This window comes from Ditibartonella apihabitans, from assembly GCF_002007485.1.
GTDB lineage: Bacteria > Pseudomonadota > Alphaproteobacteria > Rhizobiales > Rhizobiaceae > Bartonella > Bartonella apihabitans.
The window spans coordinates 173015-230685 of sequence record NZ_CP015820.1 but is presented as its reverse complement, the minus strand read 5'-3'; the positions used below and the strand labels follow the sequence as shown (position 1 = coordinate 230685).

The 57671-nt window shown below is 45.6% G+C and carries 54 protein-coding genes and 1 pseudogene (1 of these 55 cut by a window edge); 29 read left to right on the top strand and 26 right to left on the bottom strand.

Annotation, left to right across the window (positions count from 1 at the left end; genetic code table 11):
• A protein-coding gene (gene upp, locus BBC0178_RS01030) for a uracil phosphoribosyltransferase (protein WP_075869670.1) crosses the window boundary here: on the bottom strand, positions 1 to 381 show its 5' portion. The gene continues 246 nt to the left of window position 1, outside the view; the window shows 381 of its 627 coding nt (coding positions 1–381); it begins with the start codon at positions 379 to 381; its stop codon lies beyond the left edge, outside the window.
• 162 nt (positions 382 to 543) lie between these two features.
• Between upp and ubiE the strand changes: the two genes are divergently transcribed.
• Positions 544 to 1326 carry a bifunctional demethylmenaquinone methyltransferase/2-methoxy-6-polyprenyl-1,4-benzoquinol methylase UbiE gene (gene ubiE, locus BBC0178_RS01025; RefSeq protein WP_078038892.1) on the top strand — a complete coding sequence of 261 codons (783 nt, stop codon included), beginning with the start codon at positions 544 to 546 and terminating at the stop codon, positions 1324 to 1326.
• Positions 1327 to 2907, top strand: a complete 1581-nt coding sequence (gene ubiB / locus BBC0178_RS01020) for a 2-polyprenylphenol 6-hydroxylase (protein WP_078038891.1) — start codon at positions 1327 to 1329, stop codon at positions 2905 to 2907.
• A gap of 360 nt (positions 2908 to 3267) precedes the next feature.
• Here ubiB and BBC0178_RS01015 read toward each other — a convergent pair whose 3' ends face one another.
• The gene (locus BBC0178_RS01015) at positions 3268 to 4023 is read right to left on the bottom strand and encodes a S1C family serine protease (RefSeq protein ID WP_078038890.1); all 756 of its coding nucleotides are present in this window, start codon (positions 4021 to 4023) and stop codon (positions 3268 to 3270) included.
• A 246-nt stretch (positions 4024 to 4269) separates the two neighbouring features.
• Between BBC0178_RS01015 and coaBC the strand changes: the two genes are divergently transcribed.
• On the top strand, positions 4270 to 5649 hold the full coding sequence (gene coaBC / locus BBC0178_RS01010; RefSeq protein ID WP_078038889.1) for a bifunctional phosphopantothenoylcysteine decarboxylase/phosphopantothenate--cysteine ligase CoaBC: 1380 nt from the start codon (positions 4270 to 4272) through the stop codon (positions 5647 to 5649).
• 157 nt (positions 5650 to 5806) lie between these two features.
• The gene (locus BBC0178_RS01005; protein WP_078038888.1) at positions 5807 to 7111 is read left to right on the top strand and encodes a serine hydrolase domain-containing protein; all 1305 of its coding nucleotides are present in this window, start codon (positions 5807 to 5809) and stop codon (positions 7109 to 7111) included.
• A 345-nt stretch (positions 7112 to 7456) separates the two neighbouring features.
• Here BBC0178_RS01005 and BBC0178_RS01000 read toward each other — a convergent pair whose 3' ends face one another.
• Complete coding sequence (locus BBC0178_RS01000) at positions 7457 to 8461, bottom strand: adenosine kinase (RefSeq protein WP_078038887.1); 1005 nt, start codon at positions 8459 to 8461, stop codon at positions 7457 to 7459.
• A 112-nt stretch (positions 8462 to 8573) separates the two neighbouring features.
• Between BBC0178_RS01000 and BBC0178_RS00995 the strand changes: the two genes are divergently transcribed.
• From BBC0178_RS00995 to BBC0178_RS00960, 8 genes are all read left to right on the top strand, one after another.
• Entirely contained in the window at positions 8574 to 9278 is a 705-nt protein-coding gene (locus BBC0178_RS00995) for a sulfate transporter family protein (protein ID WP_078038886.1), read from the top strand.
• Between the two features lie 67 nt (positions 9279 to 9345).
• Positions 9346 to 9996 (top strand): phosphoribosylanthranilate isomerase, encoded by a 651-nt coding sequence (locus tag BBC0178_RS00990; RefSeq protein ID WP_078038885.1) that lies wholly within the window; start codon positions 9346 to 9348, stop codon positions 9994 to 9996.
• Between the two features lie 64 nt (positions 9997 to 10060).
• Positions 10061 to 11227, top strand: a complete 1167-nt coding sequence (gene trpB, locus BBC0178_RS00985; protein WP_077973392.1) for a tryptophan synthase subunit beta — start codon at positions 10061 to 10063, stop codon at positions 11225 to 11227.
• Positions 11228 to 11243: 16 nt separating this feature from the next.
• The gene (gene trpA / locus BBC0178_RS00980; RefSeq protein ID WP_078038884.1) at positions 11244 to 12074 is read left to right on the top strand and encodes a tryptophan synthase subunit alpha; all 831 of its coding nucleotides are present in this window, start codon (positions 11244 to 11246) and stop codon (positions 12072 to 12074) included.
• A gap of 38 nt (positions 12075 to 12112) precedes the next feature.
• Entirely contained in the window at positions 12113 to 13009 is an 897-nt protein-coding gene (gene accD, locus BBC0178_RS00975) for an acetyl-CoA carboxylase, carboxyltransferase subunit beta (RefSeq protein ID WP_078038883.1), read from the top strand.
• 6 nt (positions 13010 to 13015) lie between these two features.
• Positions 13016 to 14335, top strand: coding sequence for a bifunctional folylpolyglutamate synthase/dihydrofolate synthase (locus BBC0178_RS00970; RefSeq protein WP_078038882.1), 1320 nt, complete (start codon positions 13016 to 13018; stop codon positions 14333 to 14335).
• A 116-nt stretch (positions 14336 to 14451) separates the two neighbouring features.
• On the top strand, positions 14452 to 15504 hold the full coding sequence (locus tag BBC0178_RS00965) for a complex I NDUFA9 subunit family protein (protein ID WP_078038881.1): 1053 nt from the start codon (positions 14452 to 14454) through the stop codon (positions 15502 to 15504).
• 433 nt (positions 15505 to 15937) lie between these two features.
• Positions 15938 to 16219 carry a hypothetical protein gene (locus BBC0178_RS00960; protein ID WP_077969966.1) on the top strand — a complete coding sequence of 94 codons (282 nt, stop codon included), beginning with the start codon at positions 15938 to 15940 and terminating at the stop codon, positions 16217 to 16219.
• A 117-nt stretch (positions 16220 to 16336) separates the two neighbouring features.
• Here the strand turns inward: BBC0178_RS00960 and glpK are convergent.
• From glpK to nth, 10 genes and pseudogenes are all read right to left on the bottom strand, one after another.
• Positions 16337 to 17846 (bottom strand): annotated as a pseudogene (gene glpK, locus BBC0178_RS00955) (glycerol kinase GlpK).
• 45 nt (positions 17847 to 17891) lie between these two features.
• Positions 17892 to 18665: an MIP/aquaporin family protein gene (locus BBC0178_RS00950; RefSeq protein ID WP_078038880.1), complete on the bottom strand. Its 774-nt coding sequence runs from the start codon at positions 18663 to 18665 to the stop codon at positions 17892 to 17894.
• A 56-nt stretch (positions 18666 to 18721) separates the two neighbouring features.
• Positions 18722 to 20224, bottom strand: a complete 1503-nt coding sequence (glpD, locus tag BBC0178_RS00945) for a glycerol-3-phosphate dehydrogenase (protein WP_078038879.1) — start codon at positions 20222 to 20224, stop codon at positions 18722 to 18724.
• A gap of 889 nt (positions 20225 to 21113) precedes the next feature.
• Positions 21114 to 23528, bottom strand: a complete 2415-nt coding sequence (pheT, locus tag BBC0178_RS00935) for a phenylalanine--tRNA ligase subunit beta (RefSeq protein WP_078038877.1) — start codon at positions 23526 to 23528, stop codon at positions 21114 to 21116.
• 42 nt (positions 23529 to 23570) lie between these two features.
• On the bottom strand, positions 23571 to 24656 hold the full coding sequence (pheS, locus tag BBC0178_RS00930) for a phenylalanine--tRNA ligase subunit alpha (protein ID WP_078038876.1): 1086 nt from the start codon (positions 24654 to 24656) through the stop codon (positions 23571 to 23573).
• A gap of 15 nt (positions 24657 to 24671) precedes the next feature.
• A complete protein-coding gene (locus tag BBC0178_RS00925; protein ID WP_078038875.1) occupies positions 24672 to 25493 on the bottom strand; it encodes a BUD32 family EKC/KEOPS complex subunit in 822 nt (273 codons plus the stop codon).
• A gap of 87 nt (positions 25494 to 25580) precedes the next feature.
• The gene (gene rplT, locus BBC0178_RS00920; RefSeq protein WP_075869652.1) at positions 25581 to 25982 is read right to left on the bottom strand and encodes a 50S ribosomal protein L20; all 402 of its coding nucleotides are present in this window, start codon (positions 25980 to 25982) and stop codon (positions 25581 to 25583) included.
• Positions 25983 to 26008: 26 nt separating this feature from the next.
• On the bottom strand, positions 26009 to 26212 hold the full coding sequence (rpmI, locus tag BBC0178_RS00915) for a 50S ribosomal protein L35 (RefSeq protein ID WP_075869939.1): 204 nt from the start codon (positions 26210 to 26212) through the stop codon (positions 26009 to 26011).
• A gap of 115 nt (positions 26213 to 26327) precedes the next feature.
• Entirely contained in the window at positions 26328 to 27401 is a 1074-nt protein-coding gene (locus tag BBC0178_RS00910; RefSeq protein ID WP_078038874.1) for a bifunctional transcriptional activator/DNA repair enzyme AdaA, read from the bottom strand.
• Positions 27402 to 27612: 211 nt separating this feature from the next.
• Positions 27613 to 28353 carry an endonuclease III gene (gene nth, locus BBC0178_RS00900; RefSeq protein WP_078038872.1) on the bottom strand — a complete coding sequence of 247 codons (741 nt, stop codon included), beginning with the start codon at positions 28351 to 28353 and terminating at the stop codon, positions 27613 to 27615.
• Between the two features lie 115 nt (positions 28354 to 28468).
• On the opposite strand from nth, the gene BBC0178_RS00895 reads away from it, so the two are divergent.
• The 7 genes from BBC0178_RS00895 (at position 28469) to BBC0178_RS00870 (ending at position 33979) form a co-directional block, all read left to right on the top strand.
• Entirely contained in the window at positions 28469 to 28897 is a 429-nt protein-coding gene (locus tag BBC0178_RS00895; protein WP_078038871.1) for an Hsp20 family protein, read from the top strand.
• A gap of 17 nt (positions 28898 to 28914) precedes the next feature.
• Complete coding sequence (locus BBC0178_RS00890) at positions 28915 to 29163, top strand: BQ00720 family protein (protein ID WP_077969936.1); 249 nt, start codon at positions 28915 to 28917, stop codon at positions 29161 to 29163.
• 759 nt (positions 29164 to 29922) lie between these two features.
• Positions 29923 to 30255 (top strand): hypothetical protein, encoded by a 333-nt coding sequence (locus BBC0178_RS00885; RefSeq protein WP_149867392.1) that lies wholly within the window; start codon positions 29923 to 29925, stop codon positions 30253 to 30255.
• A 33-nt stretch (positions 30256 to 30288) separates the two neighbouring features.
• Complete coding sequence (locus BBC0178_RS00880) at positions 30289 to 30789, top strand: hypothetical protein (RefSeq protein WP_077969932.1); 501 nt, start codon at positions 30289 to 30291, stop codon at positions 30787 to 30789.
• A 227-nt stretch (positions 30790 to 31016) separates the two neighbouring features.
• The gene (locus BBC0178_RS00875) at positions 31017 to 32387 is read left to right on the top strand and encodes a hypothetical protein (RefSeq protein WP_078038869.1); all 1371 of its coding nucleotides are present in this window, start codon (positions 31017 to 31019) and stop codon (positions 32385 to 32387) included.
• A 282-nt stretch (positions 32388 to 32669) separates the two neighbouring features.
• Complete coding sequence (locus BBC0178_RS11785; RefSeq protein ID WP_188317748.1) at positions 32670 to 32834, top strand: hypothetical protein; 165 nt, start codon at positions 32670 to 32672, stop codon at positions 32832 to 32834.
• A gap of 20 nt (positions 32835 to 32854) precedes the next feature.
• Positions 32855 to 33979, top strand: a complete 1125-nt coding sequence (locus BBC0178_RS00870; protein ID WP_149867391.1) for a hypothetical protein — start codon at positions 32855 to 32857, stop codon at positions 33977 to 33979.
• Between the two features lie 8 nt (positions 33980 to 33987).
• Here BBC0178_RS00870 and BBC0178_RS00865 read toward each other — a convergent pair whose 3' ends face one another.
• The 4 genes from BBC0178_RS00865 to BBC0178_RS00850 all read right to left on the bottom strand — a co-directional run bounded on the left by BBC0178_RS00865 (position 33988) and on the right by BBC0178_RS00850 (position 37112).
• A complete protein-coding gene (locus BBC0178_RS00865; protein WP_149867390.1) occupies positions 33988 to 34356 on the bottom strand; it encodes a hypothetical protein in 369 nt (122 codons plus the stop codon).
• A gap of 230 nt (positions 34357 to 34586) precedes the next feature.
• A complete protein-coding gene (locus tag BBC0178_RS00860) occupies positions 34587 to 35177 on the bottom strand; it encodes a DUF992 domain-containing protein (RefSeq protein ID WP_077969926.1) in 591 nt (196 codons plus the stop codon).
• A 255-nt stretch (positions 35178 to 35432) separates the two neighbouring features.
• Complete coding sequence (locus BBC0178_RS00855; RefSeq protein WP_078038866.1) at positions 35433 to 36011, bottom strand: hypothetical protein; 579 nt, start codon at positions 36009 to 36011, stop codon at positions 35433 to 35435.
• A gap of 180 nt (positions 36012 to 36191) precedes the next feature.
• Positions 36192 to 37112: a DMT family transporter gene (locus BBC0178_RS00850; protein WP_078038865.1), complete on the bottom strand. Its 921-nt coding sequence runs from the start codon at positions 37110 to 37112 to the stop codon at positions 36192 to 36194.
• Between the two features lie 484 nt (positions 37113 to 37596).
• Here BBC0178_RS00850 and BBC0178_RS00845 point away from each other — a divergent pair, with 484 nt between their 5' ends.
• Positions 37597 to 38214 carry a hypothetical protein gene (locus BBC0178_RS00845; protein ID WP_078040289.1) on the top strand — a complete coding sequence of 206 codons (618 nt, stop codon included), beginning with the start codon at positions 37597 to 37599 and terminating at the stop codon, positions 38212 to 38214.
• A 136-nt stretch (positions 38215 to 38350) separates the two neighbouring features.
• On the opposite strand, the gene BBC0178_RS00840 is transcribed toward BBC0178_RS00845, so the two are convergent.
• On the bottom strand, positions 38351 to 38938 hold the full coding sequence (locus tag BBC0178_RS00840; RefSeq protein ID WP_077969920.1) for a transglycosylase SLT domain-containing protein: 588 nt from the start codon (positions 38936 to 38938) through the stop codon (positions 38351 to 38353).
• A gap of 183 nt (positions 38939 to 39121) precedes the next feature.
• On the opposite strand from BBC0178_RS00840, the gene BBC0178_RS00835 reads away from it, so the two are divergent.
• Complete coding sequence (locus BBC0178_RS00835) at positions 39122 to 41482, top strand: autotransporter outer membrane beta-barrel domain-containing protein (RefSeq protein ID WP_149867389.1); 2361 nt, start codon at positions 39122 to 39124, stop codon at positions 41480 to 41482.
• Between the two features lie 238 nt (positions 41483 to 41720).
• On the opposite strand, the gene BBC0178_RS00830 is transcribed toward BBC0178_RS00835, so the two are convergent.
• The gene (locus tag BBC0178_RS00830; protein ID WP_077969918.1) at positions 41721 to 42911 is read right to left on the bottom strand and encodes a DNA recombination protein RmuC; all 1191 of its coding nucleotides are present in this window, start codon (positions 42909 to 42911) and stop codon (positions 41721 to 41723) included.
• Positions 42912 to 43012: 101 nt separating this feature from the next.
• On the opposite strand from BBC0178_RS00830, the gene def reads away from it, so the two are divergent.
• The 5 genes from def (at position 43013) to BBC0178_RS00805 (ending at position 47736) form a co-directional block, all read left to right on the top strand.
• Entirely contained in the window at positions 43013 to 43543 is a 531-nt protein-coding gene (def, locus tag BBC0178_RS00825; protein ID WP_077969917.1) for a peptide deformylase, read from the top strand.
• The gene (gene fmt, locus BBC0178_RS00820) at positions 43543 to 44472 is read left to right on the top strand and encodes a methionyl-tRNA formyltransferase (RefSeq protein WP_078038863.1); all 930 of its coding nucleotides are present in this window, start codon (positions 43543 to 43545) and stop codon (positions 44470 to 44472) included. Before def ends, fmt begins: the two co-directional genes overlap by 1 nt.
• 1 nt (position 44473) lies before the next feature.
• A complete protein-coding gene (truA, locus tag BBC0178_RS00815; protein ID WP_078038862.1) occupies positions 44474 to 45217 on the top strand; it encodes a tRNA pseudouridine(38-40) synthase TruA in 744 nt (247 codons plus the stop codon).
• Positions 45218 to 45860: 643 nt separating this feature from the next.
• Positions 45861 to 46793, top strand: coding sequence for a polyphosphate kinase 2 (gene ppk2, locus BBC0178_RS00810; RefSeq protein ID WP_078038861.1), 933 nt, complete (start codon positions 45861 to 45863; stop codon positions 46791 to 46793).
• Positions 46794 to 46881: 88 nt separating this feature from the next.
• The gene (locus tag BBC0178_RS00805) at positions 46882 to 47736 is read left to right on the top strand and encodes a transporter substrate-binding domain-containing protein (RefSeq protein ID WP_078038860.1); all 855 of its coding nucleotides are present in this window, start codon (positions 46882 to 46884) and stop codon (positions 47734 to 47736) included.
• Between the two features lie 78 nt (positions 47737 to 47814).
• Here BBC0178_RS00805 and BBC0178_RS00800 read toward each other — a convergent pair whose 3' ends face one another.
• The 7 genes from BBC0178_RS00800 to BBC0178_RS00770 all read right to left on the bottom strand — a co-directional run bounded on the left by BBC0178_RS00800 (position 47815) and on the right by BBC0178_RS00770 (position 54064).
• The gene (locus BBC0178_RS00800; protein ID WP_078040288.1) at positions 47815 to 48834 is read right to left on the bottom strand and encodes an NADP-dependent oxidoreductase; all 1020 of its coding nucleotides are present in this window, start codon (positions 48832 to 48834) and stop codon (positions 47815 to 47817) included.
• Positions 48835 to 48931: 97 nt separating this feature from the next.
• Positions 48932 to 49555: a trimeric intracellular cation channel family protein gene (locus BBC0178_RS00795; RefSeq protein ID WP_078038859.1), complete on the bottom strand. Its 624-nt coding sequence runs from the start codon at positions 49553 to 49555 to the stop codon at positions 48932 to 48934.
• Positions 49556 to 50054: 499 nt separating this feature from the next.
• Positions 50055 to 50333: an HPr family phosphocarrier protein gene (locus tag BBC0178_RS00790; RefSeq protein WP_077969910.1), complete on the bottom strand. Its 279-nt coding sequence runs from the start codon at positions 50331 to 50333 to the stop codon at positions 50055 to 50057.
• Positions 50334 to 50355: 22 nt separating this feature from the next.
• On the bottom strand, positions 50356 to 50763 hold the full coding sequence (locus BBC0178_RS00785; RefSeq protein WP_077969909.1) for a PTS sugar transporter subunit IIA: 408 nt from the start codon (positions 50761 to 50763) through the stop codon (positions 50356 to 50358).
• Positions 50764 to 50893: 130 nt separating this feature from the next.
• Positions 50894 to 51385: an HPr kinase/phosphorylase gene (locus tag BBC0178_RS00780; protein WP_078038858.1), complete on the bottom strand. Its 492-nt coding sequence runs from the start codon at positions 51383 to 51385 to the stop codon at positions 50894 to 50896.
• Between the two features lie 29 nt (positions 51386 to 51414).
• The gene (locus BBC0178_RS00775) at positions 51415 to 53202 is read right to left on the bottom strand and encodes a sensor histidine kinase (protein ID WP_078038857.1); all 1788 of its coding nucleotides are present in this window, start codon (positions 53200 to 53202) and stop codon (positions 51415 to 51417) included.
• Positions 53203 to 53341: 139 nt separating this feature from the next.
• A complete protein-coding gene (locus BBC0178_RS00770; RefSeq protein ID WP_075869626.1) occupies positions 53342 to 54064 on the bottom strand; it encodes a response regulator transcription factor in 723 nt (240 codons plus the stop codon).
• A 369-nt stretch (positions 54065 to 54433) separates the two neighbouring features.
• Here BBC0178_RS00770 and BBC0178_RS00765 point away from each other — a divergent pair, with 369 nt between their 5' ends.
• From BBC0178_RS00765 to BBC0178_RS00755, 3 genes are all read left to right on the top strand, one after another.
• Positions 54434 to 56029 carry a phosphoenolpyruvate carboxykinase gene (locus tag BBC0178_RS00765; protein ID WP_077969905.1) on the top strand — a complete coding sequence of 532 codons (1596 nt, stop codon included), beginning with the start codon at positions 54434 to 54436 and terminating at the stop codon, positions 56027 to 56029.
• A gap of 78 nt (positions 56030 to 56107) precedes the next feature.
• The gene (arfB, locus tag BBC0178_RS00760; protein ID WP_078038856.1) at positions 56108 to 56545 is read left to right on the top strand and encodes an alternative ribosome rescue aminoacyl-tRNA hydrolase ArfB; all 438 of its coding nucleotides are present in this window, start codon (positions 56108 to 56110) and stop codon (positions 56543 to 56545) included.
• A gap of 118 nt (positions 56546 to 56663) precedes the next feature.
• Positions 56664 to 57191: a LysM and BON domain-containing protein gene (locus tag BBC0178_RS00755; RefSeq protein WP_078038855.1), complete on the top strand. Its 528-nt coding sequence runs from the start codon at positions 56664 to 56666 to the stop codon at positions 57189 to 57191.
• Positions 57192 to 57671 lie beyond the last annotated feature (480 nt).

Below are 57671 nucleotides of genomic sequence, written 5' to 3'. Positions count from 1 at the left end.
AATAACCAGACGCTCGGAAATATCTTCGGGGGCTTTGAAATAATATTCGACTGCTTCAAGTGTATTATGATCACGGTAAAGGCCGATATGACAAACACGTGCAGACGGTAAAAGATCGAGCATACCGAAAAGCAGCCCCTCACCCGCTCTCAAAATCGAGGCAAGAACGAGTTTCTTACCCTTGAGCATCGGCGCTTCCATTTCTTCCATCGGTGTTTCGATGTGAACAGTTTCAAGCTCCAGATCACGCGTGACTTCATAGCCGAGCAAGAATGCTGTTTCCCGCACAAGCTGGCGAAATTCGGCAGTTGATGTTTCTTTGCGACGCATCATCGTCAATTTGTGTTGGACAAGAGGGTGGGAAACAATTGTTAAACCCATGGGCTTTTCTCCTCATTACAGCATTCTATATGTCGTATAAAACCATTAAAGTGGAATGAAAAGGGCGAAGCGTCTGCAGCGCTACTTTTTCATCAGAGCCCATTCCCTAAACGGGCAAGTTAGGCTAGAAAAAAGATGGTATAAATTTGAAAGGTCACAAATATGACTGCTGAAACAGAGCGCGTCGGCGCAAAAGGCGGGATGGAAGAAACATTCGGTTTCAAGAAGGTCGACGAATCGGAAAAACAGTCGATGGTTAACGGGGTTTTCCATTCTGTGGCCAAAAAATACGACATCATGAATGATGTCATGTCGGTTGGCATGCACCGCTTGTGGAAAGATGCATTTGTTGCATGGCTTCACCCCTCGCATCTTAACGGGTATAAAGTTCTCGATGTGGCTGGTGGTACGGGTGACATTGCTTTCCGTATCGTTGAAGCGTCCGGTCGCCACGCCCATGCAACGGTTCTTGACATTAACAGTTCCATGCTGGAAGTGGGGCGCGAAAGAGCAAAGAAAAACGGCCTCCTGCCCTATCTTGATTTTGTCGAGGCGAATGCAGAAAAACTGCCCTTTGAAGACAATACATTCGATGCTTATACGATTGCATTCGGCATCCGTAACGTTCCCCACATTGCCAAAGCCTTGTCGGAAGCCTATCGCGTTTTGAAGCCGGGTGGCCGATTTATGTGTCTGGAATTTTCGGAAGTTCAAATGCCGATTCTCGATAAACTCTATGACATCTGGTCGTTTCAGGGCATACCGCGCGTTGGCCAAATGATTGCCGGTGACAAAGAATCTTACCGCTACCTTATTGAATCAATCCGCAAATTTCCCAAGCAGGAAGATTTTGCCGTAATGATACGGGAAGCCGGTTTTTCCCATGTAAGCTACCGTAACCTTACCGGTGGCATTGCTGCCATGCACTCTGGCTGGAAGGTTTGAATGTCGAAACTTGCCGCATCCTTACGTCTTTTACGTGTCGGTTTTATTCTGGCACGAGAGGGTGTGCTGAGCGCACTTCCAAGCGATGGCTTACCTGCTTCAATGGCGTTTTTCCATCGTATCGCTGGCTGGTTTGCCAGAAAAAGAAGTAAAAATACCAATCGCTCCGAAAATATGTCACGGGCAATAAACAAACTCGGGCCTTCCTATATCAAGCTCGGCCAGTTTCTTGCAACACGTCCTGATATTGTCGGCTCGGAAGTTGCAAAAGATCTGTCGCGACTACAAGATCATGTCGATACCTTTCCTCATGAACAGGCTGTTGCCCAAATCGAAGGGTCGCTCGGCCGCAAAATAGATGATCTTTTTGTCGAGTTCGGTCCGGCAATTGCAGCCGCCTCGATGGCGCAAGTTCACCCCGCAACGGTGAGGAACCCCGACGGGAGTCTGCGTAAAGTGGCCGTCAAGGTTATCCGCCCCGGTGTAAGACGGCGGTTTGCCAAAGATCTTGAGGGGTTTTATCTTGCAGCCGAAATGCAGGAACGCTATGTGCCGGCTTCCCGACGGCTAAAGCCGGTAAGCGTTGTTGACACATTGGCACAAACCACAAAAATCGAGATGGATTTGCGCCTTGAAGCGGCGGCACTTTCCGAAATTGCCGAGAACACACAAAATGACAAAGGTTTTCGTGTTCCCGCAGTCGATTGGGAGCGGACAGGGCGTGATGTTCTGACCATGGAATGGATTGACGGCATCAAAATGTCGGATATCGAGGGGCTTAAAGCTGCCGGTTTCGACCTTGATGCTCTTGCCGTTACGCTCATGCAATCCTTCCTGAAACACACATTGCGCGACGGCTTTTTCCACGCGGATATGCATCCGGGAAATCTCTTTGTAGATAAAGACGGTTGTATTGTCGCTGTCGATTTGGGCATTACCGGAAGGCTCGGCAAACAGGAAAAACGCTTTCTTGCCGAAATTTTATATGGCTTTATTACCCGTGATTATCGGCGTGTTGCCAATGTGCACTTTGAAGCCGGCTATGTGCCGCCCCACCAAAATATGGAAAGCTTTGCCCAGGCCAACCGTGCCATAGGCGAACCGATCCACGGTCAATCGGCCGAAACAATTTCGATGGCCAAGTTGCTGACTCTGCTTTTTGAAGTAACCGAACTTTTCGATATGCAGACACGGCCGGAACTATTGTTGTTACAAAAAACCATGGTGGTTGTAGAAGGTGTTTCCCGTTCGCTTAATCCGCATTTCAATATGTGGAAAGCGGCCGAACCTGTTGTAAAAGAGTGGATTACAAAAAATTTGGGGCCCATCGGCATGGCGAAAGATTTGACCGAGGGTGCGCAATCTCTCCTTACTTTCGCCCGCAGAACGCCGGAACTTGTCCGAAGCGTCGAACGCATCCAGAAAGGTGCTGATAAAATGGCGCAGAATGGCCTTCATCTTGATGATGATACATTAAAGAGATTTGCCCTGATGCAGGGAAAACAAAACCGTTTTGGCCGATATGCTGTCATTCTAATCGCTGTTTGCATGGTGATCATCACTTACAAGCTTGTCATATAACCTGCAGACCTAATCCGATAGATTCCAAAATCGTCATTTGACGGGAGAAGTTTTTCTCGCCTCCGGAATGTGTCAACGCTTATGTCAGCGCCATTAAAATGGCGCATATATTTGGCACATATTCAGAGCTTCTATTCGGCTCGATTATTTCTGTGTCACGCTGCCGCGAACGCTATTCTAATATCGGGTCATATGCCTTTGACTTGTTTTACCGGCCTTAACAGACAATGTGCGAGGTAAAAAAGCGCAGTTGACAATAATATTTTCGGATTGCGGAAAAGGATAATATTTTCACCGTCATTTCGTGTTCAAGAGGAAAAGACCAAAAAACAAAGTTCGGAGCGGCCAACCGGAAGCTCGTTATTTCTGTTCTTTTCCATCACTGCGAACGGCGTCATCCGTCCCGCTATTTTTTTCGCCATAACACAAAATTTTATAAACCGAAGGAGATGTTGATTCAGCAATGTCGGCTGTTGAACGAAATGATCCGCCCTTATCTTCGTCGGCATAGGAAACAGCAATGCCTTCGGTTTCCAAAAATAGCTCGGCTACTCTGGCTCTGATTGCAAAATTGACATTCTGTGCGATAAAACCCGACTCGTCGGCAAAAGTTTTCGACAAACCGGATGTGGTGATGCCTATGACATGACCTTGCCGGTCGATAACAGGACCACCGGAGCTTCCGGGCTGTATCGGGGTTGAAATCTGGAGATAGCGGATGTCATTTTCAACGCCTGAAAGCGAATTGACATTACCGGTCGTCATTTTTATCGAGTCCGACAATAGACCATCAAGAGGAAATCCGAGTGCGATGATATCTTCGCCAAGCCTGATAACATTCCGCCTGAGATAGAGGGGCTTTGTTTTCACTCCGTCAGGTAACTTTATGAGAGCAAGATCATCATGAGAATCGATGCGGATGTCCTTTCCGGTTCCGAAATCACCGATTTTCACATATTGGCAATTTTTTACCACATGGGCATTTGTTAAAACCCATCCGTTATTCGTCACAGCAAAACCGCTCCCTGTAGAAGCTGGCGGTTGCGCGTAAGCAGGATTGAACACTATGAACGAAAAAACTGTAAGGCATGAAAAAAAGGAAAATGAATAACGCATAAATTTTTCCTCAATATATAAATTTATTCTTTATAAATATGACACATGTCCAGATTTATCGCGGAAAAACTATTTTTCCAGAAAACTATTGATAAAAAACCGGTTCCACAAATAATATCTATTAAAAGCCCGGCGGACTCTTCATTCGAAAATGAACCGAAAAAACGCCTCCCGCTTGCCGACAGTTCAAAAACGCATTAAAAGACTGATTAAATTTTGATTGCATTGATTGCATAAGAGGTTTTTATGGCGAGCATCACAATTCGCAATTTACCGGATGAAGCAAAGGAAAAACTTCGTCTCAACGCTGCAAAAAACAAACGTTCTATGGAAGAAGAAGCGCGGCTTTTGTTGATGTCCGGCAATAATTCAGAAATATTTCCGGAAAAACCCAGCGCCAAAGAAGTGCAATCACTGCAATCAAAAACAATAGTCCTCATTATAACGGGAGGCATTGCGGCTTATAAAGCGCTTGATCTCATTCGCCGATTACAAGAGCGGGGAGCAAATGTTACTGTTGTGATGACAAAAGCGGCAACAGAATTTGTGACGCCTCTTGCTGCGGGCAGCCTTTCAGGGGGGCATGTTTTTACCGATCTTTTTCACCGCCAGGATGAACATGATATTGGCCATATCAGGCTCGCCCGTTCTGCCGACCTGATTGTTGTTGCCCCTGCGACAGCAGACCGGATTGCAAAAATGGCAAATGGCATTGCCGATGATCTTGCGGGAGCTATTCTTCTTGCCGCCAATTCCTCGATTCTTATTGCGCCAGCGATGAATCCGGCAATGTGGAACCATCCGGCAACACAACGCAATGTTGACCGGTTGCTTGCAGACGGAATCAAAATGATCGGGCCAGAGAGCGGCGAAATGGCCGAACGGGGTGAAGCCGGACGGGGGCGTATGAGCGAACCGCTCGAAATTGTTGCTGCGGTCGAATCCATGCTTGATTGTGGAGAAAAACCGCTCTCCGGCAAACATATCATTGTTACGTCTGGCCCTACCCACGAGCCGATAGATCCGGTGCGCTATCTTGCAAACCGCTCTTCCGGTAAACAGGGGCACGCAATTGCCACAGCTCTCCAACATCTTGGAGCCCGTGTCACACTCGTTTCCGGCCCCGTCAGCATTCCCGACCCCTATGGCGTTGAAACAATTCATGTTGAAACGGCAATGGAGATGCTTGATGCAGTCAAACGCGCTTTGCCTGCCGATGGTGCCATATTTGTTGCTGCCGTTGCCGATTGGCGCAGTGCCGAAAGTGCTACGCAAAAAATCAAAAAACAATCAGGCCAATCTGCTCCCACATTAACAATGGTCGAAAATCCGGATATTCTTGCCACAATCGGCCATGCTGCAAACCGGCCGAAACTCGTTATCGGTTTTGCCGCAGAAACCAATAATCTTATCGAAAATGCGAAAAAGAAGCTCGATAAAAAAGGTGCCGATTTCATTCTGGCCAACGATGTTTCTGTCGATAAAGATGGAAACAGCATTATGGGAGGAGATTATAACAGAATTTCATGTGTGAGCCGTAACGCTGTCGAAGCGTGGCCGAAAATGAACAAAGAAGAAGTTGCTAAAAAACTTGGCGAAAAATTAGCAACATTTTTTCGTGAATGAAGAATTTTTGCGGTAACAATTCTATTCTGATAAATTTACATTTCGCAATTTTTATCAAAATTGTCTTTTACAATGTGTTGATAATTGGAAGCGTACTACCAAAACACAATTGAAAACTTACATAATTTAAAAGTTGTTAAAAAGGATATTGGAAAGAATGAAAACGAAATTATTTGGATTAAGCGTCATATTGGCGGGGCTTAGCTTATTTCCGAATGCTTATGCGAGCTCCCCTTGCGGAGTTCCGGAACTTACAGAATGCCCCACACCGGTGGATGAAAAATTGCCAGATGTCAAAAACATGTTGAAATGGAACATGGAAGACCGGATGATCGGCTTTCGCAATGATTATCGCGCTTATCCCGGTGATGTCTTCAAACACGCAACCCCTCGTCCATTGATGCGACAAATTCGTGATATGTCGAGTGTTTCCTACACTGTTGACGGCCATTCCTATAATCTTCAGGAATATGTAGCGCGCAACAAGATTGCCGGATTAATGGTGATAAAAAACGGCGTTGTAGTGTTGGAATTTTATGGCCGCGGCAATACACCCCAAACTTTGTGGACATCCCGATCTGTTGGTAAATCCGTCGTTTCAACCCTTGTCGGCGTGGCTCTTAAAGAAGGGAAGATCAAATCCCTCGACGATAAGGTCGTTCGCTATAATCCCGACGTAAAAGGCACTGTGTGGGCAAATGTCACCATAAGAGAATTGTTGCAACATACATCCGGTGTCAAATGGGATGAAAATTATGAAGATGACAATTCCGATTTTGCCAAACTTACTCAATGTGAAGCTTTGGACAATGCCTATTCTTGCGTCCATGACCTTGTGATCAACAAAAAACGCGTGAAATACGCTGCTCCGGGGAAAGTGTGGTCATATTCATCAGGTGGTGCTTGGCTTTTAGGCGACACTTTGGAAAAAGCTGTAAAGATGCCCCTTGCCCAATATTTACAGGAAAAAATCTGGAAACCTTACGGTATGGTCAGTGACGGTGTATGGCACAGCTATCAAAAAGGAAAGCATGATACCGGCGCTCACGGTTTCAATGCGACGCTGGAAGATTGGGGAAAATTCGGACAATTTGTACTTTATAACGGGTTCCTTCCTGAAGGCAAAACGATACTGCCTGATCATTGGGTTGTTGACTCACGCACATGGAACAAAGCAACAAATTCCGTTACTGAAAATCATCCGGAAGGAAGTTACGGATTTGAATGGTGGAACAATGCCGTGCCTCAAGCAGCAGAAAATGTTTCGCCGAAACTTGGTCTAAGCAGTTCGGAAACAATGTGGGGCTTGGGAATTTACGGGCAGATGCTGGTCGTCAACCAGCAGGAGAATATGGTGTTTGTCCAGTGGTCAACATGGGAAAAAGCCGAACCATCTTTTTCTGCCGAGCCACTTGAAGCTTCATTGATGTTTAATGCAATTTCGAACAGTCTCAACCAATAAGTGTTCATAGAAAACCCAAGCTTTCATAGAAAACTAAGTGTTCATGGAAAACCAAGTGTTTATAGAAAACGGCAAAAGCGGGCAAAGCTGATTTATTCCCGCACTTGTTTTATCCCCCCAACACTTGTTTTATTCTTTGCCAGAATCGCTATTTTGCATTGGTGAACAAAAATTCAAAGGGGGGCCTTCCTGTCGACAAGAAGGACCCCCTTGTTTTGAGAGTGTTCTTTCACTCACCCAATTATTGTCGGGTATATTACGCGCGTAAAAAGCTTAAGCTCCAACGCTATTGCTACGCACGGAAGACAAGGTAAAAACCCACCGTCCGAATAAGTGTCACCCAACTTATCCGGCCTGGATAAGCCCCGCTTGCGTTGCAACATCTCTTAATGAAAACTGTGCACGTGGTCCGGTTTGCTGAATAATGGTACTGGCACACAGAGCGCCAAGCCGTGCGCTATCTATAAACGACATATCATTGGTATAGCCGTAGAGAAAACCGGCCGCATAAACATCACCGGCACCGGTCTGGTCAACAACCCGTTCAACCGGATAGATACCGGCCGTGAATGTTTCTTGCCGCGATGTAATAATGGAGCCTTTGGCATTGCGCGTGACGCAAGCAAAGCCGCGAACGTCGTTACGAATAGCGGTAATTGCCATATCGAATGATGAAGTTTCATAAAGCGAAAGCAGTTCTGATTCGTTTGAAAACACAATATCGACCGTGCCTGTGCGGATGAGTTCAAGAAATTCGCCACGATAACGATCTACACAGAAGGAATCAGAAAGGGTAATTGCCATCTGGTTTCCATTTTCATGGGCTATTTTTGCAGCCAATCGCATAGCCTGTTTTGCGCGTGGCGGGTCCCACAGATAACCTTCAAAATAAACAACTTTGGAATTGGCAACTTTCGTTGCTTCGACATCTTCCGGCCCGAATTCGACACAAGCACCAAGATAGGTATTCATGGAACGTTCACCGTCGGGTGTATTGAAAATCATGCAACGAGCAGTCGGTGCACGACCTTCCAGAGGCCGCGTATCATAAACAACGCCTTGACCACGAAGATCATGGGCAAAAACCTGCCCCAAATGATCGGCTGCCACTTTGCCCATAAAAGCAGCTTTGCCACCAAGATTGGCAAGTGCTGCAGCAGTGTTGCTTGCACTGCCGCCCGATGTCTCGACTGCCTGCCCCATACGCGAATAGAGAAGTTCGGCACGTTTCGCATCAATCAAATTCATTGCCCCTTTAATGATACCGTTATTGACCAGAAAATCTTCGTCCGTACGGGCAATCACGTCGACAATTGCATTGCCGATTGCCAAAACATCATAATGTGCCATCTCGCTCTCTCCGTATTTTATTCTCCCTCGCTCATTACTCGTTCAGAACACAAAAGACCAGAGAGCTAAAGCCCCTCTTGTTTCTTTTTGTCTGCTTTCTATCTATATCCCCATGATTTTTGACGCAGCCTATCGCGCTTTCTCGCGCCTTTTTACCCCGCCCTTCCGTTCCATGCTATGGAAAGCATTGAGCGCAACATTGCTGTTATTGGCAATTTTATGGTTCAGCTTGCGCGAATTATTCCTTTATTATGTTTGGCCGTTCCTACAACAATATATGCCTGATTTTCCCGATTGGGCGGGCTGGCTCGGATTTGTTGCCGTGATCGTCTTTTCGGTGGGGTTGGCTCTGCTTATGGCACTCTTAATTGCGCCAATTACATCACTGATCGGCGGTTATTTTATGGATGATGCAGCCGAAATCATCGAGAAAACAGATTATCCCGACGATCCGGTCGGCGTTGCAATGCCGCTTGGCCGTTCGCTTGTCATCTCGCTGAAATTTCTAGCTTTGAGCATTGTCGGTAATATCATTGCGCTGATTCTCTATTTCTTCCCTGGCGTCAATCTCTTCGCTTTCTATGTGATCAATGGCTATCTTCTCGGCCGCGAATATTTCGAATTTGCCGCCTGCCGACACCGTACAGAGGCTGACACCCGCCAATTCTATAAACAGAATGCAATTTATGTATTTTGTGGCGGTGTTATCATTGCACTTTTTGTTTCTGTGCCGGTTCTGAACTTGCTGACACCGCTTTTTGCTGCGGCAATGATGACCTATCTCCACAAAAGTCTGTCTAAAAAAATCAGTCAATAACGAGATAGATTACCGACAATTTCAACATCTTCTCGACTTTATCCGACTTTTGTGACAACAAGAGATCATGAAGCCACTTATAAAAATATGCGGATTGAAAACACCTGAAGCAATTAAAGCTGCCATCGACAACGGTGCGCAATATATCGGCTTTATCTTTTTTGCCAAAAGCCCGCGTCATCTTTCAATTGAAAAGGCTGAGCAATTGCGCCGGTACATCAAAAAGCCGGTTAAGCTTGTTGCTGTTACTGTCGATGCTGATGATGAATTGATTTCAAACATTGTTGCTCATGTCAAACCTGATATTCTCCAGCTTCATGGCCATGAATCACCCGAACGTGTGAAAGAGCTTGCAACCACTTATGGTTTGCCGGTTATCAAAGCTTTTTCTATTCGCGAGCAATCGGATTTTGATCAGGTTTCTGCCTATCGCGGCATAGCCGATATGTTTTTATTTGACGCCAAAGCTCCAAAAGGCTCACAATTGCCGGGAGGGAATGGCGTGTCTTTTGACTGGTCGCTGTTAAAGTCGCTTGACGAAGATAGTCAAACCGTGCTTTCCGGTGGATTGAATGCGCAAAATGTGGAAGAAGCGATAAGGATTGCCGCTCCCGACATTCTTGATGTTTCAAGTGGCGTTGAAAGTGCCCCCGGTGTTAAGGACACAAAATTGATTGAAGGTTTTTTTGATTCTGTCAAAAAAGCCGTTGAAAATTAAGGAGACTGACGTGGAAAAGTCGGCTGAAATCAATTCCTTTAAAACAGGCCCCGATGAAGCGGGGATGTTCGGTATATATGGCGGGCGTTTTGTTGCCGAAACATTGATGCCGCTTATTCTGGAATTGGAGAAAGCATATAACGAGGCCAAGGATGACCCGGCTTTCAATATCGAACTGAAAAATCTTTCCACCAATTATGCAGGCCGTCCATCGAAACTTTATTATGCCGAGCGTTTGAGCAAGCATCTTGGCGGTGCGAAAATCTATTTGAAACGGGAAGATCTGAACCACACCGGCAGCCACAAAATCAACAATTGTCTGGGGCAAATTCTGCTTGCGCGCCGCATGGGCAAAACCCGTATCATTGCCGAAACCGGCGCCGGACAACACGGTGTCGCAGCAGCCACCGTATGCGCGCGCTTTGGCCTGCCTTGCGTTGTCTATATGGGCTCGACCGATGTCGAACGGCAAAAACCAAATGTGTTCCGCATGGAACTTCTCGGCGCCAAGGTCAATGCGGTCAAAGCCGGTAACGGCACATTGAAAGACGCAATGAATGAAGCTTTGCGCGATTGGGTAAGCAATGTACGCGATACCTATTATCTTATCGGCACTGCTGCAGGCCCGCATCCCTATCCGGAAATGGTTCGGGATTTCCAATCCGTCATCGGCAAAGAAGCAAGAGAGCAAATCCTCGAGCGCGAAGGTCGCCTTCCCGATCTGTTGATTGCTGCCGTTGGCGGCGGTTCGAATTCGATTGGGCTGTTCTACCCCTTCCTTGACGATAAAACTGTCAGAATTATCGGCGTTGAAGCAGGTGGCCGTGGCCTTAAAGGGAACGAGCATTGCGCGTCCATGACGGCCGGAAGTCCGGGGGTTTTACATGGCAATCGCACTTATCTTATCCAGAATGACGATGGCCAGATTCTGGAAGGCCATTCGATTTCTGCAGGTCTTGATTATCCCGGTGTCGGGCCGGAACATTCGTGGCTAAAAGACAAAGGGCGCGTTGAATATGTGCCAATTCTTGACACAGAAGCATTGGAAGCCTTCCAGCTTTTGACACGCCTTGAAGGCATCATACCGGCACTCGAATCCTCGCATGCGGTTGCGCAAGCCATCAAGGAAGCACCTAAGATGGATAAAGAACAGATTATTATTGTCAATCTTTCCGGTCGTGGCGACAAGGATGTCCACACGGTTGGAACACTTCTTGGCATGAATATGTGAGTTTGAGAGAGCGGCTATGACAACACGTATCAAAGAAACATTTGAAAAAGCCAAGAATAACAATCGTCCGGCTCTTGTAACCTATATAATGGCAGGGGACCCGGATTTTGACACCGCGCTGGAAATTATGAAAGCACTCCCGAAAGCCGGTAGCGATTTAATCGAACTCGGAATGCCATTTTCCGACCCGATGGCGGACGGCCCGACCATTCAGGCTGCAGGTCTGCGCGCGCTAAAAGCCGGACAGACGCTCAACAAGACGCTGAAACTCGTTAGTGAATTCCGCAAAACCGACCAGACCACGCCAATCGTTCTGATGGGATATTATAATCCGATCTATGTCCATGGCGTCGACCAATTTTTGATCGATGCCAAAAAGGCTGATATCGACGGTCTAATTGTCGTTGATTTGCCGCCGGAAATGGATAACGAACTTTGCTTGCCCGCAGTCAAAGCGGATATCAATTTCATTCGTCTGGCGACACCGACAACCGACGACCAACGCTTGCCGAAAGTACTGGAAAACACCTCCGGCTTTGTTTATTATGTTTCGATGACGGGCATCACCGGTCAAGCCTTGCCTGAGACCGATATTGTTGCCAAAGCCGTGAAAAATATTAAAAAACACACGTCTTTACCGATTGCTGTTGGTTTTGGCATCAAGACAAGAGAACAAGCTGCAAAAATCGGTCGTGCTGCCGATGGTGTTGTGGTCGGAAGTGCAATTGTCAACGCCATTGCTTCTACTCTTGATGAAAATGGCCACCCGAAAGGTGATGCGGCAAAAGCGGCAAGTGACCTTGTAAAGCAATTGAGTGCAGGTGTATTGGAAGCCAGAAAAGGCTGAATTGAAGCTTTGCCAACAAACAGGATAAGGTGACATAGATGAACTGGATTACCAATTATGTTCGTCCGAAGATCAACTCGATGTTTGGTCGTCGTGAGATGCCAGAAAATTTATGGGTCAAAGACCCTGCCAGTGGTGAAATGGTCTTTCACAAAGATCTGGAAAAAAACCAATATGTCGTTCCAAACTCGGGCTATCATATGCGCATACCGGCAAAAGCCCGTCTGGCAAGCTTTTTCGACGATGGCGCCTATGAACTTTTAGAAAATCCGAAAGTTGTCATTGACCCGCTGAAATTCCGCGATGAAAAGCGCTATATCGACCGTTTGAAAGATTATCGTTCAAAACTCGGTGTTGACGACGATATTATGAATGCACGCGGCACCATTGAAGGCCTCCCTATTATAGCCACTGTGCAGGATTTTGCCTTTATGGGTGGCTCGCTTGGTATGGCGGCAGGTGAAGCCATTATCAAGGCTTTCGAAACAGCCATTCAGGAAAAACGGCCTTTGGTGCTGTTTGTAGCCTCTGGCGGTGCCCGTATGCAGGAAGGCACACTTTCTCTCATGCAAATGCCGCGCACGACTGTAGCGGTCGAGATGATGAAAGATGCAAAGCTTCCTTATATTGTTGTTTTGACCAATCCGACGACTGGTGGTGTTACCGCTTCTTATGCCATGCTGGGTGATGTTCATATAGCAGAACCCGGTGCGATGATCGGTTTTGCCGGTCCCCGCGTGATCGAGCAAACCATTCGCGAAAAGCTGCCGGAAGGTTTCCAGAGCGCCGAATATCTCCTCAAACATGGTATGGTTGATATGGTGGTCTCACGGCTTGAGTTGAAATCGACCATTGCCAAGCTTTTGCGGCTGATGATGAAATTGCCTGCACCTGAACATCATTCGGGCAAACATCACGGTAATAAAGCTGCTTGAAATGAAATGACCGAAAATCGGGTAGATACGCTTATCAATAGCCTTCTCAAGCGCTATCCGAAAGGGTTTGACCTTTCGCTCGACCGTATCTCGCGGCTTTTGGAAAATCTCGGCAATCCGCATTTGAAATTGCCGCCGATTATCCATATTGCGGGAACCAATGGAAAAGGGTCAGCGGCGGCGGTTTGCCGTGCGCTTCTTGAAAGTGCCGGATATAGCGTTCATGTCCATACCTCTCCCCATCTTGTTCATTGGAACGAGCGCTACCGGTTGGGTGAACAAGGTGGTGGCAAATTTGTTGATGACGACACTCTCGCCGATGCAATAGAGCGGGTAACAAAAGCCAATCATGATGAACCGATTACGGTCTTCGAATTGTTGACGGCCGTTGCCTTTCTGCTTTTTTCCGAACATCCGGCCGATGCTGTCATTCTTGAAGTGGGGCTGGGCGGGCGTTTCGACGCAACCAACGTCATTCAAAAGCCGGCCGTTTCTCTTATTATGCCCATATCGCTCGATCACGTTGCTTTGCTCGGCAATACAGTTGAAAAGATCGCTTTCGAAAAGGGCGGCATTATCAAAGAAGGTGTCCCGCTTGTTATCGGCAAGCAGGAAAGCGATGGTGCTGTCGACGTTTTGACAAACATTGCGCAAAAACGCCATGCTCCTTTCGTCATTTATGGTCAGGATTTTCAGGCCTATAATGACCATGGGCATATGGTTTTCCAAAACGAAGAGGGCCTTAAAGAACTTCCGCTTCCCTCGCTTCGCGGGGACCATCAAATCAGCAATGCAGCAAGCGCCATTGAAGCTCTAATCCATGCCGGTTTCAAATTGACCGATCAGGATATTGCCAAAGCCATGCAAAATATTGTCTGGCCAGCGCGAATGCAGCGCATCAAAGCCGGCAAGCTCATTGATTTTCTGCCAAAAACGATGACAGTTTTTCTCGATGGCGGGCATAATCCGGCAGGTGCGAAAGTCATTGCACAAGAAATCAGGCATTGGAAAGAAAAAAGAATGGGACCGGTAACCATGGTTGCCGGTATGATCAACACAAAGGATTCCTTCCACTATTTCAAAGAGCTCGAAGGTCTTGTCGATAAGGTCTACACTGTACCGGTCTTATCAAGCGATAGTGGTGTAGCGCCTCAAGAATTGGCTAAAGTTGTCCGTTCAGCCGGATTAGAGACGCAAACCACCACATCTATTGAAGACGCTTTCCAAAAAATTTCCGGTCTAACACCTCAAAGGACCATTCTTGTTGCGGGTTCACTTTATATGGCCGGCGACTTTTTGAAGAAAAATGGGACACCACCGGAATAAAACGATTGTTAATCTCTTCAACATTTAATGAGAATAGTTCAAAAGACTTGCGTTCGGGCCAAAACAAGCTAAACCATATAAAGGCAAAGATTGAAGATTTTTGAGGAGTGCACCCTATGACGCTCAGTACCGAACTTTATCAATACCCGAAACTCATTACCGTTTTCGGTGGTTCAGGTTTTGTCGGTCGCCATGTGGTCGAAACATTGACAAAACGTGGCTATCGGGTTCGCATTGCTGTGCGTCGGCCTGAAGTTGCCTATTATATGTTGCAAATTGGTGAAGTCGGTCAAACGCAAATGATGAAGACCAATGTGCGTAACCGTGAATCTGTCGGACGTGCACTGATTGATGCCGATGCAGCCGTTTTTCTACCCGGCCTTCTTTATTCGCAAGGCAAAAACAATTACAAAAATGTGCAGGTTGAAGGTGCAAAAAATGTTGCCGAACTTGCAGCAAGTGCCGGTATTCCTCTCATTCATATGTCGGCCTTGAATGCCGATATCAATTCCAACCTTTCCTATCCGAAAACCAAAGCACTTGGCGAACAGGCTGTTCAAAAAGCCCATAAAGGTGCCATTATCATGCGGCCATCGGTGATTTTCGGTCAGGAAGATTCTTTCTTCAACAAACTTGCCGATATGTCGCGCTTCACATGGATGTTGCCAATGTTTGGCGGTGGCGAGACAAAACTGCAACCGGTTTATGTGGGCGATATTGCCAATTTCGTTGTTGCGGCAATTGAAGGAAATATTCCGGCAGGCAAGATTTATGAACTGGGTGGCAAAGAAGTCATAACCTATCGGCATGCTATTGAAGAAATGCTCAAAGTTATCATGCGGAAAAAAGCTCTGGTTTCCGTGCCCTTCGGAATTGGAAGCCTTATCGGCGGAATTTTTGGGCTCCTTGGAAAAATTCCGATGATCCCGACAGTGACAACCTCCGAACAGATCAAAATGCTCAAAAAAGATTGCATTGTTTCGGAAGAAGCAAAGCTTGAAGGACGCACATTGGAAGGTGTCGGCATTACACCAAGAGCAATGGAAGCTGTTTTGCCTTCCTATTTGTGGCGCTTCCGTCCTCATGGTCAATTTGCCAAGAATACGAAGAATTACAAAAAAGATATAAAATCTGAACACAGAATTTTTCTGTTTGAAATTCGCAAATAAAACGGGCGCCGGTCAAAACAGCGCCCTTTATTTTGGATTATCTTATTCGCATAAGCTCTGAAGATTGCTTGCAACGATCATCCTCATTAATTTGGTTTTTATAATACACTTTCTGTTATTTTAATAAGCCGCTTTTCTTAACGGATATTTTAACGCTGTTCATTGAACCGTTAAGCTATAAAGCATGACATTATTCTTAAAACTTCCGCACAAATGAAATGTCTTTTTCTAAACGTAAGGTTATTTTATTGTCATATTTGAAAAATTTCTTTGCTAATTTTTTGTATTTCTCTCCTCGTTACTCTCCTAATGTCGCATCTGTTGCATATCTGCAATTTCAATAATGATTTTTAATAGAACATTAACTATTTTTAGAGCCGCGCGATTTGGACTGTGCTATATAGGAACACATTGAGGGTTCTGGAGTTAAACCATGAAAAAATTGTGTTCTTTATTTATCGTTTTGATGTTTGCCTTTTCAACTGTTGCTTGTACACAAAACGAGAAAACAGTTGCCAAGTGGGGTGCCGGTGGTGCTGCTCTTGGTGCTTTGGGTGGTGCTGCATTCGGTCACGGTGGCAAAGCTGTTGCCGCTGGTGCTGCTATTGGTGCTGTTGCCGGTGGCCTTATCGGATATTCACGCACCAAGAATCACGTTCGTTACTGCCATTATCGCGATCGTAACGGCAAAGTATTCGAAGCACGTTGCAGATAATTTAAACTTTGTTTAAATTTGAAAGGCACGTAAAGATTTTACGTGCCTTTCTTTTTTATGTTTTCAGGTTCTTTAAACAGCTTCCTAAACTAGCCGTTTTTGTTGCCTCTGCGGCTTTCATTCAACAACCGAATCCCATGAACATGCCCGCTCGACAGCCTTTCGCCAGCCGGCATAACGTTTTTCCTGTTTTGCCACATCTTTGGAAGGCTTGAAGACACGTTCTATTGTTGCAACCTTCCGCAACTCATCCAAACTCGACCAATAGCCGACTGCAAGACCGGCAAGATAAGCCGAGCCGAATGCTGTCACTTCCAATATTTGCGGGCGTTCAACCGGTTTTTGCAAAATATCGGACTGGAACTGCATAAGGAAGTTGTTGGCAACAGCGCCGCCATCAACACGCAATGTCTTCAGATCTGTCTGTGCATCTGCCAACATGGCGGTGAGAACATCTTTTGTCTGATAGGCAATCGATTCGAGCGTTGCACGGGTGATATGGTTGCGGTTGACGCCCCTTGTCAGCCCCAAAATGGCCCCCGCGGGCAAAGGGGTCCCAATAAGGCGCGCCAAGGCCGGTAAATGCCGGCACCACATAAACGCCATTCGAAGTTCCCACTTTTTCGGCAAAATATTCCGAATCTTCAGAATCAGTGAAAAACTTCAATTCGTCGCGAAGCCACTGGATGGCAGCTCCAGCCACAAAGATCGAGCCTTCCAGAGCATAAGCAGGTTTTCCTTGTGCATCACAGCAAAGCGTTGTCACCAGACCATGGGTTGATTTGACCGCCTTTTTGCCGGTGTTCATCAACATGAAACAACCGGTACCGTATGTGTTTTTGGCCTGCCCCTCTTCAACACAGATATGACCGAACAAGGCTGCCTGCTGGTCACCGGCGGCTCCGGCAATGGGAATACGTGTACCACCGCGTCCGCCAATATTGGTTTGACCGTAGATTTCGGATGATGCTTTGACTTCCGGCAGCATAGAACGGGGAATGTTCAATGCTTTGAGCATTGTTTCGTCCCAATCCAGTTTATGAATATTGAAGAGCATAGTGCGCGAAGCATTGGTATATTCGGTAACATGAACGCGCCCTTGCGTCATATTCCAGATGAGCCAGGTATCAATCGTGCCAAAGAGCAGTTCGCCATTATCGGCTTTCTGCCTTGCACCTTCTACATTTTCCAATATCCAGGCGATTTTGGTACCTGAAAAATAAGGATCAATGACAAGACCGGTATTTTCCCTGATATAATCCTCAAGCCCTTCTTTTTTCAGTCGTGCACAGATATCTGTGGTACGCCGACACTGCCAGACAATGGCATTATAAACCGGTTTGCCTGTTGCTTTTTCCCAAACAACAGTCGTTTCCCGCTGATTGGTAATTCCGATTGCCGCAATTTCATCTGAACTAATGCCCGCTTTTGCCAGAGCTTCTGTCAAAGTTGAACTTTGTGTTGCCCATATTTCGCGTGCGTCATGTTCGACCCAGCCGGGATGGGGATATATCTGGGTAAATTCACGTTGAGCGACACTGACGATGTTGGCATCATGATCAAGCACCAAAGTGCGCGAACTGGTCGTACCTTGATCGAATGCGACTATATATTTCTTTTCGGCCATGAAAGCCTCCCTGTCCTATAGAAAAATGATCAATTGTCTTGCTAATTATTTTGCCAATGATTTCGATTGTCTGCGGGCAAGAGGCTCGCCGATCAATTTCGTATAGAAGGCAGCTCCCACGCATCCTCCGATGACGGGCGCAATAAGCGGAACGAGAAAATATGGAATTTCCCTATTTCCTGTCATAACGCCATTGCCCCAACCGGCGAAATAAGCAAAGAGGCGGGGCCCAAAATCACGTGCGGCATTCATTGCAAATCCTGTCAGCGGACCAAAAGCACCGCCAAGCACAGCAACCAGTATACCGACAAGAAATGCAACCAAGGCACCACGCGGCAAACCGTTGCCATCATCACTCAAACCTAAAATCACCGCCACCAAGACAGCCGTGATAAAAAATTCTGTCATAAAGGCTTGTGAGAGAGTGATGTGGGGATTTGGAAAAGTGGTAAAAACACCGGCTGTATCAAGTGTTTTTGCCGAGAAGAGATTATAGTAAAGTCCATAGACAACGGCGGCTGCAACAAACGCACCCAAAAATTGCGAAATGATATAAGGCAATATTTTTTGTTTTGGAAATTTTGCAAAGAAAGCCAGTGCAAAAGTGACCGAAGGATTGAGGTGAGCCCCCGAAACACCCCCTGTCAGATAGGCTGCAAGTGCAACAGCCAACCCCCAGATAATGCTGATTTCCCATTGTCCGTAAGCGGCGCCGGCCAATTTCAATCCTGCAACGCACCCCATTCCGAGGGCCAGAAACAAAAATGTGCCGGCAAATTCCGCAACGCATTCATCACGTAAAGTATTCACATCAGACATGTTTTCTCCCCTGGTTTGCAGTCTGACCAGCTTTACTTCAGTAGACGGCGAACCTTTTAGATAGTTTTATGTTTTTCAAGGTATTGTCTTAAAGCTTCTTTTTCTTCGTCATTAAAATAGAGGCCCAGTTTCGAACGACGCCACAAGACATCGTCGACATCCTTTGCCCATTCTTCACGCATCATCCATTGAACCTCGGCCTCATAAAGGCCGTGTCCAAAATGTTGTCCCTTGTCTTTTTTGCCATTGTCAAAAATTTCCAGGGCTTCTGTGCCGTAGTTTCTTGCCAGACGGCGATGGGTTTTTGCATCGAGATCGGGCAAAATACTGGCAACTCTCGCTTCCATGACTGAAAGCGAATCATGCGGGAAATCGCCACCCGGAAGGCTGACTTCGGCAGTCCATGCAGGTTTGCGCTTACCCAAAGCTTTTTCGATAAAGACCAGAGCGTCTTCCGACAATTTACGGAACGTGGTGATTTTGCCGCCAAATGCATTCAGCATGACAGCACCATCATTTTCCCGCATTTCTTTCAAAACATAATCGCGCGTTGCTTCCTGTGCTTTTGAAGCACCGTCGTCATAAAGCGGGCGAACACCCGAATAAGCCCAAACGATAGAATCGCGCAAAACCGGTTTGGTGAAATATTCGCTTGCAGCCGAACAGATATAATCAATCTCTTCGTCACTGATATGAACCTTCGCCGGATCACCTTTATAATCGCAGTCGGTTGTTCCAATCAGCGTAAAATCTTCCTGATAAGGAATGGCAAAAACAATTCTTCCATCCTTGTTCTGGAAAATAAAAGCGCGGTCATGTTGATAAAGTTTTGGCACAACAATGTGCGACCCTTTAACCAGACGAACCGGCGGGTGGCCTTTAAAGCCCAAAGCATCCTGCAAGACGTGATTAATCCATGGGCCCGCCATATTTGCAAGATAATCGGCAGTAACTGTCCACTCTTCACCATTCAATTTGTTTTTAAGGCCGATTTTCCATTTCTTGCCATCGGCTTTAAGCGAGACAACTTCGGTGCGCACCATGATGTCTGCGCCCAGTCTTGCCGCATGACGGGCATTGGCAACAACCAGACGCGCATCATCAACACGGGCATCGGAATATTCGAACCCTTTGACGAAACCGGGTTTCAGAGATTCACTATATTCTTTGGTAAGATCAAGAACCTTGGTCCGCCACAATTCCTGATGACGGCTTCCCAGATGATCGTAAATGAATAAACCCAAACGCAGCATCCATGCAGGACGCAATCCTTTGTTATAAGGCAGTATAAAGCGCAAAGGACGAACGAGATGAGGTGCCATGTGCCAGATCACCTCACGTTCCATCAATGCTTCTCTGACCAGACGGAAGGCATATTGTTCGAGATAGCGCAAACCACCATGAATAAGCTTGGTAGAGGCACTGGACGTACCTGACGCAAGATCATTCATTTCCGCCAGACCGACGGAATAGCCACGGCCAACAGCATCGCGGGCGACACCACAACCGTTGACGCCACCACCTATAACAAAAAGATCATAGTGTTTTTCTTTTTTCATTTAATCGACTTTCGACAAGGATGGTTTTTGTTTTTTAAAAGATAGAATATGGAAGAAAACAAATGTCAACTGTAAAGCGAATAAATCACAACATGCGCCAGGTTAGAAGAAATCCATTGTTGATCGGGATCAAAAAACGAAAATTTAATGTCGTAAAAATGCTTTTTATCAACTTCCGGTTTTATACAGTATCGTAATTTCCTCGATAATGGCCAACTCATTCGGGAAAAACCGCATTCCAATCAAGTAAAAAATTATGAGCCTTAAAGAATTGAAGAAAGGGCGTTTCCCGTTCTACCCAACGGAAAAACCTGCACCAAACCAATGAGGCACTAAAAACCGCAATGGCGGTTTAACAGTTTTTTAAAATTTAACCAAAAAATTCCAGTGCCAAAAAAATTCCGGAGCCAAAAATTCCGGAGCCAAAAATTCCAGAGAATCGTATTTTAATCCGGAATATGGATGACCATCCCCGATAGAAAAGCCTCGATTTTTTAGTGACGCAAGAAACACATATTGATCAGGAACGATTATGAGCCGTGTCTCGGCCATTTCTAGCTCCGATCACCTGAAGCGCAGAAAACGTCTATTCGCTTTCAACCGGCGACATCAAGACAAAGCGTCCCGTTTTTTAAAGTACTCGTTATTTTTATGAAAAAGACAAAATCTGTTTTCGGTCGGGAGGGGCATATTTGGCTCGAAAATATTTCAAAAATAACAGTATTAAAGGCTATTTTTATATTCGAATATCAAAAATTCGAAAGAGAATAGCCGGTTTTATACGACTAGTTTCTTTCGACATCGACCGATAAAATGAAGGGGCAAATAAGCTTTGCCCCCTCACTTTTTTTATAGAAATTCTTCTCTCGACCCTTAAGATCAAGAAAAATTACTGGCGCAATGTCGCTCCGGTCGATTTCGCAACATTATCGATAATTTTTTTCGCCAGAGCTTCAATATCTTCATCTGTCAAAGTGCGTTCATGCGGCTGGATTGCCACTTCGATCGCAATCGATTTCTTGTCTTCACCAAGGCTCGCCCCCTCGAAGACATCAAATATCTCGACAGACTGGATAAGCTTTTTATCGGCACCGCTTGCCGCACGAATGACCGTGGCAGCATTCACAGATTTATCCATAACAAAAGCAAAATCGCGCCGTATCATCTGATATGGCGACAGCACCAAAGGCGGGCGTGTTTTGGTTGCCTTCTTGCGCGGTTCGGGAATACGGTCAATATAGACTTCAAAACCGCACAATGGTCCGGCTACATCGAGTTCCTCAAGCGTATCGGGGTGGAATTCGCCAAACGTACCAAGAATAATCTTCGGCCCCAATTTGATAACGCCCGAACGCCCCGGATGATACCATTCAGGCGCACCCGCTTCTATCTGCACCTTTGAAGCATCAAGCCCGCAAGCGTCGAGCACACAAAGTGCATCGGCCTTGGCATCAAAAACATCGACCGGTTTGGCAGAACCGGCCCAAAAACGTCCTGAACCATCAAGCTTGTAAGTACCACGGCGGATACCACCAGCAACGCGCCTTTGTTTCTCGGGCGTATTGCCTTCAAAGGTTGCCGAGATCTCAAATAGGCCGAGATCGGGAAAGCCACGGTCGGCATTACGCTGGGCAGCTGCAATCAGTCCCGGAAGCAGTGAAGGACGCATATCCGACATATCGGCAGCAATCGGGTTCAATAGCTTCAATTCAGGCTTGCCGCCGCCAAATGCTTTGGCCTGTTTTTCCGAAATGAAAGACCATGTGATTGCTTCCATCAATCCGCGAGAAGCCAGAGCACGACGTGCGGAACGCTGCCTTATCTGTATTGTGGTAAGAATTTGCCCGCTTACAGAAGACGGCCGTTCCAATGGTTCCGGCTTGATATTGTTCAGCCCATGGATACGCATAACTTCTTCAACAAGATCAGCCTTGCCATCAATATCGGGACGCCATGTTGGCACTGTTACCGTGACAACATCACCTTTACCCTCCACAACAAAGCCGAGGTGCTGCAATATGGTTTTTGCCGCTTCATGGCTTAATTCCAGACCGGTCAAACGTTTGATTTCGGCAAACGGGAACTTAATTACTTTTTGTTCAACGCTCTTTTCCCCGATAATATGGGCTTTTGAAGGCTTGCCACCACAGAGTTTCATGGCCATCTCGGTGGCAAAGGCAAGTCCCGGTTCCATAAATTCCGGATCGACACCGCGTTCAAAACGATAACGTGCATCCGAAACAATGCCAAAAGAGCGCCCTGTCGCCGCAACATTGCGCGGGTCCCACAAAGCCGATTCAATGATAACATTTTTCGTGTTTTCATCGCATCCTGTTGCCTCGCCGCCCATTATGCCACCGATAGATTCAACACCATTGTCATCGGCAATAACGCAATTATCCGGCCCCAATTCATATTCCTTGCCGTTAAGGGCAAGGAGTTTATCACCCTTGCGCCCACGACGGACGGTGAGCTTTCCTTTTACCTTATCGGCATCAAAAACATGGAGCGGACGGCCGAGATCAACCGTGATGTAATTGGTCATATCGACAAGTGCATTGATCGGGCGCAACCCGATAGCAGTGAGACGGCGTTGCATCCATTTGGGTGACTGGACATTGTTAACATCGCGAATTTCACGCCATGAAAAGCCGAGACACAAAGGTGCGGCGTCACCAAAATCGAGCGACACTGTGACCGATGGCTCTCCTTCGCCGGAAATAGAAGGAACTTGAAGCGGCTTCAATTTGCCGATGCCACTTGCTGCAAGATCGCGGGCAATGCCATAAACACCTGTACAATCCGGCCGGTTCGGCGTGAGGCCGACATCAATAAGCGGGTCGTTCAGACCATAAAAGGCTGCAAATGATTTGCCGACAGGTGCATCGGAGCCGAGTTCGATAATGCCGTTATGTTCATTTGAAAGTTCAAGCTCGCGTTCGGAACACATCATGCCGAAACTTTCGACACCACGGATTTTTCCGACCGACAATGTGACATCAAGCCCCGGAATATAAGCTCCCGGAGGAGCGAAAACCCCGATCAACCCCGCCTTAGCATTAGGAGCACCACAAACCACCTGAAGTGGCTTATTCTCCCCCGTATCGACAGTCAAAATCTGCAAATGATCGGAATCGGGATGTTTTTTGGCTGTCAAAACTTTGGCAATTACAAAAACTTCAAAGCTTTTGCGGTCATCGACGCTATCAACCTCAAGGCCTATATCGGTAAGCCGGTCACAAATCTCGCCGAGCGATGCGTCTGTCTCCAGATGATCTTTCAACCAGGACAAAGTAAATTTCATTGTTCAAAACCTCTTTTCAAAACGCAAGACGCGGGTGTGAGTTTATGAATTGCTGAGACCGCCAAAAAGCGTCGGCACATCAAGCGGACGGAAACCGTAATGTTGGATCCAGCGTATATCGGCATCAAAAAATGCCCGCAAATCCGGCATGCCATATTTCAACATAGCGATACGGTCGATTCCCATGCCCCAGGCAAAGCCCTGATATTCATCCGGATCGAAGCCGACATTTTTCAACACATTCGGGTGCACCATGCCGCAGCCCAATATTTCGAGCCAGTCATTGCCCTCGCCGAATTTTACTTCTGTACCGGAGCGGTCACATTGAATATCGACTTCCATAGACGGTTCGGTGAAAGGAAAGAACGAAGGGCGAAAACGCATCTTCAACGAAGGTACTTCAAAAAACGCCTTACAGAATTCTTCATGCACCCACATAATATTGGCAATGGTCGACTTTTTATCGACAACCAGCCCTTCTACCTGATGGAACATCGGCGAATGGGTGGCATCCGAATCCATACGATAGGTTTTTCCCGGAATGATAATGCGAATTGGGGGTTTTTGTTTTTCCATCGTACGAACCTGAACAGGCGATGTATGCGTGCGCAAAAGCCGCTTTTCACCTTTCTCGTCGGGATTGAAAAAGAAGGTATCATGCATTTCGCGGGCAGGATGGCCTTCCGGAAAATTGAGTGCGGTAAAGTTATAATAATCGGTCTCGATATCCGGCCCTTCGGCAATGGAAAAGCCCATATCGGCGTAAATGGCGGTAATCTCGTCAATCACCTGAGAAATAGGGTGGATACGACCACGCGCTTCAGGGGAAAGGCGAACCGGCAATGTAACATCGACTGTTTCGTTTTTGAGCCGCGCCTCCGTTGCTGCCCGCTTCAATGCCGTACGTTTTTCGCCCAAAAGCTCTAAAACCCGATTTTTCAAACCGTTTATCACCGGTCCGGCTTTCTGGCGCTCTTCTGCGCTCATACCACCAAGGCTTTTAAGTTTTTCCGAAACACTACCCTTTTTACCGAGGGCGCTGACACGCACTGCTTCCAGTGCCTGCTCGTCTTGTGCAGCGTCGATTGCCGCACAGATTTCTTTTTCCAGACTATCAATGTCGTTCATGTCTTTGCCTGTTCTTTAAAGTGGATGTCTGTTTTTCAAATTGGAAGAAAGAAACTCCGTAGCGCTTAACATACGTTTGCCATCACCACCAAGATAAATAAACCTGGCCAACTTCAACGGAGTAATAAAAATAGAAAAAAACCGGACAATTTTTTCAAGTTGTTTCAAGGTTTCAGGGGAAACCTGCTTTTTCCACGCCTCGAAAGCCACATGATCGGTTTTATTTTTTTCAAGCGATTGTGCCGACACTTGAAAAAATAACAACCACGCATCACGCGCCTGCGCTGTGGGAATTGGCATCACGGCTTCCGGCTCTTCCTCGAAATCGAAAAAACCCAGCTCATTTCCTGCCATAAACATATCACGCGGATGCGGCCTGCCGTGGACAAGTCCGGCGTGATGTACTTTGCCCAAAGCTTCACCGCATTGAATCAATAATTTCTCGTATGCCTCGCCATCGTTCTTTTTTAAAAAATCAAGGCGTTTTTGCACCGTTTGGCCAACATCGGAAATCATCAAAGCCGGTCCATCAACAGCTAGAATTTCAGGAACAGCGATACCTGCCTTCCTGAACTTTTCAATTTTGCGTATTTCCTGCCCGTTCATGGCGAGAGCGTCACGCAATGGCGAAGATTTCATAAAAGCTGCCGGTAATAAAAACGATAAACTGCCATGAAGCCGCTTGCCCCACGGACGCTTTTCGATTCCCTGCCGCTTGATCCAGACCTTTTTGCCATCGCGCATGACGCTGGCAATGCGCTTGCCCTCACAAGATTGAAAAAGCTTCTTGTCAGTATCGCTCAGCGGCTTGGATATGAAAGGATTTATCTCGCTCATAACGCCTCAAAAACAAAAACCCGCAACCGGCTTAAACCAGTGCGGGTTCCGAAAGAATGTTCTGTTTTTTAAAGGAACGCGACCGGCTTACTTGACGGCGCCTTCAAAAGCATTCGGTGTGGTTTTCTTCAAATATTCCAATGCCTTTTTTGCCGAAGCAACAAGCTTGGAGAATGTTGCGGGCTCATGAATAGCAATATCTGAAAGAACCTTGCGGTCGATCTCGATTCCTGCCTTGGCAAGACCGTCAATAAAACGGCCATAGGTCAAGCCCTCAAGACGGACAGCCGCATTGATACGCTGGATCCACAATGCGCGGAAACTGCGCTTGCGATTCTTGCGATCGCGATAGGCATATTGCCGTGAACGGTCGACAGCAGCTTTGGCTGTACGGATCGTATTTTTACGACGTCCGTAGAAACCTTCAGCAAGTTTAATAACTTTTTTGTGTTTGGCGTGTGCAGTTACGCCGCGTTTTACGCGTGCCATGTCATAATCTCCTTAAGAGCTAACTTTTAAAGGCCGTTCGGCAAATAGTTTTTGATGATTTTCTTGGCGTCGGGTGCACCAAGAACCATGGTGCCACGTGCATCACGCAAAAACTGGTTGGAACGTTTGATCATGCCATGCTGCTTGCCTGCGGCAGCTGCCTTGATTTTGCCTGTAGCAGTAATTTTGAACCGCTTTTTGGCAGCCGATTTGGTCTTCATTTTGGGCATTTTGCTTCTCCATTGTTGTGATCGATGTTCGTACTGACCAAAGTACGAACAAGCATAAAAGTCGTCACGGCATGCCCTGCCGGACGGCTTGAACTGGGTTCTCATAAAACAGAGCCTAAAAAATAGCAAGCAGACTTTTATGTAAAATACTTTTTTCATGGCGCAAAAGCCAGTCTTTACGCCATAAACCGCCACCATAACCGGTAAGCGTCCCATCTGCACCGATCACCCTATGACAGGGGATGATAATTGCAATCTGGTTTTGCCCGTTTGCCCGCGCCACAGCCCGCATGGCTGTCGGTCTATCCAAAGCGCGCGCCAATTCACTGTAAGAGCGTGTTTCTCCCGCCGGTATTTTGCGCAAAGCCTCCCAGACAAGAGGTGCAAAGCCACCAGAAACTTTGGCAAGCGGTGTTTCAAAACGGCAGCGTTTTCCTTGATAATAATCGGCCAACTCGGTTTCTACCTTGTCGATCACCGCGGTTCTTTCAAAACTGATGGAAGAGCGGGTGACTGCTTGCAATTTTTTCAGTTCCGTCAACAGCCCCTTGCGGTCGAAAAACTCCAAGAGATGCAAGACATGTTGGTCACTGACAGCAAGCATTTCGCCTATCGGCGTTTCAATCCACGTCGCTTTTAAAAGAGTGCGGTTTTGTATGGCTTTTGGTGGATGACCGATAAGCTTGAGAATTGCTTCACGAAAGCCACTACCCGAATCGTAACCGGCGGAAAGTTGTGCTTCAATCACCGGCTGACCATGGGAAAGCAGCGCTGCACCACGGCTTGCTCTTTTCAAGCGCGCAAATTCGAGAAATGTCATGCCTATCTGGCGCTTGAAAATGCGCCGCACCGTGGAAGGGTCAAATCCCATCCGTACAATATCGTCTTCCGACCATATGTGATCGGGATTTTCATCAAGTCTTGCCATCAAATTACGAAAAAGCGGATCAACGTGACCACCTGCTTCGAGCGGATGGCATTTTAGACATGGCCGATAGCCCTGTTCGAGACATGCAGCCGCACTATCACAAAAAAAGACGTTTTCCCGCTTGGGCTTTCGCGCCGGACATGACAGACGACAAAAAATACCTGTCGTTGTCACGCAAACAAAGACATGCCCGTCATAGGAGCGATCACGGTTGATCAGAGCTTCATAAAGCTGATCTGTATTATTGGTTAGAAGTGTCATGGCCATTTATATAAGCCCAAAAAAAGCAATTGTGCGCCGGAAATCGGGCGGCCATTTTTATAAAATTTACCCCCCAAAACCAGCCAAGGCTGGCTTTTATTTCGTTGGCATTTCCAACAATTCCGATAAAACTATAGAGATAATATATTTTTTTGTCTTTAATTTCATCTGCTATAAAGATTACCGCAAACAGGATTAATCTTTTTTGCCATTAAACCGGAACCGGAGCACCATTGCCTTTCACTTCAACAAGCGGTGCGGGAATAGAATTTGTTTTAATGGCTGCCTTGCAAATATCGGCGATAATACAATGCACACAATCCGGTTTACGGGCTTTACAGATGTAACGCCCATGTAAAATCAACCAATGATGGGCGTGGGCCATATATTTTTCGGGTATTATTTTGACAAGTTTCTTTTCTACCTCTTCAGGCGTTTTTCCCGGTGCCAGTTCTGTCCGGTTACAAAACCGGAAAATATGGGTGTCAACGGCCATGGTCGGCTGGTTGAAAGCAACATTAAGCACAACATTTGCAGTTTTGCGCCCGACACCTGGGAGTGCCATCAACGCTTCTCTCGTATCAGGCACTTTGCCGGCATATTTTTCGTTCAATATTTTGGAAAGCGCATAGACGTTTTTGGCTTTTGCCCGCCACAGGCCGATCGTGCGGATATAGCGGGCAATGCCGTCTTCTCCGAGAGCAGCCATTTTTTCGGGCGTATCGGCAACAGCAAAAAGCGGCTTTGTTGCTTTATTCACGCTTGCGTCTGTCGCTTGTGCCGACAAAACCACCGCCACAAGCAAAGTGAACGGACTTTCATAGACAAGATCGCTTCTCGGATTTGGTCGCTGAACCGAAAAACGGCGAAAAATTTCTTTGATTTCCTCGGCTTTATAAGCAGTTCCCGCTATTTTCCTAACTTTTGACCTTTCAGCCTTCACACCCGTCATTCGCTTTTAAAAACCTGTCTTGAACTTCGATCTTGAAATTTCCATATAACAGCTAAAGACAGAAAATGCCAAAACGGGTTTTCTGTTCAATAGTCGCTTCGAAGAGGACTACCTTATGACACGCATGACACCTTTTTCCAACCCGTTGCTGTTAGGCTTCGAAACAATGGAAAAAACGCTCGACCGTTTGAATAAATCGGGCGATGGCTATCCTCCTTATAACATTGTGCGTTTGTCCGGTGAGGAACCAAATGAACGACTGCGAATTACATTGGCAGTTGCCGGTTTCACTCCGGAAAACCTTGATGTTACGGTAGAGGATAATCAGCTTATTATCCGCGGTCGGCAAACTGACGATGAGGAGTTCGAATATCTCCACAGAGGTATTGCCTCTCGCCAATTCCAGCGGGCTTTTGTGCTGGCAGATGGAATAAAGGTAGGGGCTGCGGAGCTCAAAAACGGCTTACTTTCAATAGATCTTGAAAGACCGGCTCCCGAGAAGCGCGTCAAACGCATTACGATCAGTGCCATAGACGACGAGTAATGCGACAGGAGAAGAAAATGAAAAACGAAAAATCTTTGTCCATGCAGGAATTTGCTTTGCTCGGTGAGGGCGAAATCGCCTATCTGCGCAAAATTCGTACCGATGAATTAAGTAAGAAATTTCCGAATATGCCACCAATGACACCAGGCATTTCTTTATGGGCCTTATTCGGAGCCGGTGGCGAACCGATTATTCTTTCCGATGTCCGTGCCAAGGCTCTGGAAGGTGCAAATGATCAGGAATTAAGGACAGTAACCTTACAATAATCTACAAAAGGACGTTTGCTTGAATTAAACTTGTTTTTCAAGTCAACTCCTTCGTCATAAAAATCGGGTATTATCGACCATCAACATTTTTCCTTCAGAAATTGATGAGGGAACAAGGCGCGACAGATAATACCCGAAGATCTGTAATCAAAACCTACCCGTTTTCAAATTCCCGACACTTAAAAATTCGGAAAGAAAATCTATTATCTTGTAAAATTATATTTAAGATTATCATCGTGACGATTTTTCGCTTTGTTGATTATCATTCACATGAATGGATAACAGGACAATTCTAATCTGATAAAAAAATTTACAATTGTCAACAATATCTTTTATATACTTTCCTAAACTATATTTTCTATATTTTTATGAAAAATATAGAAAATATGTTTTATTAATATTATCATATTAGAAATTTTCAGTATATTATTATTGATAATTTTATTGCTAATAACGAATTTTTACAAATTTTTCATCGTTCATATAATTTTATTTAAATTACGTTTTTTAAACAATTGTTCGATAAGCTCGTATTAAATCAGAACAATCAGCATTCTTGAGAATTTTATTGAATTGAATGAAACAAGTTTTATAATTTGTCTTGTGAATGTTAGTGCAACGGGGATAATTTTGCGAAAGCAGGCAGTCATAGTTTTTGTTATTTTTTCATTTTTCGGGGGACTTGCGCTATTTGTGTGTCGTTGCCTGACGAACTATTTTCTATATTCCCGTTTTTTCAATGATCGCTTCCTTTTGGCGATGATGGAAAATTTCAACAGTTTTGTGGCATTCGGTCTGTTTCTTGCTGAAAATCTTTTGTTTGCCGCAATCTTTTCAATTTTTCCGACAGTCTATCTCTACCAGTTGAAAAAGCTGCCGCTCGTTTTTGTTATTACCTATGCCGGTGTCATCTATCTCGTTGCAGCAACCGGTATAGCTTTCTATCTTAACCTCGCTCGCGTTACGCTGCCTCTTGGCTCTATTCTGGTTTATGTTTTGCTTACACCGTTCCTTTATGTCATTATACCGATCGGTTTTGTCTATCTCGTCTATTGTATTTATTGGCTTGCACAGACCGAAACGAAAACCTAAAGTCATCTCACAATTCGATGACTTGTGAGCGTTATGACAAATCATAATAAAACACCCCTTTATAGCTACCCCATGCGGGGCTTCGGTATTATTACAATTTTTCTGTTGCTTGGGCCGGCCGTGCAGACAATTGCCGGAGTTTATCTTCTTCATCATTGGGTTGGCGGCACAAATCTGCTCGTAGAGATTTTTGATGTTTTCGGTAACGAAGTGCGTCCGAGATTTTTATCGGGTTATTCCTATTACATGCCTTCGGTATTTTTAAGCGGTGTATTTTGTTCTCTTCCCCCCTCACGAGGACTGGGGCTGTCACTTTCAGCATCCATTTGGCGCACCATTCTTGTCAGTTTATGCGTGGAAATATTCTATATTGTTATGTCGCAGATTGTTATTTCTGAGCCAAATATAGAGCCTATAACAAGTGAAGATATTCTTCGCAGGCTCTCTTATGGTTTCATCCAATGGATATTTGTCGGCTGGGTTTGCTGGATTCTTGCAACCGGGTTCAGACTTGATAAACCGGTCGAGCAATAATATTGCAGGCTTTAACCGCTTTATCTAAAAAACGGCATGAATCCCAGTCAATGCAGCAGACAAATTCAATTGAACAGACAAGGCCGAATTCAGGAAAAACCTGAAAAGAGCGTAGAGTTTCGTAAACATTAAAACCGCTGCACTGTTTTTTATAACCAAGTGATTTTAATTCTAAAATAACGTTATATTATTCCTGCTTTGCCGGAACAGAGAAAAGGATATTTATCTTGCTACGCGAAAAAACCGACAAAAAATTCAGGCCGGTCGGTTTTCTGCAGGCCCGTTTTCTCCAAGCTATACTTGTCGTTCTTGCAGCTCTCGTCATTTTGCCCACGGCATGGTCATTTTTCTTCCTGCTTCTTGGCGGGTGGTTCAAGACATTCGGTTTTTCCCTGACCATAGCCTTTTTCAGGCCTTATCAAATCTACTTGCCAAGTTTTATCACCGCATGTCTGATTGCATTTATTTTGGGATTGAGAAGCGCAAGCTGGGGAAGTATTTCACTCAAATTTTCGTTAATTACCTCGGTTTTGATGGCACTTTTTTTCGATGGCACCATTCGCATTATGAAGCTGTCTTTTCCTCAGTTACTTTCGTCTGTCGGCATTTCCAATGAATCCTTTCCCTATTGGATGGCCGCCTGGTTTTTTGCCGGAGGATTGTTCTGGATAATACTGAACATGAGTGGCCTTACCAGACGCTACAAAGAGGAAGAACGTGCGCGGCTTGTTGATGCCATGAAGCTCACCGTTATTTATGCAATTTATGGACCAGTGCTTTATATCATCGTCACATTATGGGTCATGGTGGGGGATGATTTGAGTTATCTTGGAGCTCGCGGGATGATATCCGGAAAAATAAACACTGCAGGACTTATGCTTGTAAGCCTTACCATCTTTTGTGGTGTCCGGAAATTACGTCTCTATGGTACGCTCACCTGGCGTTGGCTCTTTGCTGTAACAATCGCAATTTCCTTAAGTTTCTGGATTGTCGACAGTATATTTGTCTCCAAATCCGATTGGCAGCAAACCGGTCTTTATATTTTGGCCGTTTATCTTTTGACAGCTATCAGCCTCACTGTGATCGGTGGCGGTTTGTTATGTTTATCGGGTGTTCCTTTTAACGGCAAAAGTCTTAAAACTACAATTCGGCCAAATCCGCGTTATCATCTTGGAAGCAGAGTTTATTTCGCTTTATTCGTTTTTTTCATCTTTTTTATTTCTGCCCCACCTCTTTGGCAATCAGGAACAATTTTATGGCGGGCATTGCTTTTTTCTTTTCCACCTGCCTCTTTTTTTACTGCAAATCTTTCCTTTGCTTATCTTGATGCCGGTATTGTTTTTGCCGGATGCGTCGCAATCATCGCATTTATCAAACGTGAAATCGATTTCAATTCGATATTTTTGTCCGCACTTATTTGCGCTTTCTGTAGTTTATTTCTACCGGTGAGCTATCTCGGCGTGAATTTCGGCATTTTCTTCGACTTTATTGGTTGGTCAATGCTGCTTCTGGCCCCTTGTTCGGCTTTCGGCTATTATATTCTAAGCCTTTGTAAACAGGTTGTCCGGTCGTCAAATTTCCCCCGTAAATTGCCGTAATCAGGATGTCCTCAAAAACGGTTGACGACGTGTTTCCACATTCAATCCTGTTTATCAATTGCCAAAGTCATGTCTATTCCGGCTAAGGACTAGAGATATTTCCCGAAATTGACCGTTTAAGGTACAAATTTTCGGGCAAAACTATGTATAGTTGTAAACTTGACCGCATTTTTGTTTATCAAAGCCCAATTCACACGACTCATATGCCCGACACATTGCAGAACACCGGTACCAGTGGTACAAATTAACCGAAAATTAATATTTCCGGGTGGAGTGTTCTTTATGAAACCTGTCGTGGCTGCGGTTTTTATGTGTCTTACTTTGTGCTCTCTCGCCTTTGGTCAGGAGAACCAAAATAACGACAAGGCAACCGATACTCCTTCCGGATCAACACCGGTTGAAAATAATCAGGCATCCGAAAATCTGTCGCCAACAAAAACACAATGAGCGAACCGCCGGGCAGGCCGATGGTCTTTACACTTCGCAAAGTCGATGACGGTCAGTGCCCGACATGCAGATGGATTAGTGCGGAAGGTAATATTGTTTCCGATACACCATCCCAATTCACTCATTTTCTTGAGGAAAACAAGCTTGATGACCCCCTCTCGACAAAAAACGGATTGTTGGTTTCATTTCACTCTGATGGAGGAGATATTCTTGCTGCAATTGCACTGGGACGGGAAATCAGAAAACACAATTTCGATACAACCATTGCCGAGACGATTGATAAACCGGTCAATGTTATAAAGGTCGAAAACCAGAATCCGGAGAAATCTCCCGATCAAAATTCCGAAAAAACTGGAAATGAAAACAATAATTCCGGTTTAGCAGCTAACACCATCAAAAGCACCTCTGAACGAATCGAAGGAATATGTCGGGAAGCCTGTCTATGGGCTTTTCTGGGAGGGAGAGCGCGTAATGTCGGAAATGGAAAACTGGAATTGCGGACCTACCGGCCGCCACTCGACGGGGCTGGAACAAGTTCCGGTCAAGAGGTCAGTGTACGTCAGCAACAACTGGCCGATATTGCTTATATAGCAGATTATTCACAAGAGATGGGTTTTGATCCCCTCATTGCCTTTTTAAACTGGGATAATGCCAATTCTCATGTTTTTTCTGCCGAGGAAATCCGGATTTATAACATCGATTTTTCTCCCGATGTTATCGGGAAATGGCAACTCGCTCCGACAGCAGATGCACTTGTTGCAATAGCAATAAGCAATGATAAAAAAACATCAGCGCGGCTTTATTGTGATAGCCATAAAACAACATTTCTGGAAATAAGCGGACCAACGCGGTTTACTGCTGAAAACTTCCAGAATTACCAGCAGACTGTCTCGACTTTAACAATTTGGGGAATGTCTGTTGCTATGAACCGGATGCAGGTCAACCTTTCGGAAGGGCGTGTGGTCTATACGATCGAACTCCCTAAAACGTCATTGCAAGACTGGCATGTCGATGTACCTTATCTAAAAGGCGAAAATGTTCCTGAAACTCTGGATGGAATTGCCAATGTAGAGTTTTCCGATATGCCGGGTCTTAAACAAGCTGCACGATTTGTTATGGCCAATTGTCCTTCTTCATTGCGCTGATCAGACTTTCATTTTTCCAGTTTGAAAAAGACTTCCAAAATAGCGAAGGGTACGAAAATACCGAGCAGAAAAAATACAATGCAAACAGGTAGAGAATTCAAAATTTCGCCTAGCCAGCTTGTCTCGCTAACCGTGCCTTGCGAAAGCATAAACATTTCTGCCAAGGTTGTCAGATGTCCGACACCGGTTTTTACATAAACAATAAAATCCGACAAACCATATAGTCCTGCAATAATAAAGAGCGGAACACAAACGAAGAGTGCAGTCAGGCAAATAGCGTTTTCTTTTTTGTCACGACGGCCATTTTCCTGATCCGGGTCATCATAAATGACCGGATGACCAAAATTATCATTATCATAGATATCAAGTTTGACCATTTCCATTCACCTCGCAACATCGATAATATCTTTTTAAACGACCAAACTTGCGCGAAGGTGGAGACATGAAAAAGCGGCCGGTAATTTTACCGGCCGCTTGGAAATAAATAGGCGAATTTTAATTCTATAAATATGTGGTCATTGACAACTCTTTTCTTTGTCGATGATCACATTTTACCGTCTGCCTGTTCAATAGCAACTGAACAGCAGCTTCTCTATAACAGTACTTTTTAGTGCTTTTTATGTTGAGAAACGGCTTTTTTGTGATGAGCATTAACTTTCTTATGATGGACTACCGCTTTTTTATGATGGTAGACAACATGTTGCTGTGTATAGGCTGGTGCCAAAGACATCTTGGATACACCAAGAGCGAGGTTCAAACCTTCATGGGCATCAACGCTCAATGGTTGAAGTGTAAGTCCGTTTGCCGGACCAAATCCGAGAAGCTGGCTGCCAGCGCCGGCTGCAAGACTGATGCTCGAACCGACACCACCATAATTACCGGCAAGAGAACCGTTTGAGTGGGCATTCGGGGAGGTTGCAAGAACCCACCATGTCATTTTTGTGCGTCCCGTTACACCCAAATCAAGACCATAATTTTCGATACGACCAACATAATGATCATTGATCGAATGTCCACTTATCGGAATAAACTCGCAATTGAGTTCTTTTGAAGAACTTACAAACTGCCCGATTCCGCCCTTGCTATCGCAAGTGAGCGTACCCGAAACCAGACCGGTTGCACCGGCTTGTGTTTGTAAAGACAATAATGCAGTGGCCGCAAAGGCCAAAGATGTTAAAACTGTTCTTTGATATTTCATCTTTCACGTTCCTTCCTAAAACGCTTAACTCGTTCAAAACCAAAAAGTTCCAAAACGGAGTTCCGATGCAAATATAGGGTATTAAGCGCAGAAACTGAAATAGTTTAATAAATTATTACATATCTGTGAAGTCGCAGCTATTTTGATTATAAAACCACATTTTCGGATAAAAAAACCCGGTCTTTCGACCGGGCGTAAATTTAGTGCTTTAATAAAGTTTCATCACTGAGAATGCAGCGATGTCTGATATACCGCTTACGGATGTGGTTCTGCCGGAGGTTCCGGAGCATCCGGACCTTTCGGACCTTCAGGCCCGTCTTTTGGTCCCGGATGTGGCAACGCATAGCGTTCCAACTTGTTCAATTGATCAGCGTCCAATACTTTGCGTAGTTCTTCGGCTGCTGTTTTGAATTTTTTGGCTTTTTCCGCCCGATCAATGGCTCTATCGGCAATGGGTTCACCAAAAATAGGTTTCACAGCATCGGGAGCAGGTTTTACATCGGGAGCGGGCGGCGGCGGAAGCGTAACATCAACCAAATCGACAAGACTGGACGTATATTTGCGCCAGGCATCCAACTGGTTCGAGCGAATTCCCAAAGCCGTTTCCATTGCCGAAAGTTTCTCGGCCATGTGCAATCCTGCGTGTGGTCCTTTGAAATGTTCCGGCCCTCTTGGCCCCTTCGGGCCTTCGGCTTCCGGCCCCTTGTGATGAGGCGGCTTTGGCTGATGTTCACCATGAGCTGGCGGCGGTGTTGGAGCAGCCAGAGCAGAAGAAATAAAAGCCGGTGCAAGCATTGACGAAGCAAACACTGACGCAAGCAGTATTTTTTTCAATTTAATACTCCCTTTACAAATGAATAAAATAACATGTCCTTATGACAAGTTTGTACAAGTAACTAACTGAACTTATAATAAGGCAAAATTTCGATAAAAAAAGATCCTTTAGTCTGAACTTTATTAAATCTTAGTAATGTTCCGGTAAAAACCACTTTTCTAAAACAAATAATATGCGTTTCACTGCTTGATTCTGGCGATATCCTCTTTGGGGATTTTGTGGTCGACCACCTGTTTGCGGTGGAAAATAAAAAGTCCCGCAAAAATGATGATTGCTGCCCCGATAATAATGTAGCGATCGGGATAATTGTCGAAAAATACAATCCCGAAAATAATGCCCCAAAGCAAAAGTGTATACTGCAAAGGAGCAAGCACAGATGCAGGCGAAAGTTTTAATGAACGGGCGATTAAAAGATGGCCACAGCAAGACACGATGCCCAAAAGTGCCATAGCCCCCCACTGCAACATTGTCGGTTCGACCCAATGATTGATTGTCAAAACCAGTCCGACAAGAAGTGCACCGATTGTTTGCCACGTAACAAGGACAGTATCGGTGACATCTTTTAAAACACGGCTCAAAACGATAACCATTGAAAAGCCGAAACTGCCGAGAAGCGCAAAGATTGATGGCCATGAAAGCATCGCCGATGAAGGACGAAGCGCAATGATAACGCCGATAAAGCCTACAAAGATTGCAAGCCAGCGACGCCAACCAATACGCTCGTTCAGGAAAAAGTGCGAAACGGCTGCGACATAGATCGGTCCTGCCATATAAAATGTCACGACATCTGCAAGAGGCAAATAAGCGACGGCTGCATAAAACAGCCCCGTATCCATTGTAGCGAAAATCACCCGCAGCAAAATAAGAAACGGTTTTTTGGGCTTGAACAAATTTTGTGTCGTGACGGTGGTAAGCATTGGCCCCAGAACGAGGAATGCACCAATCGAACGCAACATCAAAACCTGACCAACAGAAAATGTTGCAACCAGCCATTTACCCATGGCATCATTGGCCGCGAACATGAAGTCACCCAACAGCATTAACAACATGCCGATGAGGACAATGTGATCAGACATTTTTACCGCTTTAAACCAGTTCATAAAACAGTCTCACGAAGCCAAATTATCTAAAGAATCGCAGTTCAGAAACGAGGATTGACAGATAAGTCAAATTTTGTCCATTGCAATCTCTTCCACTATAAAAAGTAGTGAAACTGCTAACCGGATAAAACGGCCACGCCTTTTAAAAAAACACCCTTTTAAAAAACTTTGCCAAGCGGGTTAAGCCGCTTACGTTGCCCCTATCGGGTTGTGTTTCACCATAAAGCCCGAAGATGGCAAAGACGTAAAACACTTTTGCGCTTTATATAGTGATACCATCATCAATTGTTACTATTTGTCTCCGGTTGCAATAAAAATGACGATAGCGTTTTAGAATTGCACCCGCGCGTATAACAAAATTATAGTAAATATGAAGAGACCGCTTTATAACGGTCTTATGACTGTCAGGAAATAATAGCTGACACGTCGTTTGAAAATCGAAAACTACGGCGCAGATTCCGGCTTTAAAAATTGGGAGAAAAAATTGGCCGATAAAAAACTCGAAGAAACCCATCTTATCAGTGATGTCAAACTTCCCAATGATGAAAAAAGCCTTAAATCTATCATCAATGAGGCGAATGGCCGAATTACAGTTTGGGAAGGTGGGGTGTTTATTCCTCTTGCCTTTCTGGTATTGGGAATTGCGCTTACTGGCACTGCCTATCAGAATTTTCAAATAGGAAAGATGATGACAACGGTCATTCTTGGTGCCTTGGCACTTTTGTTATTTGTCATTCTGATCCGCACGATGATGCGTCGCCGTATCCCCTATATGGTATTGGCGCCGGAAGGATTGGAAACCACCGTATTCAAAACGCCTGTGCCATGGCGCGGAATAACAGATTTCCAGATCAATTCTTCAAAAAGCAATTCGATGAACATCGCCGTCGGTATGGAATTTGTTATAGACGACAGATTTTTACCTGAAGAAAATGCAAAATGTCGTGGCGGCTCCTATTATGACAAGGCAAAAAAGAAATTGATGATTTCCGGTTTCAATTTCCGGCTTGAAACCAATCGGGATAAATTAATCAACGAGCTTGATATATATCGCAATGCAGCTCTCGCCCGTCATAAACTTGAAATGAAAAAATATAAATGATTGCGGAAAAGTTTTTCCCGCGTCAAGCACAAAGAAAAGGCGCATGATCCTGTTTGGTCATGCGCCCATTTTTTACCCGATTTTATAACAATAGGCCAAATCCCGTTTTTAAGGATAACAGCACAGTATTTCTTATCTAACGGCGCCCGCAACGGCGCAATTGCTGGTCATAACGGCGAGCCATCTGATCTGTTCTTTCTGCGGCTGACAAAATAGCACTGCTTGCTCTTCCGCCTGTACGGGCATAAGCGCTATGGCCCATATAATAATTAAGATAAAGAGCATAAGCGTTATTCGGGTTGATGCCATTCAGCCTTACGCTTTGACTGTGATACCAGCCAATAAAATCCGCAGCATCGGCAAAATTGGTACGCTTTGCACCACGGTTGCCTGTCGCACGGATATAATGTTCCCAAGTCCCGTCAAGAGCCTGCGAATAACCATAGGCGGAAGAGCGACGTTTCCATGGAATAAACCCGAACAATTTTTTTCTGGGAGGACGTGCATTATGCTTATAGCCCGATTCGGTATTCATCGTTGCCATGATAATCGGCATCGGAATGCCATAACGGCTTTCAGCTTTTTTGGCCGATTTCTCCCAGTTATTGAAGAAACCATCCTTTTGGTCAAAGACGGCGCAAACATTATTTGTATGTGTGGGGGCCTTTGATGCACAACCGGCCAGCACCGCTACAAGCGCCACGAGAAACACTATGCGCTTCATGATCAATACCTCTTTTTAATTGGTAAAGATATAATGTTCCTCTTAACAGATTATTAAGATGTTCATTAACCATGATTTCAAGTTTTCTCCCGTTTACGTGTTAACGAGCGGCGATTGCAACCTTTTGTTTAGACTTGAAAAAGAGAATTGAACTCAATTTTATTCATTCCGAGGTCATTTCTCATGTACTGCTTAAGTCGAAAATTTCGTTCCAATTGGTTGGGAGCCACGGCACTGGCAGGAAGTTTAGGAATTAGCATTTTTTCCCTGACAGCTATCCAACCGGTTATGGCACAATCGATTTATCTGTCCGGTGGCGGCGGCGGTGGCGGGTCGCTAACCGGAAATGGTGGTTATGGTGCAGGTGCTCTTATTAGCGCGGAAAAGCCTGATATTCGCGGTCATGGTGGCCAAGGTTCGGGCGAGAATGGTGGCGCTGGTGGTGCTGGTGGTGCAGACGATGCAAGCAACAGTGATAAGATAGCCGGAAAAAACACGTTGACTGACGATCAGAAAAATGCGCTCGATGGCTTCAACGTTGGCGATATCGCGTCAGGTAAAGAATTCAATGGCAATAATGGCGGCCTAGGAGCAAATGTCGAGGCCAATATTGAGAAGGATATCAGTATAGAAAATATTATTCTTGAGGCCGGCGATGGAGGAAATCCTGCTTTATTACCAGAAGACCAGTCAGGAACTGTTGGAGCTGGTGGAACAGGAGGGTACGTGCACCTAAGGGGTTCCAACAAAAAAATCACGGTTACGAAAAGTATAAGTATTACAAGTGGAAAAGCGGGCGGCAACGATCCGAACAAAAATAACGCCGGTGGTATTGAATTCTTGGCGGGATCTGTAATTGTCGGCGGTGAGGATGTCTCTATCAACCTCACACGCCAAGACGGCGAGTTCAAGTTTGAAACCAAACAATTAGACGCGAGCAACGGTAATCTCACACTTAATCTTGATAACACCCAATCTCGGCCCTCAAATAGTAACACGGGTGTGACATTCGGTAATGTGACAATCGGTATGGGCCGCAAAGTCACAATCACAGGAAATGGCGAATATTCTATTTCGTCACTGACAATCGGAAAAAGGGTAACCGATCCCGATAGCGAAAATATCAGCAGTAGCGATTTTATAAATCCTGCAAAATTTTCGATTGAAAACGATCTCACTTTAGGCCCAAATTCGAACTTAATTTTCTATCTGCCTGAAAACGTTCAAAATGGCGATTCCTTATTGAGGATGACAGGTAATGGCAAAGTTGCAATCAATAATGCCGCAGTCGTGCTGAAACTTGCCGGCGCCGATTTGCGCCGTTTAAGCCCGGGTGATCAGATCAGATTGATTGAAGGCGATGTTGTAGGAATTTCCAAAACTACAGAAGCGAGTGTCTCGAACGGCGCTAAAAATTGGAACTTTGATATTTCGACAGAGAGAGAAAATCTGGTTGCTTCGCTTAAAGGAAACAAGGCACCCGAAAATAACGGCGAGGGAACCGATCAAGGTAACAATGCCGGCAATAATAATGGTGATAACAATAAGCCCGACCTTATCGGAAAAGATGACGGAAAAGGCAACATCTATACCGACAACCATGGTGCAGTAACCATTAACCGTGCCAAAGCCAATGCTTATTTCCAAAGCAATGCTGCCGCACTTAATGCCCTTAATTATGGTGCTGACCAGATTGCATCAATTGATGACTATGTTTTGCCGATGGATGTCAAAAAATTTGGCGAAACTGTTGAAGGGGTAGCTTTTTTACAAGGTAGCGGTTTCAGACAAAAAGTAGAAACCGGAAGCCATATCAAGAATGACGGTTATCATTTGATGGGCGGCGCCGGTATCCGTTACCATGAAGATCAAGGCAATCTTCTTGCGACTGTCTTTGTCGAGCATGGAGACGGCGACTATGATACCTATCATCAAAGCATTCATGGAAAAGGTGACTTCAGCTACACGGGTGCCGGTCTTTACGCGAAACAAACCTGGGATAATGGCTGGTTTATCGACGGGTCGGGACGCGGTGGACGTGTCAAACGGGATTTCAAGAGCGGCGACATCGTGAATGGCCGCTTCGACGATAAAAGCTCGAACTATTACGGTTTCCATATTGGCGGTGGTAAAGAACTCGAAATTTCGCCTGACAACAAACTTACTTTGAACGGCCGTTTATTGTGGACACGAATTGAAGATTTTAGCACCGTAACAAAAGCTGACGAACATTTAGGCTTCGACAGTGCCAACTCCGTGCGCACACATTTGGGAGCACGTGTCGACCATAAAGTAACGCAAGAAGCAAAGCTTTATGCAGGTGCCGCCTGGGAACAGGAACTTGATGGCGAGATCGAAGGTAAACTCGACAGCTATCGCGTTGACAAGCCTGACTTCAGCGGGGCAAGTGCCGTCTTTGAAGTTGGCGGCAAATACGAGCAAAATCAGGGTATGCAAGGCTGGGTTGCCAATGCCGGTGTTAAAGGCGTTGCCGGTAAACGTGACGAAATTTCCGGTAAAGTCGGTATTGGTTACCGCTGGTAACACTTTCATCCGGCGTTCGTGAATAAAATACGAGGTTGCGGCAGAGATTTCGCTGTCTATGCCGCAACCTTTTCATGCAACCTTCTAATGCAGCCTTTCCATGTGGCCTTTTAATATCGCCGCAATACGCGTCACTGTTAATATGTCAGTGGCGAACGGGGCGAAATATCTCTCTATATTGATTTTTGAACTCTGGCAGTTCTCTTGATGAAGTTCTGGCAGCTTGCTTGGCTCTCAGCTATTTTTGAATATCGAGCCCCAATTGCTGCGCAGGCTCTGTTGATGGCCGATTGGTTTTTTCCGGCTCTTTCAAATCGAGTTGTTCAATACGGTCTCCACGGTTTTTGATTTTTCCGGTCGTCGTAAGGATATCCTCGACATCTTTGGAAGCGTTTTTAAAGTGACCTTGCAATTTGGTTACCCGATCATCAAGCCGCACAACCTCTTCCATCAAGCGCCCGACTTCGGTTTGTATCAAATGTGCCTGTTCGCGCATACGGGCATCTTTCATAATGGCTTGCACCACCTGAATCGATAACATCAGAAGAGATGGTGAAACAATGATGACACGCGCACGATTGGCTTTTTGTACAATTCCTTCGAAATCTTCGTGGATTGTCGCGAAAATTGATTCCGAAGGCACAAACATGAAGGCTGTATCCTGTGTTTCTCCAGGAATGATATATTTTCCGGAAATCGCTTTTATATGCGTATCCATATCGGTCTGGAACTGACGTTCGGCAGCCTGTTTTTCCTGAGGCGTCGGTGCCTCGCGCATATTATTCCAGGCTTCCAGAGGGAATTTTGCATCAATGACCAATGACGGGGCATGATTTGGCATAAAGACCAGACAATCCGGCCGTGTGCCATTGGAAAGTGTTGCTTGAAAAGCATAGGCATTGGGTGGCAAAGCATCGGAAATAATGGCTTCCATTCTTCCCTGCCCGAACGCTCCGCGGGTTTGTTTGTTGCTCAAAATCGCCTGTAACTGGACAACTTGGCCGGCAAGCGACTGGATATTGTTTTGCGCCGTGTCAATAATTGCCAGTCTTTCCTGTAATCTGGCAAGATTTTCGTGCGTCGATTTTGTCTGCGCATTGATTGTCTGGCCAAGATTGTTGCTCATGCCGGTCAATTGTTCGCGAATCGACTGGTTGAGTTCGGCCTGCCGACGACCGAATATCTCGGCCATTGTTTGCATACGCCCTTGCATTTCGGCTTGTGTTTTCAAAAGCTCGTTCATGTGGATTTCGGCGTCTCTTGCCCGTTCTGCAACCTGGGTTGCAAGAATCGAACGACGCCTGTTACCGCCAATAATCGTAACAACCAAAATAACGAGAATGGCAGCAAGGATCAGAAGCATGCAATCCATCAGATTAACAGCGAAACCTGCAATTGTGATTAAAGAATGTGAAGACGAATCAAACATTTTTCAAGATTAGCGGTTTTCCGGTCACAAAGCGATCAAAAGGCTGCGAAAATCAACATTATCACATTGACGTATGAAATGTGATTGATTACCTCTTCTTTATGTCAATAAAACCATTAGTTATTCTTCCCGATCCTATTCTGCGCAAGGTTTCAAAACCGATCGAGCGCGTTGATCAACCGTTGCAAAAACTGGCCGATGATATGCTGGAGACAATGTATGAAGCGCCCGGCATCGGACTGGCAGCAATCCAGATCGGAGAACCGTTACGCCTGTTGGTGATTGATGTTGCCGGTAAAGACGAGCCCAAAGAACCTCGGGTTTTTATCAATCCACAAATTTTGTGGCGCTCCGACGAGCCTAACGTTTATGAGGAAGGGTGCCTTTCCATTCCCGACTATTACGCAGAAGTCGAGCGGCCAAAACGTGTACGCGTAAGCTATCTTGATCGCGAGGGTAAAGAGAGTGAAATCGAGGCGGACGGATTGCTCGCAACCTGTTTGCAACACGAAATTGACCACCTCAATGGCGTTCTGTTTATCGACCATATATCCAGACTGAAACGTGATATGGTCATTCGCAAATTTAAAAAACTGGCCAAAGAAAAAGCACAAAGCGGAGCACGATTATAATGCCGTTGCGGCTTGCCTTTATGGGAACGCCGGAATTTTCGGTTCCCGTCCTTGAAGCACTTCATCAGGCAGGCCACGAGATTGTGGCTGTCTATAGCCAGCCACCACGACCGGCAGGCCGGCGCGGATTGGAGCTTACCCCCACACCGGTTGCCTCGGCAGCCGAAAAATTGGGAATTCCGGTTTTTACTCCGAAAAGCTTGAAAGACCGGCATGAGCAGGAACGTTTTTCATCATTCAATCTGGATGCGGCAATTGTCGTGGCTTACGGGCTTTTATTGCCAAAAGCCATTCTTGAAGCGCCGCGTTTTGGCTGTTTTAATGGTCACGCTTCACTGTTGCCACGTTGGCGTGGTGCGGCTCCCATCCAGCGGGCAATTATGGCCGGTGATAAAACAACCGGTATGATGATTATGAAAATGGATGAAGGCCTTGATACCGGCCCTATCGCACTTTCAAAATCAATCGACATTGCCCCCGATATGACCGCAGGCGAACTTTATGACGAATTGGAAAAAATTGCCGCCCCTCTCATGGTTGAAACCATGGAAAAACTGGAACAAGGTGATTTGGTATTAACCCCCCAGAAATCGGAAGGGGCAACTTATGCAAAAAAAATCACCAAGGATGAAACCCGCATTGACTGGTCGAAACCGGCAAAAGAGTTACAAAAACGTATATGCGGGCTATCGCCTTTTCCGGGAAGCTGGTGCGAGATGGAAATTTCCGGCAAACAGGAACGCGTCAAGTTATTAAAAGCAAAACTTGTTGAAGGTTCTTCACTTGGTGTCGGTCATGTCGACCCTGAAACTTTGACAATCCATTGTGGCGAAGGTCGTTTGCAAATTACACGGCTACAAAAAGCCGGTGGCAAGGCCATGGATGTTGAAACTTTCTTGCATGGTTTTCATGTAACAAAAGTCTATTGATATGGCGCGTTTCAAATTAACAATTGAATATGACGGGACAAATTATTGCGGTTGGCAAAGACAGGATGGCTTAAGAACCGTTCAAGCTGCCATTGAAGAAGCCGTTTTTGCGTTTTCAGGTGAAAAAGTGACAATTTTCGGTGCAGGTCGTACCGATGCCGGTGTCCATGCGACAGGTCAGGTTGCTCATGTCGACCTTGAAAAAAATATTCGAGCCGACCGTTTACGGGATGCCATTAACGCGCATTTGACCCTTAACAAAGAAAATGTCGCTATCTTGCAATCGGAAGAAGCAGATGCCGATTTCGATGCGCGTTTTTCTGCACGAAAGCGTCACTATCACTTCATTATTTTGAATAGACGGGCGCCAGCGGTCCTCAAAGCAAACCGCGTCTGGTGGGTGCCCAAAAAACTTGATGCCGAAAAAATGGACGAAGCGGCAAAACGACTTTTGGGACTTCATGACTTCACCACTTTCCGCTCCAGCGAATGCCAAGCCAAAAGCCCTGTAAAAACCCTCGACCAGCTTGATGTTGAACGTATCGGCGAAGAGATTCATATTTATGCAAGCGCCCGTTCTTTTCTTCATAACCAGATACGCTCTTTTGCCGGAAGCTTGATGGAAGTGGGCGTCGGTCGCTGGAGTGCGGATGACCTTGAAGATGCATTGAATGCCAAAAATCGCGCCCGCTGCGGTATGGTTGCGCCTCCATCCGGACTTTATCTGACAAAAGTAGATTATTAAGAACAGTCAATGTCGAAGTTCGAAAGCCCGATTAAAATTTAAACCAGTGCTCAAAAAAAATCGATTGATGCGGTGTGTTTATCGTCGCCTCTCATATTGCAAGCTTGAGCAAAGCTATAAAACTTTCATAAATATGTTCTTGCCTTTTAAGCCACAGTGAAACATCCATAAAACGCACCCGAACATCGAAATTTGACGATACAAATTCCCGACAGATGCGATTTTGATAACGAGAAAACCGCGTCTCCAATCTATTCCTATCAAAAAATCAATCCGACCTTCCAAATCCGTTTTTTTGAGCGCGCCGTTTTAAGATTCAAGTATGACAAGTTGAAAAATTCGGAAAAACCGGACAACAGACCGGAAAGGTCATTGGCCTCCTCAGACGGTTAGAATTTTTAATTTTTCCCCATGTCATTTGATGATTTAAAAAAACCGTCTTAACTTTTTCAACAAAAGAACCGAAAAGCCATTTTCTTTTTTGAAGATGAAGTTTTATAGTCATTTTATTGGGTAGTATTTTTGTGCCTGGCACATTGCACTCAGAGGGATTTTATTTTGAACATAGCTTTCAACCGGTTTCAATAATTGGCTTTTTGACTGTGTTTATGAAAGCGGTTGTTTTATTGATAAGGGAATTATTGTGGCTCAAAAATCAAAAAATTCAGACCAAACAAAACATGACAAAGATGAAGTCGGTATCAAACTTACGGTTGCGGGGAAAAAACGCGTTTTTGATATTAACGAACCGAAACTTCCCGAATGGATCCAGAAAAATGCTTTGACATCGGGAAACTATCCTTACGACAAAAAAATGCCGCGTAAGGAATATGAAGAAACATTGCAGGACCTGCAAATCGAGCTTGTCAAACTTCAATCCTGGCTGCTTGAAACCGGCGAAAGAGTTGTTGCTTTGTTCGAAGGGCGTGATGCCGCCGGTAAAGGTGGTACAATTTTCACACTTCGCCAATATATGAACCCTCGTACTGCGCGCAATGTCGCTTTGCCGAAACCTGACGAAACAGAAAGCGGTCAGTGGTACTTCCAGCGCTATGTGCGTCATTTTCCGACCCATGGTGAATTCGTCACATTCGACCGTTCGTGGTATAACCGCGCAGGTGTTGAATCGGTGATGAAATTTGCGAGCCCCGCCCAAGTTGAAACATTTCTTGCCGAAGCTCCGACTTTTGAAAAATTGATTGTTTCTGATGGCATAAGATTTTTCAAAATCTGGCTTGATATCGGGCAGGAAATGCAATTGAAACGTTTCCATGAACGCCGCCATAGCCCGCTGAAACACTGGAAATTTTCCAAAATGGATGAAGCCGGAATTACCCTTTGGGATGATTATGGCAAGGCTGCCGACCGCATGATCGAGCGCACCCATTCGGCCATGGCACCTTGGACTATTGTTAAATCCAACGATAAAAGACGGGCACGACTTGCGGTAATCCGCCGTGTACTTTTGTCTATTCCCTATGCCGACCGTAATATTTCGGCAATCGGTCCGGAAGACGAAAAAATTATTGGCACAGGACCGGAATTTTTGCGTCATGCCAGCGAAAATCTTATCTGAATAAATAAACCGGACAGGCATGAATAGAACACGTGCCTGTTCTTTTTATTGTCGATTTCATACCATTTGTGTTAAGCGGATAAATGTTATGCTTTTTCGTAAAATATCGTTTACCGCGTGGGTTTTCTTTTCGCTCTGCACCTTTTTGCCGACAACGGGAAAGGCGGACGAAGCATCTGTGCTACCGCATTTTTTCGATGCACAGGAACGATTGAACCACCCTAATCTCGGCACTCTTTCGAGACTTCGATTCCTGACCACTGTCGATTTTCCTCCGTTCAATTTTGTTGATCGTACTGGAAGGCTTTCAGGATATAATATCGATCTCTTACGAGCTATCTGTACGGAATTGAAGCTGCAACAGGTTTGTGAGGTAGAAGCTCTACCGTGGGACGAACTTGTTTCACATATGAACAATCATCAGGGTGAAGCGATTATTGCCGGTATGAATGAAACACCGGAGACTGCCAAAAGCCTGATTTTTACGCAAAGTTATCTGAGGTTTCCGGCACGCTTTGTAAGTTCGGAAAATATTGCGCTCACCGAACCTGTCGAAAAAGACTTGAAGAAATACAAAATAGGCATTGTCCATAAAAGTGCTCATGAAGCACTTTTTTCCGCCTATTTTCCTGATGTCAAATGGCAACCGTTCGAGAATGATGAAAGCTTGCGGGCGGCGTTAAAAGCCAAAACCATTGATCTTGCTTTCGGCGACGGAATGGGATTTTCGCAATGGTTGAACGATCCCCGATCGGAAAATTGTTGTCGCTTCGTAGGAGATGCCTATATTGCTCCACAATTCTTACAAAGTGGCCTTAGAATTGCAGTTCAGAAAGATAATCCGCAACTGGTTGACGCGCTAAATTACGCATTGAAATCGCTGGAACGCAAAGGAAAACTCACGGAACTTTATCTACGTTATTTTCCGATAGGTTTTTATTGAGAACTCTTCGAAAAGCCTTTGAAAAGTCCTCGAATAATGGTGCTGTTTGCCAGCACCATTATCAAGCTTAGAGCACCACTATAAGCGGATGATGACTTTACCGAAATTTTTACCCTGAAGAAGGCCGATAAAAGCTTCCGGCGCATTTTCCAAACCTTCGGTAATATCTTCACGATATTTAAGGTGCCCCTTTTTCAACCATTCTTGTGCCTGAACAATGAATTCGGGTCTTTGATGTTCAAATTCCCGTTCGATAAAACCGCGAACAAGCAAACTTTTTATAAGGATCGCTCTCATCAATTGCGGTACGCGATCAACTTCGTGGCCCGTATTCTTGACGCCGTTATATTGGGCAATCAAACCACAAACAGGTATACGGGCAAAAGGATTTAAAAGGGGAAACACTGCGTCCCACACCTTGCCGCCGACATTTTCATAATAAACGTCAATACCTTCCGGACAAGCCTTGGCGAGGCGTTCGGCAAAATCGGTGTTTCTATGGTCAAGCATGACATCAAATCCCAGCACATCACGCCCAAAAGAACATTTTTCCGGCCCGCCAGCAATGCCGACTGCCTTGGCACCTGCGATTTTTGCGAGTTGCCCAACCATGGACCCGACAGTTCCGGTTGCTGCTGCAACAACCACTGTCTCGCCCTTTTTCGGTTTACCGATATTGCGCATTCCGGCATAGGCAGTAAAACCCGGCATACCAAGAATACCCAAAGCGGTTGAAAGTGGCGCGTCAAAATTGTCGAGTTTTTTCAGCTTTTCACCTTTTTCAATGCTGTAACTTTGCCAGCCACTTGCCGATAAAACCTTATCGCCTTTCTTGAAATCTTTGTGGTTCGAGCTGACAACTTCCCCCACAGTGCCACCGATCATAACATCACCGATCGCAACCGGCTCATCATAGGAAGGCTCATCCGACATACGCTGACGCATATAGGGATCCAATGAAAGATAAAGAATCTTTATCAACACTTCGCCACTCTTCGGCTCCGGAAGCTTCACTGTTTCGAATGCAAAATTTTCTTTGACAGGCACTCCATGCGGGCGGGACGCGAGTACAACTTGTGTTGAACGGATTTCTTCCATTACTGTTTTTCCTTTCATATTTTCCAATCAAAAGATGAACTGAAGAAAGCCGGCTGTCAACAAACGTCAAGTAGCGATATCCTCCAGCGTTACCGCACTATTTCGGACGATTTGGCGTTTTCAGTGTAATGGGAGGAAGATTGATCTGATAATGGATAGAGATGATGCGGATAAAGGTGCAAACCGCAATTGCCGTCCAGATTGCAATAACCGGAGAGATAAGCCGCGCCGAGCCCAAAAGAACGATGGCTGAACCAACAATAGAAGCGCTTGCATAAATTTCTTTGCTGAAGATGATTGGCGTGCGACCGGTCAGAATATCTCGCACGCATCCACCACCAACAGCGCTTGCACAGCCGAGAATGATTGCTATCTGGATATTACCTGTTAGTTGATAGGCTTTATCCGAACCGAAGGCCGCAAAAAAACCAAGCCCCAAGGCATCAAGCCAAAGGGTCGGTTTTTCCATCCTGATAATCAATCCCTGACAAAAAATGCCGAGCAAGACTGCACCTATTATTGCAATAAAATATTCGATATTGGTGAGGCCTACCGGTGGTGTTGCTCCCAAACACAGGTCACGCATGATACCGCCACCGCAGGCGGTGGCCATTGCAACCACAAATACGCCAAAGAAATCAAAACCGCGCCGTATACCGGCACTGGTACCGCTTAATGCAAACACAAAAGTCCCGATAACGTCAATCGAATGAAGAAGCATATGTCTACTTTCTCAAATTCCGCAACTATTGGCAGCTTTTTTAAACCTTGTCATTTTAGTGCAAGCACTCCGAAAGTGGCAATTAAACACCGGCGAGCACTCGTAAAACTTGTGGTCATTTAATCTTTTTAAAGTCAAATTGAATGATCGGGCTCTAAAAATTGTCTCTTTTGGCTCCAAGCCGGATTAGTTTTTTATCGGTTTCTTCAAACGCCACAACCGGACTTTCTTAACCCGCCTTACAAAACGGTATAACTTGTTGATGAAAGACACGTTTTCAAACGGAACAAGATTGCCAACAAGGCCATACAAAAAACCGGAATATTTTTAAAAAATAAACGTGCTCGTCGGTCAACACAATTTCCGGTGCGGATAACGGGAGAGATGGAACTAAGCTCTGATAAAAAGCTGTTTTTAATGCGTTATACTGCGTCAAAACGTCGAGAACTGTAATGAATTGTCAGGACACAAGTGATCCATAACAAAATTTAGCAGGATTTCAGCTTTCTTCGCCAAACTTGTCATTTACAAGTTTTTCCAAAGCATCAAGCACTTCTTCTGCCTGCTGCCCATGAGTTGTCACGTCTATGGTGCTCCCTTGCGAGGCGGCCAACATCATCAGTCCCATAATCGAATTGCCACCAACAGTCTGGCCATCTTTTTCCACTTCGACAACAGCGTCAAAACCGTCGACAGTTTGTACAAACTTTGCCGATGCACGAGCATGGAGACCACGTTTGTTAGAAATAACCAATTGTCGTTTAAAGGAGCTGTCCATTTTCCCGCACACAACTCATTATCTATTCATCTGACAACAACATACTGGGAACATTGATATATTTGCGTCCGGCATCCTGTGCAGCTTTCAAAGCGTCAACCAATTCGATATCATTCGACTGACGCACCGAGGTGAGTTTGATAAGCATTGGCAAATTGACACCGGCGATCACCTCGATCTTGCCTTCCTGCATGATTGAAATGGCGAGATTGGACGGTGTGCCCCCGAACATATCGGTAAGGATAATGACGCCCTGTCCATCATCGACCGAACCGACGGCTGCAACAATATCCTTACGACGTTGATCCATATCATCTTCAGGGCCAATACACACAGTGGCAAATTTCTCCTGAGGACCTACAACATGCTCTACCGCATGCAAAAACTCTTCAGCCAATCTGCCGTGCGTTACAAGCACGAGTCCGATCATTCACAATGCTCCTGTCACCAGCGTCCCACCGGTCTTGTTCCTTGGCACTCAACAGTGGGTTTTATATTCTGGCAGGGGTTTTCTTCTGTGCCAAGAAAAATTTTCGCACTATATAAAAAAATATTGTTTTTCAACATGATTTGACAGGCGAATCCGGTCTTTGCCAAGGTTCTTTGAAAGCAAATGCTTCAATCGCCTGACAAATTGTCAAGCTGTCAGCAGTATTCAAATCAGGAAGAATATAAAGTGGTACTTCAATGCCACAATAAGTTATTTTATCATCCTCGGGATAACGTTTTGCCTCTTTCGATAAGCTCACCACAAAGTTGATTACCACTTCAGGCTCGAACGCCATGCGATATAAGCCTGCTCCCCTGATCTCAATACCGCCGCGGAGTTTCTCCGGTGCCCGCCCATAGAGTTTTTTCTGTTTTAAAAATAATTCCGTATAGTCATCACTGACGAGGCAAGCATAATTTCCTGACCATGACGCACGTTCGACGAGTGCCAAAGTCAGTGCCGATTTACCGGAAGCCGACGCACCTTTAAGCAAAACACCTTTATTACCGAGGATTAAACAGTTTGCGTGAAGTGTGAGGGAGTGTTCAACGCTTTCAGACACAGCTTCTTCCTTGTTTTAAAAGTAAATTCCTATTTTTCGAGCGGTAAAACAATGATGAAACGGGCACCCAGCTTTTTATCCGGTTCCTTGTCGGAATAGATATTTTCTGCTGTCAAAGTACCATTATGGGCTTCAATAATCTGGCGGCTGATCGAAAGCCCGAGGCCTGAATTTTTCCCGAAGGATTCAGCACCCGGCCGATCGGTATAAAAACGTTCGAAAATCCGGTCTATCTTTTCGGCACGAATTCCAGGGCCATTATCTTCAACCGTCAATACGAGTTTAGAACCTTCCGCATGCATGGCAAGTTTTATCTTCCCGTTTTCATGCGGAATAAACGAGCGGGCATTTTCAATCAAATTGGAAACGACTTGGCCAAGCCGCAGATCATGACCGGCAACAATATATTTTTTACCGCCACTGCGCGGCTTTATATCGAGTTCGATTGTTGTCGAAACCTTGTTGCGACGAACCTCTCGCGAGGCTCTCACAATATTTTCAAGCATAGCAACCATATCAACCTTGTCGGATGTCTCGCGCGCAAGTTCTGCGTCAAGGCGTGATGCATCGGAAATATCGGTAATGAGACGATCAAGGCGACGCACATCCTGCTGGATAATATCAAAAAGCCGTTCGCGCGCCTCATGCGTTTTGGCAAGTGGCAAGGTTTCCACCGCACTTCTGAGCGATGTTAGCGGATTTTTCAATTCGTGGCTGACATCGGCTGCAAATTGTTCGATTGCTTCGATACGGGTGTAGAGCGCATCGGTCATATCGCGGATTGATGTTGACAAATGCCCGACTTCATCTTGCCTGTCCGAAAAATCCGGAATTTCAACGCGCTTGTTGGTGCCATGACGGACACGATCGGCTGCTGCCGACAATTTGCGCAAAGGATTGGCGATCGTATAAGCAAGAAACAGCGAGAGAACGAGAAGCACAGCGGCAACCACCGCAAAAACCTTAAAAATTGCGAGCCGTTCCGCCGTGACAATATTGTCAATATCGGATCCCGCTGTCGACAATAACAAAACGCCGACCACAGAATGATAACGCTGCACCGGAACAGCGACAGAAACAACCAGTTCACCTTGCGAGTTACGCCTTTGCGCTGTTGCCAGAATTCCGTTCATAGCTTTGACAACTTCCGGGTAGACAGCCCCGTTTCCACCGAGCTGGTCTTTGTCAACAGCAATATCATTGCCGTAAATCGTGTTGGTAAGCCAGTTTCTGAACCGTTCGATAAGACCGGGCTTATCTTCGGCAATAGGAGGAAGGTTATAACTTAAAACCTGACCACTCGAATAAAGTACCATGGAATCGAGAAGCAGGTTGGCATCCCGATCATAGATGCGGGCACGCGTTGTCTCCGGCGAAATGACATTGCGCAATAGCGGCGCGACACGTTCCGGATTAATCGGAAAATCCCAATTATCTGTCGATTCCGCTTTCGGGGTGATACTTTGTCCGGCTTGCAACTCCATAAGTTTTTCCGGATCAATCAGGATAGAATTGGTGTCAACCGTTGCCGAAGCGGCAATTGCTCCGGCAATAATCTTGCCTTGTGTGCGCAATGATTCGATCTTGGCATCGATCAAACCGTCCCGAAACTGGTTGAGATACATAATGCCGGCAACGAGCACACAAAGAGCTGCAAGGTTGAGAATAACTATACGGCGTGTCAGACTTGAAAAGAGAAGTTGTTCGAAAAGATAGTGGCCACGCCTGCGCAAGCGCCCGAAACGGGTTGTCTTGCGGGAATGTTGCCCCTTTTTCGTCTTTTCCTCTGTGCCCGCTGTTGCTTCCTCGGAAACCATCCGGTCGCCCGCACCTTTCAGAGCAAAACCATATGCCAGAACATATGGTTTTGCCGACTGTTACAAACTGAACTATCCCGCACCCCACCAAATAACCGGCTTTGAAGAGCGGGATAATCGTTACACTTTATTACCTGTTTTATACCTCGCGAAACCGGTAGCCAACTCCGTAAAGAGTTTCAATCATTTCAAAATCGTTATCAACCTGTTTGAACTTTTTACGCAGCCTTTTGATATGACTGTCAATGGTGCGATCATCAACATAGACCTGATCGTCATAGGCAGCATCCATCAGCGAATCACGACTTTTGACAACGCCGGGGCGCTGGGCAAGTGCTTGCAAAATAAGAAACTCGGTCACTGTCAGAATGACCGGTTCACCTTTCCATGTGCAGGTGTGACGCTCTTGATCCATAACAAGGTCGCCGCGTTCAATAGAGGTAGCGGCCTGCGCATTGGCTTTGACAGGCTCACCGCGCGCTGCCGCACGCCTTAGAACTGCCTTGACACGCTCAACAAGAAGGCGTTGGGAAAACGGCTTGGTAATGAAATCGTCCGCACCCATTTTCAAACCGAAAAGCTCGTCGATCTCATCGTCCTTTGAAGTGAGAAAGATCACCGGCAAATCCGATTTCTGTCGTAAGCGCCGCAACAACTCCATGCCATCCATACGGGGCATCTTGATATCGAAGATGGCGAGATTGGGCGGACGCGCCATCAAGCCTTCAAGGGCCGAAGCGCCATCCGTATAGGTCTCGACACGGTAGCCTTCCGATTCCAGGGCTATCGACACTGATGTCAGAATGTTGCGATCGTCATCGACAAGTGCAATTGTCTGTGTCGTGGTTGCAATATCTTTCATAGTTTTCCGACTCTTTCTTGCGGTTTTTATTTTTAGAACGTTTCTTTGGAAGCTTCGAAACATCCACATTGCTTATTAAACATACATTTTCTTTATATGGGTGTTGAAAACGCTTTTGCAAAACAAATGTGGTACAAATTGTGGCAAAGCTCACGAAAGTCTTTGATTTACCGAGGAAAAACACCCTTTCCGTTTTTAATTTTGTAAACGCCAAACAGCGCTTGAAGTTTCATTAACTCAATTTTTAAAAAAATTAAATTTTTTTAAATCGATTAAATATTTGATATTTAATGCGTTTTCTGATTTTTGGAGGGCACACTCACAATCGTGTGGGGCATTTTTGCTTCGAAAGGCAATAGCGGAGGTACTATGAAAGAGACTGGTATATTCAATCCAAAGGCTTCACTCAAAAGCTTCGGTTTTAAAGATCTGGGCAATGTTTATTATAATTTTAAACCGCCTTTTCTTTATGAAGAAGCAATTCGTCGCAATGAAGCGAAATTGACAGCCGAAGGAGCGCTTGTTGCCTATACAGGCCAATTTACGGGCCGATCAGCAAAAGACAAGTTCATCGTTCGCACAAAAGAGACCGAACCCAATATCTGGTGGGACAACAACAAGCCGATGAGTCAGGAACATTTCGACCAGTTGTTTGCCGATTTTGTCGAACATGCAAAAGGGCGCGATCTATTTGTCGAAGATCTTATTGGTGGTGCGGATCATGAAAACTCCATCAGGGCGCGCGTTGCCTCAGAATATGCATGGCATGCCGTTTTCATCCGCAACCTCCTCATCCGTCCGGATGACAAAGCTCTGGAATCCTATGTTCCGCAGATGACAATTATCAATCTGCCGTCTTTCCGTGCCGATCCGAAGCGCCATGGAACACGCTCCGAGACAGTGATTGCCTGCGATCTAACCCGTCTTATCGTTCTGATTGGCGGTACATCCTATGCCGGTGAAATGAAAAAATCGGTCTTCACCGCATTGAACTACATTCTGCCTGAAAAAGGCGTTATGCCGATGCACTCTTCAGCCAATGAAGGGCCAAAAGGCGATACCGCTGTGTTCTTCGGCCTTTCAGGAACCGGTAAGACAACACTTTCGGCCGATGCAAGCCGCACATTGATCGGCGATGACGAACACGGTTGGGGCAATGACGGCGTCTTCAATTTTGAAGGCGGTTGTTATGCCAAGGTCATCCGGCTCTCTGCCGAAGCGGAACCGGTCATCTATTCCACGACCCAGCGTTTCGGTACCATTCTTGAAAACGTCGTCCTCGACAAAGATCGTGAACCCGATTTCAATGACGGTTCTCTGACTGAAAATACCCGTGCCGCCTATCCGATCTATTTCGTTGATAACGCAAGTAAAACCGGCAAGGGTGGACAGCCTAAAAACATCATCATGCTGACGGCCGATGCTTTTGGCGTTATTCCGCCGATTGCCAAACTCACACCGGCACAAGCCATGTACCACTTCCTGTCCGGCTATACAGCCAAGGTTGCTGGTACCGAAAAAGGCGTAACCGAACCGGAAGCAACTTTCTCGACCTGCTTTGGCGCACCGTTCATGCCGCGTCATCCTTCTGTCTATGGTAATTTGTTGCGCAAGAAAATCGCCGAACACCATGTCGATTGCTGGCTCATCAATACCGGTTGGACTGGTGGTCCTTACGGAGTTGGCAGCCGTATGCCAATCAAGGCAACCCGCGCATTGCTGAACGCTGCGTTGGATGGTTCGCTCAAAAATGTCGAATTCCGCAAAGACGAGAATTTCGGCTTTATGGTACCGAAGGCCGTTGCCGGAGTGGATTCGAAAATTCTTGACCCGCGTTCAACCTGGAAAGACAAAGCTGCCTATGACGAACAGGTCAAGAAACTTGCTGGCATGTTCATCAAAAACTTCGAGAAATTCATTCCGCATGTTGATGATGAAGTGAAAAACGCAGCCCCTAAGGCCTGAGTTCAAAAATAATTAAATGAAAGCCCGGTTCTTGTAACCGGGCTTTTTTATTGGCGCATCCACGTTATAATTGCAAAAATGGATAGCGAAAAAGGCGAACTTTTTATCAATGCAAAAATCCGCATACGCGAAAGTGATATAGCGGAAAATTTTATTCGTGCTTCGGGACCTGGCGGACAGAACGTTAACAAGGTTGCCACGGCTGTCCAATTACGCTATTTCGCTTATCGGGCAGGCCTTCCCCACGATATATTCACCCGCCTCATAAAATTGGCCGGTCAAAAAGCAACGAAAGATGGAGAAATCCTCATCGAAGCATCGCGTTTTCGTTTGCAAGAAAAAAATCGGCAAGATGCGCGTGCAAGACTTGTTTCACTTGTCAAAAAAGCGGCTGAACCACCGCCACCAAAGCGACGGAAAACAAAACCGACCAAAGGCTCGATTGAACGAAGATTGAAAGCCAAAAATATTCGTTCAGAGGTGAAAAAGGCTCGTTCAAAAGTAACTCCTGATTGAAATTTAAATTCCTGCTCTATGTCTTTCATTGAAAGACGGAACACGGGTTTCCGCTCTAACAATGTGCCGCTCCGCCTTAAAAAGGGCAAGACGCGCATTTTCTTGAAAGGAGAATGCAATGGGACTTTTTAATTTCGTAAAATCGGTTGGTGAAAAACTTGGGATCGGGGAACAAGCCCCTGACGCACAAAGCATTAAAACAGCTTTGGATGGCCTTAATCTCGGGACAGAAAACGTTAAAGTCGCTGTCGAGAACGGCAAAGCAATTCTGACCGGCGCTGTCAAAGATCAGGCAACACTGGAAAAAGCAATTCTTGCGGTTGGCAACCTTCACAGCATTGAATCGGTCAATACCGATAATCTTAAGGTTGAGAACGGCCAAAAATCGGCAAGCAGCCAAACGGCACAAGCGGGCACTGCGCAAACCTCTTCGGCCTCTCAACCGTCAGGTTCACAACCGGTAGAACCACATTTTTACGAAGTGAAAAAGGGCGATACTTTGTGGAAGATTGCTGAAGAAGTTTATGGAAAAGGTCATGGCGATAAAAACAAGATTATTTTCGAGGCAAATAAGCCTATGTTGAAATCACCTGAAAAAATCTTCCCCGGTCAAAAGCTTCGCATTCCCGACCTTAATCAGGCCTGATTATTTTTTCTTATTTTTACACCACACCCTACACCCCCCACGCATCCCGAAAAGTGTGAAACGGTTTTCGGACAAGATGCGTGGGCACTCAAAAACCTATCCCGAAAAGTGTGAAACGGTTTTCGGCCAAGATGCGTGGGCACTCAAAAACCCATCCCGAAAAGTGTGAAACGGTTTTCGGACAAGATGCGTGGGCACTCAAAAACCTATCCCGAAAAGTGTGAAACGGTTTTCGGACAAGATGCGTGGGCACTCAAAAACCCATCCCGAAAAGTGTGAAACGGTTTTCGGGATTAGATGCGTGGGTATTTTTCTCCTCCCCGACAACTGCGTAAATCTTGTCGGTGAGGATAGCGGAAGGCTGCAGCGGAAGACCTGAAGCAATTTTCGAAAAAGCTATTGGGAAATGAAACACCTCTCAAAAATTAGCCAATGCAGGCTTTTAAAAACAGAAACCAATTCGTCTTGAAGATCGGACAA

What these genes read in the sequence shown, in the direction of transcription:
- ubiE (WP_078038892.1), top strand. Translation starts at nt 544, where the DNA reads ATGACTGCTGAAACAGAGCGCGTCGGCGCAAAAGGCGGGATGGAAGAA.
- ubiB (WP_078038891.1), top strand. Translation starts at nt 1,327, where the DNA reads ATGTCGAAACTTGCCGCATCCTTACGTCTTTTACGTGTCGGTTTTATT.
- BBC0178_RS01015 (WP_078038890.1), bottom strand. Translation starts at nt 4,023, where the DNA reads ATGCGTTATTCATTTTCCTTTTTTTCATGCCTTACAGTTTTTTCGTTC.
- coaBC (WP_078038889.1), top strand. Translation starts at nt 4,270, where the DNA reads ATGGCGAGCATCACAATTCGCAATTTACCGGATGAAGCAAAGGAAAAA.
- BBC0178_RS01005 (WP_078038888.1), top strand. Translation starts at nt 5,807, where the DNA reads ATGAAAACGAAATTATTTGGATTAAGCGTCATATTGGCGGGGCTTAGC.
- BBC0178_RS01000 (WP_078038887.1), bottom strand. Translation starts at nt 8,461, where the DNA reads ATGGCACATTATGATGTTTTGGCAATCGGCAATGCAATTGTCGACGTG.
- BBC0178_RS00995 (WP_078038886.1), top strand. Translation starts at nt 8,574, where the DNA reads ATGATTTTTGACGCAGCCTATCGCGCTTTCTCGCGCCTTTTTACCCCG.
- BBC0178_RS00990 (WP_078038885.1), top strand. Translation starts at nt 9,346, where the DNA reads ATGAAGCCACTTATAAAAATATGCGGATTGAAAACACCTGAAGCAATT.
- trpB (WP_077973392.1), top strand. Translation starts at nt 10,061, where the DNA reads ATGTTCGGTATATATGGCGGGCGTTTTGTTGCCGAAACATTGATGCCG.
- trpA (WP_078038884.1), top strand. Translation starts at nt 11,244, where the DNA reads ATGACAACACGTATCAAAGAAACATTTGAAAAAGCCAAGAATAACAAT.
- accD (WP_078038883.1), top strand. Translation starts at nt 12,113, where the DNA reads ATGAACTGGATTACCAATTATGTTCGTCCGAAGATCAACTCGATGTTT.
- BBC0178_RS00970 (WP_078038882.1), top strand. Translation starts at nt 13,016, where the DNA reads ATGACCGAAAATCGGGTAGATACGCTTATCAATAGCCTTCTCAAGCGC.
- BBC0178_RS00965 (WP_078038881.1), top strand. Translation starts at nt 14,452, where the DNA reads ATGACGCTCAGTACCGAACTTTATCAATACCCGAAACTCATTACCGTT.
- BBC0178_RS00960 (WP_077969966.1), top strand. Translation starts at nt 15,938, where the DNA reads ATGAAAAAATTGTGTTCTTTATTTATCGTTTTGATGTTTGCCTTTTCA.
- BBC0178_RS00950 (WP_078038880.1), bottom strand. Translation starts at nt 18,665, where the DNA reads ATGTCTGATGTGAATACTTTACGTGATGAATGCGTTGCGGAATTTGCC.
- glpD (WP_078038879.1), bottom strand. Translation starts at nt 20,224, where the DNA reads ATGAAAAAAGAAAAACACTATGATCTTTTTGTTATAGGTGGTGGCGTC.
- pheT (WP_078038877.1), bottom strand. Translation starts at nt 23,528, where the DNA reads ATGAAATTTACTTTGTCCTGGTTGAAAGATCATCTGGAGACAGACGCA.
- pheS (WP_078038876.1), bottom strand. Translation starts at nt 24,656, where the DNA reads ATGAACGACATTGATAGTCTGGAAAAAGAAATCTGTGCGGCAATCGAC.
- BBC0178_RS00925 (WP_078038875.1), bottom strand. Translation starts at nt 25,493, where the DNA reads ATGAGCGAGATAAATCCTTTCATATCCAAGCCGCTGAGCGATACTGAC.
- rplT (WP_075869652.1), bottom strand. Translation starts at nt 25,982, where the DNA reads ATGGCACGCGTAAAACGCGGCGTAACTGCACACGCCAAACACAAAAAA.
- rpmI (WP_075869939.1), bottom strand. Translation starts at nt 26,212, where the DNA reads ATGCCCAAAATGAAGACCAAATCGGCTGCCAAAAAGCGGTTCAAAATT.
- BBC0178_RS00910 (WP_078038874.1), bottom strand. Translation starts at nt 27,401, where the DNA reads ATGACACTTCTAACCAATAATACAGATCAGCTTTATGAAGCTCTGATC.
- nth (WP_078038872.1), bottom strand. Translation starts at nt 28,353, where the DNA reads ATGACGGGTGTGAAGGCTGAAAGGTCAAAAGTTAGGAAAATAGCGGGA.
- BBC0178_RS00895 (WP_078038871.1), top strand. Translation starts at nt 28,469, where the DNA reads ATGACACGCATGACACCTTTTTCCAACCCGTTGCTGTTAGGCTTCGAA.
- BBC0178_RS00890 (WP_077969936.1), top strand. Translation starts at nt 28,915, where the DNA reads ATGAAAAACGAAAAATCTTTGTCCATGCAGGAATTTGCTTTGCTCGGT.
- BBC0178_RS00885 (WP_149867392.1), top strand. Translation starts at nt 29,923, where the DNA reads ATGATGGAAAATTTCAACAGTTTTGTGGCATTCGGTCTGTTTCTTGCT.
- BBC0178_RS00880 (WP_077969932.1), top strand. Translation starts at nt 30,289, where the DNA reads ATGACAAATCATAATAAAACACCCCTTTATAGCTACCCCATGCGGGGC.
- BBC0178_RS11785 (WP_188317748.1), top strand. Translation starts at nt 32,670, where the DNA reads ATGAAACCTGTCGTGGCTGCGGTTTTTATGTGTCTTACTTTGTGCTCT.
- BBC0178_RS00870 (WP_149867391.1), top strand. Translation starts at nt 32,855, where the DNA reads ATGGTCTTTACACTTCGCAAAGTCGATGACGGTCAGTGCCCGACATGC.
- BBC0178_RS00865 (WP_149867390.1), bottom strand. Translation starts at nt 34,356, where the DNA reads ATGGTCAAACTTGATATCTATGATAATGATAATTTTGGTCATCCGGTC.
- BBC0178_RS00860 (WP_077969926.1), bottom strand. Translation starts at nt 35,177, where the DNA reads ATGAAATATCAAAGAACAGTTTTAACATCTTTGGCCTTTGCGGCCACT.
- BBC0178_RS00850 (WP_078038865.1), bottom strand. Translation starts at nt 37,112, where the DNA reads ATGAACTGGTTTAAAGCGGTAAAAATGTCTGATCACATTGTCCTCATC.
- BBC0178_RS00840 (WP_077969920.1), bottom strand. Translation starts at nt 38,938, where the DNA reads ATGAAGCGCATAGTGTTTCTCGTGGCGCTTGTAGCGGTGCTGGCCGGT.
- BBC0178_RS00835 (WP_149867389.1), top strand. Translation starts at nt 39,122, where the DNA reads ATGTACTGCTTAAGTCGAAAATTTCGTTCCAATTGGTTGGGAGCCACG.
- BBC0178_RS00830 (WP_077969918.1), bottom strand. Translation starts at nt 42,911, where the DNA reads ATGTTTGATTCGTCTTCACATTCTTTAATCACAATTGCAGGTTTCGCT.
- def (WP_077969917.1), top strand. Translation starts at nt 43,013, where the DNA reads ATGTCAATAAAACCATTAGTTATTCTTCCCGATCCTATTCTGCGCAAG.
- fmt (WP_078038863.1), top strand. Translation starts at nt 43,543, where the DNA reads ATGCCGTTGCGGCTTGCCTTTATGGGAACGCCGGAATTTTCGGTTCCC.
- truA (WP_078038862.1), top strand. Translation starts at nt 44,474, where the DNA reads ATGGCGCGTTTCAAATTAACAATTGAATATGACGGGACAAATTATTGC.
- BBC0178_RS00805 (WP_078038860.1), top strand. Translation starts at nt 46,882, where the DNA reads ATGCTTTTTCGTAAAATATCGTTTACCGCGTGGGTTTTCTTTTCGCTC.
- BBC0178_RS00800 (WP_078040288.1), bottom strand. Translation starts at nt 48,834, where the DNA reads ATGGAAGAAATCCGTTCAACACAAGTTGTACTCGCGTCCCGCCCGCAT.
- BBC0178_RS00795 (WP_078038859.1), bottom strand. Translation starts at nt 49,555, where the DNA reads ATGCTTCTTCATTCGATTGACGTTATCGGGACTTTTGTGTTTGCATTA.
- BBC0178_RS00790 (WP_077969910.1), bottom strand. Translation starts at nt 50,333, where the DNA reads ATGGACAGCTCCTTTAAACGACAATTGGTTATTTCTAACAAACGTGGT.
- BBC0178_RS00785 (WP_077969909.1), bottom strand. Translation starts at nt 50,763, where the DNA reads ATGATCGGACTCGTGCTTGTAACGCACGGCAGATTGGCTGAAGAGTTT.
- BBC0178_RS00775 (WP_078038857.1), bottom strand. Translation starts at nt 53,202, where the DNA reads ATGGTTTCCGAGGAAGCAACAGCGGGCACAGAGGAAAAGACGAAAAAG.
- BBC0178_RS00770 (WP_075869626.1), bottom strand. Translation starts at nt 54,064, where the DNA reads ATGAAAGATATTGCAACCACGACACAGACAATTGCACTTGTCGATGAC.
- BBC0178_RS00765 (WP_077969905.1), top strand. Translation starts at nt 54,434, where the DNA reads ATGAAAGAGACTGGTATATTCAATCCAAAGGCTTCACTCAAAAGCTTC.
- arfB (WP_078038856.1), top strand. Translation starts at nt 56,108, where the DNA reads ATGGATAGCGAAAAAGGCGAACTTTTTATCAATGCAAAAATCCGCATA.
- BBC0178_RS00755 (WP_078038855.1), top strand. Translation starts at nt 56,664, where the DNA reads ATGGGACTTTTTAATTTCGTAAAATCGGTTGGTGAAAAACTTGGGATC.